This window comes from Streptosporangium sp. NPDC002607 (assembly GCF_053592655.1).
Genome location: NZ_JBSFWD010000034.1, coordinates 55,670 through 108,603, shown reverse-complemented (window position 1 = coordinate 108,603; position 52,934 = coordinate 55,670). Strand labels below are relative to the sequence as shown.

Here is a 52,934-nt window from a genome sequence, read left to right as displayed (position 1 = left end):
GCAGTGGCCTCCCCGAATCCGTCGCCTCCGAATGCTCCACATTCGGCTGGGGCAACGAAGAGGTGACCGGCTCGACGCCGACGAGGAGGCCGAGCCGCTGCACGTGGTCCGCTTCGGCGACCAGGTCGACGTTCAGGGTGTCCTCGGTGGCACCCCGGATGCCGACCAGTGCATCCGCTACCTGAGCAAGTACCTGACCAAGAGCCTCGGCGACGCCCTCGACGCCGACAACCCGGCCCAACGCGACCACGCGGCCCGCATGGTCGAAGCGCTCCGCTACGAACCCTGCTCCCCGGCCTGCCCGAACTGGCTGCGCTACGGAGTCCAGCCCAAGAGTCCCAAGGCGGGCATGGCACCGGGCCGATGCCGGAGCAAGGCACACAAGCCTGAACACCTCGGCTACGCGGGCCGTCGTGTCCTGGTCTCGCGTAAGTGGTCGAACAAGACCCTGTCCGAGCACAAGCGCGACCGGCGCACCTGGGTCATGGAAGCGCTCGGCCTGGCCGACGAGCCCACCGACCCGCACCGCTACGTCTGGAAGCCCGTCCCGGCCGGCGACGGCAACATTCCCTCCCTGGCCCTGCGGCTGCTGCGCATGGTCGCCGAACGCCAGCGCTGGCGAGCAACCCTGCTCGCACTTCAAGAGAAGGCGACCGGACGAGATCTTTCGGCAATCAGGGAGGCAGCGTGAGGAAGAAGGACGACGACAAGCTCATGACCGTCCCCGAGATCCTCGACAAGCTCGGCGGGATCTCTGCCCGGACCCTCTACCGCTGGCGCGAGATCGGCAAGTTCCCCCGCGGCCTGCGACTGCCCAACGACGAGATCCGCCTCCACCGCAGCGAGTTCGAGGCGTGGCTGGAAACCCTCCGGGAGGCGGCGTGAACACCTCGTACGACGTCAAGTTCTTCGAGATCAGCCGGAACAAGTCGAGCAAGACGCCTTCGTACGTGGTGCGCTGGGCGGTCGCCCGGAAGCGCTCCTCGAAGACTTACCGCACCAAGGCACTCGCCGAGAGCTTCCTGTCGGACCTGCGGCAGGCGGCCAAGCAGGGTGAGGCGTTCGACATCGAGAGCGGTCTCCCTCTGTCGATGATCAAGGCCAAGGATGCCCGGACCGTCCTTGAGTTCGTCGCGGCCTTCATCGAGATGAAGTGGCCCCACGCGGCGGCCAAGAGCCGGGACAGCATGTCAGACGCGCTCGCCACGATCCTTCCCTCGCTGACCAAGGACCGTCCCGGCCGTCCCGATGCCGAGATCATGCGGACGGCTCTCCGGAAACACCTCCTCCTCCCGGAGAGCAAGAGGGCAGAGATTTCCCCGGAGATGGCACAGGCGGCCCGCTGGCTTCAGTCCGTGTCGCTCGACCTGACCGCCCTGAACGACGCCAAGACGGTACGGCTGGCACTCGACGCGCTCGCCCTCCGCCTCGACGGCAAGGCGGCGGCTCCGAACACGATCGCCCGTAAGCGAGCCGTCTTCCATGCCGTACTGGAGTACGCGGTGGAGTTGGAGGAGCTGGACGCCAACCCGCTGCACAAGGTCACCTGGAAGCCGCCCAAGGTCACCGAGACCGTTGATCCTCGCGTCGCGGTCAACCCCCGGCAGGCTCAAGAGCTGCTCACGATGGTGACCTACGTGGGCCGGCGTGGTCGTGGCCGGCGGCTCATGGTGCTGTTCGCCTGCATGTACTACGCGGCGCTACGCCCGGCTGAGGCGGTCGGCCTGCGACTCCAGGACTGCCACCTTCCGCCCAAGGGCTGGGGACGGCTGACGGTCGACATCTCCCGGCCAGAGGTCAACACGCACTGGACGGACAGCGGAAACGCCCATGAGGAACGAGGGCTCAAGCACCGAGGCCGGGCCGACGTGCGTCCGGTGCCGATCCCGCCGGAGCTGGTCGTGATCCTTCGAGAGCACATCAAGGAGTACGGGACCGGCGCGGACGGGCGCATCTTCCGCAGCGAGCGGGGCGGCGTGATCGCCTCGACGGCCTATACCGAGGTGTGGCAGGAGGCTCGGAAGCTGGCCTTCACCCCAGCTCAGGTGGCCTCTCCCCTGGCCCGTAGGCCCTACGACCTGAGGCACGCGGCGGTCTCCCTCTGGCTCAACGCGGGTGTACCGGCTCCCGACGTGGCGGAGCGGGCCGGGCACAGCGTGGACGTCCTGCTGCGGGTCTACGCCAAGTGCCTCGACGGTCAGAAGGATCTGGCGAACAAGCGGATAGGTGACGCACTGGTCGGCTGAGGTGTTCACCGTACGAAGAGGGTCCCGGAAGCCATCCGGGACCCTTTGGCGTTCCCTGGGTCGCCTTCCGCTCGTGAACCGCTCGGAAAGCCCGGAACGACCTGGGAAAACGCCTTCAAGATCATTGCACGCATATTGGTGGAGTGGTGACATGCGGCTGCTCACGACTGCGTTCGGCTGCATGTCCCGGAAAAGCAAAAGAGCCCCTCGCGGGGCTCTGAGCTGGGAGAATCCAGTGTGGCAGGTGCAGGACTTGAACCTGCGTAGGCTGAGCCGACGGTTTTACAGACCGCTCCCTTTGACCACTCGGGCAACCTGCCGCGTCCTCCGCGTGCCGCGGCGACAGGAAAAGAATAGCGGACTTCCAGTGGGGTCGTGACATCCGCGGAGGGCACCCGCCGATAGATGGGCACACTGGGACTTTTGGGGCGGGCGTTGTCGCTCGTGCCGGTCTTGAGCGGGGCGGGCGAGGCAGGAGGGACGTCGCGATACGGGCGTGATACGGGGTTCGGCGGCGGGTATCGGGCGGGTGAGGCGGGTGGGCCGGGGGTGACCTGAGGGAGAGCCGGCCGTGGAGTGGGACGGCGGAGCGGGGTAGCGGAGTGGGACGACACGCTGTGGGCGAGGCGGGACACACTGCCGCCCCAGCATTGACAGGAGATGCTGGATAGGCTGATCCGTTACGTACGCGTCTACCGAACCTGCTCGCGGACGCCGCCGCGGTTCGCGGACCGCGATATTCGGGAGCCGGGCAGCGGGTGATAGTTCCAGCAGTTCAAAGGGGATTGGGCTTTGGCGGATTCATCGTTCGACATCGTTAGCAAGATCGATCATCAGGAGGCCGACAACGCGCTGAACCAGACGGTCAAGGAGGTCGGGCACCGGTTCGACTTCAAGGGTACCGGCGCGACGATCGCCTGGTCGGGTGGTCAGAAGGCCGTCGAGATCAGGGCCAACAGCGAGGAGCGCGCCAACGCGGTCCTCGACGTGTTCAAGGACAAGCTGATCAAGCGTGGCCTGTCGCTCAAGATTCTTGACGCGGACGAGCCCAAGCTGTCCGGCAAGGAGTACCGCCTTCTGATCACCCTCAAGGAGGGCATCGACCAGGAGCAGGCCAAGAAGATCTCGAAGATCATCCGGGATGAGGGGCCCAAGGGGGTCAAGGCCCAGATCCAGGGTGATGAGCTGCGGGTGAGTTCCAAGAAGAGGGACGAACTGCAGGAGGTCATCGCCCTTCTCAAGGGCAAGGACCTGGAGGTCGCCCTCCAGTTCACCAACTACCGGTAGACCGAGGGCCGGGCGGAGCCGTGACTCGCACGGTTACCGCCCTCCACTCTCGGATGCACGCTGCCGAGAGTGGAGTCGCCGACAGGCGCTTCGGGCCACTCTCCTCCGGACGCGTTCAAAGCGATCATGAGGCTTGAGTGGCCCAGAGCCACCCGGTATCGGATGGTCCACCGCGACCGGACGGCTTCCTGCTTCCGAAAACGCACCGCCATGCTCAGCGGGTGCCCGCGACGGTTCCAGCGATGGACGCACGCGCCCTTCAGGCCGAGGCGAGGTGACGGCCCAGTCGTCTGATGGTCTCCGCGGCGAGCAGGGCGTGGCCCCGCATCGAGGCATGGATCATGTCTGAGCTGTACGTCGAGATGTCGGCGCAGGCGGGGTGGCTCCACATGTCGACGACCAGCGCGCCGTGCCTGGCGGAGACCGCGCTCACCCGCTCGTTCAACCTCAGCAGTTTAGGACTGAGCGCCTCAAGCTGAGGGATGGCCGAGGCGATGTTCATGAGACGGTACGTGATCACTGTCGCACCGGCCGCCCGTAATCCGCCGATGATGGCGTCCAGCTCGCCCTCGACCGCGTCCATGTCGACCACCGGGCGGAGCAGGTCGTTGCCCCCGCAGATCACGGCCGCGAGGTCGGGCCCGAAGTCCAGCGCCCGGCCGAGCTGCTGTTCCCGCACCTCGGCGGCGACCAGGCCGCGCAGGCCGAGGTTCACATAGGCCAGGTCGGGCCGGCACCGGGCCAGCGCCTCCTGGGTCCGGTCCGCCCAGGGCAGGGTGCGGTAGCCGGGGGCAGGCTCGCCCAGCCCTTCGGCGAGGCTGTCGCCGAGCACCGCGAACCGCTTCCACGGGGCGGTGGCGAGGAGCCTGTCGGCCTCCTTCGCCGTGAGGTGGAAATCATCGGTTGAGACGTCTTCGGTCACGTTCACTGCCTTTCTGGGCATCGGTCCGGCCCAGCTGGGGCCGATCCGCCTGCCGACAGCATAAGAACGAACGATCGTGCTATCAATACCCATCAAGCTGGAAAATGCCTGGTTGATTTAACAGAACGTTCGTGCTTAAAGTTTGACTCGCGAAGGACATGCTCGACAGCTGTTCCGGCGCTGCTCTGCTCCGGGCCACGGCGGGCCGGTCGCGCTGGGGAGCACGGCTCGGGCAGCCCGCCGCGTATGGTCTCCGCACCGGCTGTCGCCGATCAGTGACGAGCCGCTGTGCCGGCGGGACTCCAGTGGACGGGAACGGTTGAGATGACACAGGACGGGCGTGTGGTGCGCGGGGACCAGACCCGGCAGCGAATCCTGGACCGCGCGATGGCCATCGCGTCCCAGGACGGGCTCGAAGGGCTGTCGATCGGGCGCCTCGCCACCGACCTCGGGGTGAGCAAGAGCGGGCTGTTCGCGCACTTCGGCTCGAAGGAGGAGTTGCAGATCGCGGTCGTACGGGCTGCCGAGGAGGTCTTCACCCGCGAGGTGGTCAAGCCGGCGCTGCGGACCGCGCCCGGCCTGCCACGCCTGGTCGAGCTGTGCAGGGGCTGGCTCGACTACTCAGAACGGCGGGTCTTCCCCGGCGGTTGCTTCTTCTACGCGGCGGGTGCGGAGTTCGACTCACGGCCTGGCCGGATCCGCGACCTGCTGGCCCAGGCACGCCGCGACTGGCTGCGCCTGTACGAGCAGACCATCCGGGACGCCCAGCAACTCGGCCAACTCGACGCGGATGTCGAACCGGCCCAGCTGGCGTTCGAGTTCGACGCGCTCGCCACCGCGGCGAACTCGGCCGCGCTGCTGCTCGACGACGCCTTGGCGTACCGGCGCTCGCGCGCCGGGATCCGTACCCGGCTGCGCGCCCTGGCCACCCGGCCGGAAGAGGTTCCCTGACGATTCCACAGCGAGGCCCAGTCCGGGTTACCTGAAATGCCGGTGGCCGAGAACCGGCCCCGGTCCCCCTTCCGCTTCCGCGGCGCGACCGTCTCCCCGGACCTTTCGCCGACTCTTGACACAACTTTTCCCGCCGGGGCCCCATCTATCAGGGGGACGGAAGGAAACACCGATGAGACCCTCACACGGATTCGCCGTACTCGCAGTCGCCGCCGTAGCGGCCACCGGCATGATCGCCACTCCGGCAGCGGCGAAGACGGACAACCCGGCCAGGTACGCCTGGCTCAAGAGCTGCCCCAAGGGAGACAGCAGCGTCCCCTGCGGTTCGTGGATGCTGACCCTGCGCAGCGGGAAGACCGTCAAGCTGCCCGACGCGCAGGTCCACCCCAGGTCCGCAGGTGGCAAGGTGGACAGGACCGCCAGCAACTCGATCTCCATCAGCGACGACGGCCGCTTCGTGAACTACTTCAAGGGCGGCGAACTCGTCGTCCGTGAAGTGAGCAGTGGAAAGGTCCGCCCGCTGCCGGGTGGTACCGCGAGCCTGCCCAAGGGGATCGGCCAGAGCGACGTGGACACGACGCTCTCTCCTGACGGCTCGGCCATCGCGGTCGACTACTATGACGCCGCGAACAGGCTGCCGACCCTGGTCATCAACCTGAAGACCGGCGAGACGGCCAAGCTGCCGCCGAAGAACAGCCTGATGGGTTTCAGCCCCAGCGGGAAGTACCTGCTCACCTCCCGATTCACCGATGACAACACCACCGAGTTCGTGGTCTTCGACGCCGAAGGCAACAGGACGGCGAGCCAGATCATCCCGCAGATCGTGTCCAACAACGCGCCTGTCGCACTGGCCGACGACGGGAACACCGTGGCCCTGGTCATCTCCAGCGAATCGAGCAGGCCCCGCCTGCGTACCTATGACCTGTCCTCTGACACCGTCTCCGAGGCGATCGGAATCGGCATGCCCAAGGGCGAGGCCGCGCAGCGTCTCTCCTGGGACACGGCCGGCTCGCTCACCCTCTGGACCAGCCGCAGCGACCAGGAGGGCGAGCTGGGCTCCGCCGTGAAGCGAACGCTGAACGCCGAGACCGGGAGCACTCACAAGCTGGACTCCTTCAGACTCAGGAAGAACGCGTGGGTCTGGTGGCTGCCCGGCGAGTGACCGTGAATTATCTTCGCTTTTATGGGGAAAATTCATGACAAGATCAATGACCGGCTGCGCGAGTTCATCAAAGCGCAGCCGGTCTATTTCGTGGCGACGGCTCCCGAGCAGGGCGGTCACGTCAACATGTCCCCCAAGGGATACGCCGACACCTTCGCCGTTCTCGACGACACCACCATCGCCTACCTGGACCTGGACGGCAGCGGGGTGGAGACCATCTCCCACCTCCGCCAGAACGGCCGGATCACGGTCATGTTCTGCGCCTTCTCCGGCCCTCCCAACATTCTTCGCCTGTACGGCACCGGCCGGGTCGTCGTACCGGAGAGCCCTGACTTCGCCACACTGATCAAGAGCTTCGGCCCGCACCCGGGTGTGCGGTCGATCATCGTCGTCGACTGCGACCGCATCGCCGACTCCTGCGGCTTCTCCGTGCCGTTCATGTCCTTCGACAGTGACCGGACGCTGCTGGACGAGTGGGCGGGCCGCAAGGATGTCCAGGAGCGGCGTGCCTACCGGGCGAAGAAGAACCGCGAGAGCATCGACGGCATCCCCGGTCTCTCCTCCGAGGAGACCGACCCGGTCACCCAGCACTCCTGAGACCACCGCCTCACCCGGACCGGCCCCCGAGGGCCGGCCTTTTCGCCCTGGTCCGACCGGGCTTTCTCCGAGGTCGGATGACACCCATGATGCCAAGCGACACGAGGGTGTCAGTGCGCGGGCGTTCGGCTCGTCGTGCCTGATGCTCCCAGACCCGCGGGTGGGCCTGTGCGTGGTGTCAGGAGAGGCCTTCGGGGAGGATCGGACCGGATTTCGGCGGAAGCCGTAGATGAGGCTCGGCGTGCGGATGGTGGCGCGATCAGGACTGGCTGACCGGTGACCCACTGCGCCGCCTCCGCCGCCGGGCGCGCGCACCGGACCGGACCCGGGCGCTGCCTCGGGCCGAAATGGAGGCGTTGCCGACCCGCCCGGACCTGGCCCTGCGCGAGCGCGCCCAGCAGATCGACGCCGAGCCGGCCGGGCTCGGTGGCCGGGAGACGCAGGTCACATTCGTCTATGTCACAGGGGGTCGGGCTACCCCGTCTCAGGGGGTGTAGCCATCAACGACCACAGAGGAGCACACCATGGACGCGCGACTCAACTACTTCGCCGACCCGACCGCCGGCAAGGTCCTCAAGTACTTCATGTCGGCGGGAAAGGTGCTCAAGGACTCGCCGCTGCCGACCGCCACGCAGGAACTGGTGGCGCTTCGGGTAAGTCAGATCAACGGCTGCGCCGTCTGCATCGACATGCACACCAAAGAGGCCGTCGCTGCCGGCGAGACCTCGGTGCGACTGAACCTGATCGCTGCGTGGCGGGAGGCCACGGTCTTCACCGAGGCCGAGCGTGCCGCGCTGGAGCTGGCGGAGGAGGGGACCCGGGTCGCGGATGCGGCCGGTGGGGTCAGCGACGAGGTGTGGGCGTACGCCGCCAAGCACTACGACGAGGGGCAGCTCGCCGCCCTGGTGCTCCTGGTCTCCTTCATGAACACGGCGAACCGGCTGAACATCATCACCCGGCAGCCGGCCGGCGACTACGTGCCCGGGCAGTTCCACTGAACGGCATCGGCAACTGGCTCGGGGTCCGGCTGCGGGCTCCGAGCCCCCGAGCTCGGGGGCGTTACTCTGGCGTGCCGGTGGCTCGGATGATCACCAGAAGATGCCTGCGCCGGCGAGTACGGCCAGGTGAGAGGGGTTCAAGGGGAGGAGATTCGGCGTGAGCAAGGTCGAGGAGTTCGAGGAGCTGCGGCCGCTGCTGTTTTCGATCGCCTATCGGATTCTGGGCAGTGTGGGTGAGGCCGAGGACGCGGTGCAGGAGACATGGCTGCGCTATGACGGCTTGGCGACCCGGCCCACGTCGACCAAGGCTCTTCTGTCGGCCGCGGTGACGCGGATCTCGATCGATGTGCTGCGCTCCGCGCGGGTGCGGCGGGAGGCGTACGTGGGCCCGTGGTTTCCCGAGCCGCTGCTGAGCGATCCGTATCAGGATCCGGCGCGGTCGGTGGAGCTGGCCGACTCGGTGTCGATGGCGGCGTTGCTGCTGCTGGAGCGGCTCAGCCCGCTGGAGCGTGCGGTGTTCGTGCTGCGGGAGGTTTTCGGCTTCGGGTTTGACGAGGTCGCCGCAGCGGTGGGGCGGTCGGAGGCGGCGTGCCGGCAGCTGCTGGTGCGGGCGCGGCGGCATATGGAGGCCGGGCGGCCGCGCTTCGAAGCGGTCCGCAAAGAGCAGGAGGAACTGGCGTCGCGGTTCTTCGACGCCCTCCGCGAAGGCGACGTCGCCGGCCTGCGGGAACTGCTCGCCGCCGACGTATCGATGGTCGGTGACGGCGGCGGCAAGGCCCCGCAGCTGGCCAGGGCCGTCATCGGCGCCGAGAACGTGGCCCGGTTGCTTGCCTCCCTCTTTCCCCGGTTGGCCCGGATCGACGTGACGTTCGAGCCGCACGAGGTCAACGGCCAGCCGGGCGCGATCTTCCGCGACCGGGACGGCAAGGTGCTCCACATCCTGGCGCTCGATGTACTCGACGGGCAGATCCAGACGATCCGCTCGGTGATCAATCCCGACAAGCTCGGGCACGTGGGCCCAGTAGCGGACGCCTGGGCAATCGACCGCGAAGTAAGACAGGCACGCCGGCGCACGGAATGACCGCAACACCGGCAGGGCATTTCGCCATCCCGGGGACGAGGCAAGGACCGGCCGGAATGCACACCGGCCGCACCGCCGCTGACACCGAGGGGCCGGTGGGAACGGAACGGTGAGTCCGGCTCGGTGTCACATTCGCTGACATGATCACCGTGAGTCAGTGTGTTACCAGGCACAACGAGTGTGTTTCCAAAAGCCGGTGTTCGCCCGTACCCTGCTGCGCGCGTCGGCGGTATCGGCGGTCAGCGGTTGTGGTCGGCCCTGCGCCACCATGCTGCGGCGGCGAGCACGCCCGCTGACACTCTCATGTCGCCTGGCACATGACGGCAGCCGGTCAGCCTTGACCGAGGCGTACAGTAGCCCGTACGTAACGGACGCCCCCCGAATGTCCGGAAGACTCGGGGGTCCTCAGTGGGATTGTTCCGCCGCTTGAGTGTTTGCGTCGTCGTGGTCGTCGTGGTCATGGGGGCGGGCGTCCCCGCCCAGGCCGGGGGCGCGAGGTCTCCGGTCCGGTACGCGGGGCTCGACGGATGCGTCTGTGCTCCGTGGAAGCTCTGGGTACGCGGCGGCAGGGTGGTCAGCCTCACCGACGCCCGGGTGTTCTCCAGGGGCAGGCAACGGGCTCCGCTGGCCCTGTCGCCCAACGGTAGGTATGTCACTTATTTCCAGCTCGGCGACGGGGCGCTGGTGGTACGGGAGATGACGACCGGCGAGATACGCACGGTGCCCGGCGTGAAGTGGTCGAGCGCCATGCGCGCGGCGCGGATCGAACTCTCTCCCGGCGGGCGGTACGTGGTGCTGGGCATCCGGTGGGGGCACCGGATCCTGGACACGTACAGCGGTAAGAGTGTCCCGGTGCCGCCGGGGCTGCGGCCTTGGAGCTTCAGCCCCGACGCGAGGTTCGTGCTGGTGGTGGATGACTCGTTCCAGGCGGGGATCTACTCGATGTCGCCCTTCGCCGAGTGGGGACGCGTCCCGGTGGGAGGCGCGCTCGGTCCTGACGGGGAGACCGTGGCCCATTTCACGGCGCGTGACGCGGGGATCGGCCTGTGGAACGTGTCCGCGGGCAGCGCGCTGAGGCGCGGCCCCATCCCCGTGCCCCGTGGCAGGACCCCTACCAGGCTGCGTTGGAACGGCAAGGGCCACCTCGACCTGCAGACGGTCACCCCGCGCAGGTTAAGGAGAGGGGGAGGCACTCGCTACGCCTGGTATCGGGTCGCCCCGGAGTCAGGCCGGACGGAGCGGATCGGCGGCTTCATCGTGCCCGGATCCGTCCACAACCCGATCATCACCGGCCTGACGCCCTGACCCGCCTCATCCGGCGGGGTCAGCGGCGGCAAGCGGTCAGCGGCGGTACCCGGCCATGCGCTCCAGGCGGGCGACGCGCTCGGCGGTGGGCGGGTGGGTGGAGAACATCCGGCCGAGCCCCGCACCGCGGAAGGGGTTGGCGATCATCAGGTGGGAGGCGGAGGCGATCCGCCCGTTCTCCGGGAGGGGCAGATGGCGGGTGCCCATCTCGATCTTTCTCAGTGCCGAGGCGAGTGCCAGTGGATCGCCGGTCAGCCGAGCCCCTGACTCGTCCGCCTGGTATTCGCGGGAGCGGGAGATGGCCATCTGGATCATCCCGGCCGCGACCGGGCCCAGCACGATCATGAGGAGTGCGCCGATGAATCCGGGACCCTCGTCGTCCTCTCCGCCGCCGAAGAACAACCCGACGTAGCCGAGATAGGTGATCATGGTGGCGAGCGCTCCGGCCACCGAGGAGATCAGGATGTCGCGGTTGTAGACGTGGGAGAGCTCGTGCCCGATGACACCGCGCAGCTCGCGCTCGTCGAGTATCTGAGTGATCCCGTAGGTGACGCAGACGGCGGCGTTACGAGGGTTGCGCCCCGTCGCGAAGGCGTTGGGCTGCATGGTCGGCGAGACGTAGAGCCGGGGCATGGGCTGGCGGGCCTGTGTGGAGAGCTCACGCACGATCCGGTAGAGCAGCGGCTGCTCGACCTCACTCACCGGCCGGGCGCGCATGGCCGACAGCGCGATGCGGTCGGAGAAGAAATAGGCGGCACCGTTGGTCACCAGCGCGACCAGAACCGCGATCTGCACGCCTGCGCCGCCTCCGAACCACGCCCCCACCGCGATGATCACCGCGGACAGTGCGCCGAGAAGGACCGCGGTACGCAGACCGTTGTGGTGCACTACACCCCCCTTTCGGTTGATGCCGATTCACCTGTGACAACGTTTCCAGCCAGGACAAACGTTCCCAGGTGTTTCAGCCCGCGGCGATCAGTGCTCCGGGGACGAGGTCGAGGACCAGTTGGGGGGCGACGGAGAACGCGACCGCGACGATCCCGGCCACCGCGATCGCCACACCGGCGGGTATCCATCCGGCGGCGCGGCCGGCCGTTTCCGTGCCCTCGGTGGCCGGAGTGAAGATCCGCACCACCCAGGCGATGTAGTAGTAGAGGCCCGCGACCGTGTTGACCGCCATCACCACGGCCAGCCAGCCGCCGCCACCGCCGAGGAGCTCCCGGAACACCACGATCTTGGCGAAGAGCCCGGCCAGCCCCGGGGGCAGGCCCGCCAGGCAGATCAGGAAGAAGGCCAGTGCCAGCCCAGCCACCGGGTTCCGGAACGCCAGGCCCCGGTAGTCGTCCAACTCCCCCCTGCCGGAGCGCCTCGACACCAGCGTGACCACGGCGAACGCCCCGAGGTTCATCGCCGCGTAGAAGACCAGGTAGGCGATCGAAGCGTTCATCGCCTCGTGGCGCCCGGTGCCGAGGGGAGCGAGGATGTAGCCCGACTGGGCGACGGACGACCAGGCGAGCAGCCGCACCGCATGGCGCTGGCGCATGGCCAGAAGGTTGCCCACGGTCATGGTGAGCGCGGCGATGATCGCGATCAGCGGGACCCAGATGGTGCCCTGGCCGCCCAGGGCGACGACCAGGATGAGGATCAGTCCGGCGAACCCGGCAGCCTTGGAGATGACGGAGAGCAGGGCCGCGACGGGGACGGGCGCACCCTGGTAGACATCGCCCGCCCACGCGTGGAACGGCACCGCCGCGATCTTGAAGGCGAACCCGGCGAGGACCAGCACCACCGCCACGGTGACCACGGCGGGCAGGTCGTAGCCGATCTTTAGTGAGGAGGCGTAGGCGGTGTCGGCACCGTCCAGGACGAGCCTCAGGCCGGGCGCCCCGAGAACACGCTGCTGCAGAGCCTGGGCGATCCGGTCGAGGTAGACGGTTCCGGTCGTCCCGTACAGCAGGGAGACCCCGAAGAGCATCACCGCCGTGGAGACCACGGAGACCAGGAAGAGCTTGACCGCGGCCTCGGAGCTCCGGCCGTCGTAGCGTCTGAGCGCGGTGAGCGCGAACACCGGCAGCGAGACGAGCTCCAGGGCGACCACCAGCATGATCAGGTCACGGGAGGCGGGCAGGGCGACGGCACCCGCCAGCGTGCAGAGCAGCAGGAAGTACCACTCGCCGACGGGGATGTCCCCGAAGGAGAGCTCTGCCGCCGAGAGCAGCACCACGACGACTCCGGCCGCCAGTGCGAGTCCCGCGAAGACCAGTGTGAAGTCGTCGACCACGAACGAGCACGGCGCCGCGGCGGCCGGATTCACCGCCTGTTCGGTGTTCAGGGGGGCGATGGCACCGATCACCGCGTGCGGGGAGCCGAGCAACCCCTCCGGCACGCAGAAGGTCCGCAGCGGGTCTCCGGTGCGCAGTGCCTGCGAGACCACCACCGCCAGGGCACCGATCACCCCTGCCAGGGTGACCGCGCCGAGCGCCGGCCGGACGTACGGCCTGCGGGGCAGGAAGGCGTCCAGGAGCAGCACCAGCCCGGCGGTGAGGGCGAGGATCAGCAGCGGCGCGACCGCGTAGTAGTCGATCGACTGGATCACGGTGCCCCCACCAGGGTCCGGACCACCGGATCGGTGAGCAGGAGGAGCGCCTTGGGCCAGAGCCCGAACAGCAGGATCAACGCGATCAGCGGCACCCAGGCGGCCAGCTCGTAGCCCATGACGTCGGGCATCCGCGGCCTGCCCGCGCTCACCGCTCCCGGCGGGTGCGTGTCTCCCCCACCCGCGGCCGCGGGGAGGTCCTCCTCCTCGCCCGCCCTGGATCCGAGGGCGTCGTCCTCGGATCCGGTCGGGCCCGTGGAGGGGAGGGCATCCGTGCCGGCCGCGGCGAGGATCGGGACGTGGACGGTCTCGGTGCTCCGGCCGTGGGTGACGCGGGAGAGCATGAGCAGGAAGTAGGCGGCGGTCAGCACGGTGCCGAGACCTCCGAGAGCCATGAAGACCAGGTAGAGGGGGCCGGACAGGCCCGTGGCCGGTTCGAAGGCGCCGAGGAGGGCCAGCATCTCACCCCAGAAACCCGCCAGCCCCGGCAGCCCGAGTGAGGCGACGCAGGCGAAGGTGAGCAGGGAACCGAGGTGAGGAAGGCGGGTCAGCATGCCGCCACCGAGGGCGGGCATGTCCGAGGTGCCGTAGCGCTCCTTGATCGCCCCGGCGACGAAGAACAGCAGGGCGGTGATCAGGCCGTGGGCGATGTTGCCGAACAGCGCGCCGTTGATCCCGACGGGGGTCAGCGTGGCGAAACCGAGGAGCACGAAACCCATGTGGCCGACCGAGGAGTAGGCGATCATCCTTTTGAGGTCGCGCTGGGCGAGGCAGGCCAACGAGCCGTAGATGATGCCGATCACCGCGAAGGCTCCGAGCCAGGGGGCCACAGCGGCGGCCCCGTCGGGCAGGACCGGGATCGCGATTCTGGCGAAACCGTACGTACCCATCTTGAGCAGCACCCCCGCCAGGAGCACCGAGCCGACGGTGGGCGCCTCGGTGTGGGCGTCGGGCAGCCAGGTGTGCAGCGGCCACATCGGGGCCTTGACCGCGAGACCGATGCCGACGGCCAGGAAGGCGATGATCTGCACCGGGCGGGACATGCCCGTCCCCCGCGCCTGGGCCAGAGCGGTCATGTCCAGGGTGCCGGTCTGCGACCAGATGATCAGTAGGCCGAGCAGGAGGACCACCGAGCCCAGCAGGGTGTAGAGGATGAACTTGGTCGCCGCCGCCCGGCGGGCACGTCCTCCCCAGATGGCGATCACGAAGTACATCGGGATGAGGACGACCTCGAAGAACACGAAGAACAGCAGCAGGTCGAGCGCGAGGAACGTGCCGATCATGCCCACTTCGAGGACGAGCAGCGTGAACACCAGTGCCCGTGGCCGGTTACCGCCGCGTCCGGGGCTCAGCAACTGCCCGGGGCCGTCGGCGCGGCCCCGGCACAGGTAGACGAAGCAGAGAAAGGTCAGCAGCGTGGTCAGCACGACCAACGGCAGTGAGATCCCGTCCACGCCGAGGTGGAACCTGAGGTCCAGGCCGGGGATCCAGGCCAGGTCGGTCACGAACTGCACGCGGGCGGCGTCACCGTGGTCGAACGCGGCGGCCAGCACCACCGACAGTGCGAAGGTGACCCCGGAGACGGCCGGCCCGTGCACCCTGAGCAGCCGCTCCCTTGCCGCCGTATCCGCACCGGACGGCACGAGCAGCACGGTGGCTCCGGCGAGCGGCACGCCGAGAAGTGCGATCAGGAGCCAGCTCATGGCGCGGCCACCTCACAGAAATTCGGCCCCGGATTCGGCTCTGGGTTCGGCTCTGGGTTCGCTTCCAGGTTCGGCACTGAGTTCGGTCGCCGGGGAGAGGTCAACGGCGCGTCACCGCCAGACGGGTGGAGAGCGATACGGCGGCGCCCACGCCGCCCCGGGGGGACAGAGAGCTCACCCGAAGATCACCGCCCCGGCCGCGATCAGGAGGACGCCCGCCAGCAGGCCGGTGACGTAGAGCTGGGCGTTGCCGTTCTGCACCAGGCGGACCAGCCCCGCCAGTCTCAGGGCCGTCCGGCCCGAGCCGCGTACCGTGCCGTCCACCACGTGGTTGTCCGTGCGGACGACGAGGCGTGCGAGGAGCAGCACGGGCCGGACGAGGAGCCCGGTGTAGACGGAGTCGACGTAGAAGGCCCGCTCGCAGGGGACGCGGAAGGGGCCGAGCACGCGGGCCGGGTCGGTCTGGGGCGCGGAGCGCCACACCGCGTAGACCGCCCCCGCGCCCAGCAGTGCCACCGTGAGGCTGAGGGCGGCGGTGCCCCAGTGGACGTCGCCGATGCGGACGAAGCCGAGGAGCAGGGCCGGAACGGCCAGCACGACGATGGGCCAGCGCATGCTGGCCGGCACCTCATGTACGGCAGGTACAGCGGCGTGGGCCTCGCCCGCCACGGGCTCGGGCCGCGAGGCACGCTGCCCGAAGAAGGTGCGCAGCCACGCGCGGGTGGCGTAGGCGCCGGTCACCGCGATCGTGGCGAGGGCGCAGCCGTAGAGCAGGAGGGCCGCGGCATCGGTCAGCGGGCCCGCGGACAGGGAGTGCTCGATGCCCGTCAGCATCTCGTCCTTGCTGAAGAAGCCACTGGCCGGAGGCAGGCCCATCAGGGCGGCGAAGCCGATCGTCATCGCGGCGAAGGTGACCGGAAGCCCCCTGCGGAGACCTCCCATCGTGCTCATCAGGTTGGAGCCGACCGCGTGGATCACCGCTCCGGCGCAGAGGAAGAGCAGTGCCTTGAAAGCCCCGTGGGTGATCAGATGGAAGATCGCGGCGTCCCGTGAGCCTGCGGCCAGGGCACCCGCCATGTAGGCGAGCTGGCTGATCGTGGAGTAGGCGAGGACGCGCTTGAGATCGTCCTGGGCCAGGGCGGCGAGGGCCGCGCCGAGCATGCCGAGGGCGGCCAGGACCGCGAGCACGTCCAGAGTGGGCCGGGCGCCGAGGAAGGCGGGATAGAGCCGGGCGACGACGAAGATCCCGGCGGCGACCATGGTGGCCGCGTGGATGAGGGCGCTGATCGGTGTCGGTCCTGCCATCGCGTCGGGGAGCCAGACGTGCAGCGGAACCTGGGCGCTCTTGCCCGCGACCCCGGCCAGCAGCAGCATCGTGGCGGCGATGAGGGTGCCGGACGACATCTCGGGGACCCCGGCGATGACGTCGGCGATCCTGAAGCTGCCGGCCGCCGTCCCGAGGACGAAGATGCCGAACAGGAAGCCGACGTCGCCGATCCGGGTGACGAGGAACGCCTTGATCGCCGCTCGCGAGTTGGCCCGCTCCTCCCACCAGTGCCCGACCAGCAGGTACGAGCACAGGCCCATGATCTCCCAGCCCACGTAGAGGACCAGGAGGTCCGCCGCGTAGACGACCAGCAGCATGGCGCTGGTGAACAGGCTGATGAAGGAGCTGTAGGACGGGTAGCGCCGGTCACCGCGCAGGTAGCCGATGGAGTAGACCTGCACGGCCAGCGCGACCACGGTGACCAGCACCGCGATCGACGCGGCGAGGCCGTCGACGAGCAGCCCGACCGAGATCGGCACCGATCCCGTCTCGATGACGGTGAACGTCGCGGTGACGCCGTCGGCCGCGCCCTGGCCCCCGCTCCCGATCGGGACCCGCGGCTCGATTCCGCCCTGGCCGGTGGCCGCCCAGGTGGCGTAGGCCAGCCAGATCGCCAGGGCGGTGGAGATCGCGGTGGGCAGCACGGCGATCCAGGCGGCCCGGCGGTTGGCGCCGGCGTTGAGGTCTGTGCCGGGGGTGCGGGACGTCGCGCCGCGAAGCCCCCGGGGGAAGCGGGAGCCGAGAAGCCCGGTGGCCGCGGCGAGGAAGGGCAGCAGGATCACGAGCGAGGCGACAGTGATCATGACGCGTCACCCGGCCTGGTGTCCGTCTCGGATCCGGCGGGAAGCCGGGACTGCCGCGTGCGGGTCGCGGTCCGTGTGCGGCCCTGGGGCAGGCTCTGGGTCCGAGGTGGGGAGTGGGCACCGGCCTCGCCGGGGAGTGCCTCTCCGGCGGGGTCGGTGGATCCGGGATCGGTGGGCTGGATGCCATCGGGTCCGGGGTCGACCGGCCCGGGGTTCGTGGCCCCGGGGTCGGTGGGCTCGGACAGGGAGCGGAGGCGGTCGAGGTCGATGGTCCGGCGGTTGCGGTAGAGCGCGAGAACGATCGCGAGACCGAGACCGACCTCGGCGGCGGCGATCACGATGACGAACAGGGTGAGCACCTGCCCGCTGTGCAGCCGGTCGCGCAACCAGACGTCGAAGACGACCAGGTTGAGGTTGACGGCGTTGAGCATGATCTCGACGGACATCAGCACGAGGATCGTGTTGCGCCGGGCGAGCACGCCGTACACGCCGATGGAGAAGAGCAGTGCCGAGACGACCAGGGGGTAGACGACGTGCACCTTCAGTCCCTCCCGCGAATGTCGGTGCGAGACAGGACGATGGCGCCGATCAGTGCCGCCAGCAGCAGGACCGAGAGCACTTCGAACGGGAGCACCCAGTTGCGGAAGATGCTCGCGCCGAGTTCCCCGGCCGAACCGCCGCCGGGCTCAAGCGGGACGTAGGCCATCCGGAAGCCGTCGACGACGACGGTGACCAGCACGGCCGCGGTGGCGATCGCCACGATCACGGCGGTCGGCCGGTTCGAGCTGTCGAGGTCGGCGCTCCTGCCGATCGGAGCGCGGGTGAGCATGATGCCGAACAGCAGCAGGACGACGATCGCGCCGACGTAGATCAGCACCTGGACCCAGGCGACGAACTCGGCGGTGAGGACCAGGTAGCACCCGGCCAGCGCGCCGAAGCAGACCACCAGCCACAGGGCGGCGTGGACGAGTTGTCTGGTGGTCACGGTAAGCAGCGCCGACCCGACGGCCACCGCGCCCAGCAGGAGGAAGACGATCTCCTGCCCGGTCGGCGACAGATAGGACGGCGCCTCGGTCATGTCTCCTCCTCGGGCTCTCCACTCGGATCCGTGGAAGAAGTCTGCTCCGGCGGGGCCGCCTTCGGAGGAACGTCACCCTTGCCTGTGGATAACTTCTCGGTGGACGACTCGCCTGTGGACGGAGTGTCCTTCTTGGGGAGGGCACCCGGCGGCCGGATGGCCCGGACGCTCGCGTGTCCCGCCGAGGGACCTGTCCTGGACGGTCTGCCGGGTGGCGGAACACGTCGCGCGGGTGGCTCCTCGGGAACTCCCGGGGCCTCGGGCGCGGGAGTCGCGGCAGCCTGGGGAGCCGGCGTGGGACGGGGGCGGACCGGGCGGGAGGTGGCCGCCAGTTCCTTCGGCGGCTCGGCACCCGGCTCGTGGGCCGGGGGCGGCGGGACGGTCTGGGCCCAGGCGGCCAGCTTGTCCTTCTCATGGAGGAGGTTGCGGATGTCGCCCTCGGCGTACTCGAACTCCGGAGACCAGAACAGCGCGTCGAACGGGCAGACCTCGATGCAGATCCCGCAGTACATGCAGAGGGAGAAGTCGATCGCGAACCGGTCGAGCATGTTGCGGGCGCGGGGACGGCCCCCCTCCGGGGCGGGGAGGGTCTCCTTGTGGGAGTCGATGTAGATGCACCAGTCGGGGCACTCGCGAGCGCAGAGCATGCACACCGTGCAGTTCTCCTCGACCAGCGCGATCACCCCCCTGCTCCTCGGGGGCAGATCCGGCCGGACTTCGGGGTACTGCTGAGTCACCGATCTGCTCAGCATGTGGCGAAGGGTGACGGAGAGTCCCTTCACCAACCCCACTCCTGGTATCCGTGCCACAACTCAACATCATGACGCACAGTGGGGCGCTCGGGAATGCGGTGGGCCCTCCAGACCGTCACAACACAGAGATCACCCGGGTTATCCACAGAAGTTATCCACAGACTGTGTGTTCGATAATCGCCCTCCAACCGCCGAGTCAACGCCGAAGAGACTGCGGACATCCTGAAAAAATCGTATTGTTCGGCACATGTCCCACCAGTACGGACCAGCCTGGCAGCCGCAACCACCGGCACGATCCAACACCGCGTGGAGCGTGGTGTGGGCGCTGGTGCCCCTGTTGACCTGCGGCGTCGGGACGCCGTTTGTCATCGGCCACGCCGCGCGCCGGCTGCGGAGCCCGTTGCTGGCCCTCGCCGCCGCCCTCTACGGCCTCGGCATCGGCACCTTCGTGATCGCCGCCGGGATCTACGGGAGCTCTGATCTCATCCCGGTCTGGCTGGACGCCATCGGGCTGATCGGCCTGTTCGGCAGCTGGCTCGGCGGGCTGGGCCACGCGCTGATCCTCAGGGGAGAGGTGTTCCGGCCGCGGCCGTTCCAGGAGCTCCACCCGCGGCCGGCCCCGGAGTACGGGCGCCCGCCCCAGCCGGTGCCCCACCAGACCGGCCCCACGGTGGTCTCGGTCCAGCACCCGCCCGCGCAACGGCCGGCGCAGCGGCACCCGGGGCCCGCGCAGCACGGCGGATACCAGCAGGCACAGCACCATCAGCGTGACGACCGGCCGCCCCAGTACGTGCAGAGCCACTTCACGCAGGGCCAATTCACACAGGGTCAATTCACGCAGGGCCCGCCCACCCACGCCGTACAGGGCCAGAACCCCCAAAGCCCGCAGAACACCCCGGCCCCCCAGGGCTGGCTGGGGCCCTACCGCCTGATCGGCAACCTGGGGAAGGGCGGTCAGGGGACGGTCCACCTCGCGCTCACCCCACAGGGGCAGAAGGTCGCGATCAAGGTGCTGCACGAGCACTTCAACGGCAATCAGGTGGTCAGGGAGCGATTCCTGCGGGAGGTGGAGGCGACGCGCAGGGTGGCGACCTTCTCCACGGCCCGGGTGCTGGACGTGAACATCAACGAGGACCAGGCGTACGTCGTCAGCGAGTACGTGGAGGGCGTCTCCCTGGAGCAGCTGGTCCGCGACAAGGGTCCGCGCGACGAGGACGGGCTGACCCGGCTGGCCCTGGCCACGGCGGGCGCGCTGGCCGCGATCCACCGGGCCGGCGTGGTGCACCGGGATTTCAAACCGGCCAACGTGCTGATCGGCGCCGACGGACCCCGCGTGATCGACTTCGGCATCGCCCGGGCCCTCGACCAGGTCACCGCGACATCGGGCAGCATCATGGGCACCCCCGCCTACATGTCGCCCGAGCAGCTCGCGGGCGAGACGATCGGCCCGGAGACCGACGTGTTCAGCTGGGCCTCGACCATGATCTTCGCCGCTTCCGGCCGGGTGGCCTTCGGTGAGGACACCATCCCCGCGATCCTGAACCGGGTGATCAACCACCAGCCGGACCTGACGGCCCTGCCCCAGTCACTGCGCCCGCTGGCCGCGGCCTGCCTGGACAAGCAGCCCCGCAACCGGCCCACGGCCTCCGACATCATGCTGCGGATCGTGCAGTAGACATGCCCGGCCGGCAGGTCAGGGGACCGCGTCCTTCGCCTCCGCCGTCAGGTCCAGGTATTCCTGGTGGGTCAGCGAGCGAGCCTGGAACTCAAGGCCGTTGCCCGCGGCGAAGCGCTCGACGTCCCCCGCGTTCCAACGTCCCGGCAGGTGGAACAGCCCCCCGCCCACCAGCAGGCCGGTCACGCCGGACTCCGCCGAGTAGAGCAGCAGCTCGGAGGCGTCCAGCTCGCGGGTTCTGCGCGCGGTCTCCAGCAGCAGGCGGCCGTGGACGACCACCAGTCGGCAGTGCGGCTGGCCCCCGCGCCTGAGCACGCGCCCCTGGGCGGTCTGGTCGCGGGACCTGCGGCGGCCGACCCCGATCACGACGACGGCCCCGACGACCGTCAGCCCGGCCAGCACCAGGGCGGCGACCCCGAGCGGCCCCATTCCCCAGGTGACGTCTCCCTGAGTGACGTCTCCCCTGGTGACGTCGGCGCGGGTATTGGTCAGGTTGAGGAGCACCAGCGCCACGAAGGCCGCCCCATAGGCGAGCACCGCCCACATGAGCACGTACAGCAACTGCTCGCGCCACCACACCTTCGGCGAGCTCAGCGGCGGCCTGAGGCTTCTCGCACCGGGCACGCGCAGGCGCGGCAGGGGCGCGGGCGCCCTGCGCCAGGTCACCGCGCGCCACCTCGGCGACCTGCGGGCCAGCGCGACCCTGGCCTGCTGCGGGGTGTCGAACGCCCGGAACTCGAACTCCAGCCCGTTGCCCGCGGCGAACGCCTCCACCGCTCTCCTCGACCGGGACCCCGGAGCCTCCAGCATGACCAGGCCGGACTCGTCGAGCACCGCCAGTCCGTACCTCGTCCTGCCCCTGCCGGGGTAGCCGAAGATCAGCAACCTGCTCGCCCGGCCCGCACCGGCGAGCGGCAACCGCACCGGTGAGTGTTCCGGCACATCGACGACCAGTTCGTCGTTTTCCACGGCAAGCGCGAGGGTCATCCGTTCCGTCCTTGGCAAGTGATGTCGCAGGGTGCACTGCTCCCTGCCCAGGGTGAGCGCTTCGAACGTCAGATCATCCGTACGGTGGGCCGAGCGGGAAACCGGTGCGGGCGCGCGGTGCGAGGTTACCCGGCGATGACCCTGACGACTCCCGTCAGCGCGAGCTGGACCAGCGCCAGCGGCACCAGGCCGACCCAGGCGAGCCTCTGCAGCTGGTCCTCGCGGAGCCTGGGATAGCTCACCCTCAGCCAGATGACCACGAAGACCAGCAGGAAGACCTTGATGAGCATCCACACCGGCCCCGGCAGGAGGGGGCCGTGCCAGCCGCCCAGGAACAGCACGCTGGTCAGCGCGGAGACCACGATGATCCCCGCGTACTCGGCCAGCATGAACAGGGCGAACCTGATGCCCGTGTACTCGGTCATCGGGCCCATGATGAGCTCGGAGTCGGCGATCGGCATGTCGAACGGCGGGCGCCGGAGCTCGGCGAGTCCCGCGACGAAGAAGACCACGCCGCCGATCGCCTGCCAGGGCAGCCACCACCACTGCCAGGCCTCCACGATGCCCGGCAGGGAGAGCGTACCCGCCGCCATCGCGACGCTGGAGGCCGCGAGGACCAGCGGCAGCTCGTACGACATGAGCTGGGCCGCCGAGCGCACTCCGCCCAGGACCGAGTACTTGTTGCCCGACGACCAACCGGCCATGATCGAGCCGAGCACGCCGACCCCCATCACGGCGAGGACGAAGAACAGCCCGGCGTCCAGGTCGACCCCGACCAGCCCCGGCCCGACCGGGATGACGACCATCACCAGGAGATAGGGGACCAGCGCCACGCCGGGGGCCAGGGTGAAGACCCTGCGGTCGGCGGCGGCCGGGATCACCTGCTCCTTCTGCATGAACTTGACCCCGTCGGCGATCAGCTGTGCCCAGCCGTGGAAGCCTCCGGCGTACATGGGGCCGAGGCGCGCCTGCATGTGCGCCATGACCTTGTGCTCCATCTGCCCGGCGACCAGCGGCAGCACCAGGAAGACCGCGACGATCACGACCAGCCGGACCGCGACGTCGAGCACCTCGGCGATCATGCTTACCTCCGGTCCTTCGGGGGGAGAAGCCTGCCGGGTCGCCGGAATGTCTCAGCCGCCACGCTCGCGCCCCCAGTCGGTGGGCACCCCCGGCGGGAGCGTCTTGCGGCGGCTCGGCGAGCCGTGGTCGGACTCGCCGGGTTCCTTGGCTCCCGGCCATGCCTTGGCGACCCTGGCGGCCAGTACGAAGTCCTTGCGCAGCGGGAACCCCTCGAAGCCCTCGGGGAGCAGCAGCGGGACGAGGTTCGGGTGGCCCTCGAAGACGACGCCGAACATCTCGAAGGTCTCGCGCTCGTGCCAGTCGGCTCCGCGGAAGACGCCGACCGCGCTGGGCAGCCGGGGGTCCTCGCGCGCCACCCTGGTGCGCAGCAGCAGGTGGGCGTGCGAGGCCGGGGCGAACAGGTGTGCGACGACCGCGAAGGCCTCCGGCGGCTCGTCCACCGCGGTCAGCCAGTCGAAGAACTCGTACCCCTGGGATCTGGCGGATTCCAGCAGGGCGATCCAGTCGTCGGCGTCCACGTCGACGGTCCGGTAACCGAAGGACTCCGACACCCGGGCGCCCTCGCCGTGGGTGAAGGGGTGCAGGTCAGGCATAGCGGTCACCCAGGTTCTCGGCGGCGATCTTCTCCTGGAGCATCATGATGCCGTGGAGCAGCGCCTCGGGGCGGGGAGGGCAGCCGGGGACGTAGACGTCCACCGGGATGATCTGGTCGACGCCCTTGGTCACGCAGTAGGAGTCCCAGTAAGGACCGCCGGAGTTGGAGCAGGCGCCGAAGGAGATCACGTACTTGGGCTCGGGCATCTGCTCGTAGAGCCGCTTGACCGCGGGGGCCATCTTGTCGGTCACCGTGCCCGAGACGATCATCAGATCCGCCTGCCGGGGACCGTTGGCGAACGGGATGACCCCGAACCTGATGAAGTCGTGCCTGCTCATCGAGGTCGCGATGAACTCGATGGCGCAGCAGGCCAGGCCGAAGTTGAACGCCCACAGCGAGTAGCGACGCCCCCAGTTGAGGATGAAGCGCATGGGTTTGGGGGCGAGCCGTGATGCCGGGCCCACCGTGGGCATCGGGAGATCTGCCATGGCACGCATTCTCCTTCAGGGTCGGTGCTCGCGCTCGCCCGGCTCAGGTCCAGGTGAGCACGCGCTTGCGCCAGGCGTACAGGATGCCGAGCGCGATGAAGCCGAGGAAGACGAACATCTCGGCCAGGGTGGTCGTCCCGAAGCCCGGCTCGGCGAAGATCGTCGCCCAGGGGAAGAGGAAGACCGCGTCAACCGCGAAGATCACATAAAGGTAGGTGAACACGTAGTAGCGGACCTGGGACTGGGCCCAGCCGTCGCCGACCGGGTCGACGCCGCACTCGTAGGTGAGCAGCTTCTCGGCGGTGGGGCGGTTGGGACGGAGCGCCCGGTTGACGAGCAGCGCCCCGGCGACGATCAGCAGGCCGATCGCGAACAGCGCGAGGACCACCACATAAGAGCCGAAATATCCGCTCATGGCCTCTCCTCTTCGGGGCCTGCCGCACGGCCTCGCTCGATCTGCCGTACGCCCTACCTATAGCAGTATCCGCCCTTCCCGTCATGCGGCGAAGCCCATGTACCCAAGACCGCTAAAGCCTCCGTGCACTTAACCTCAAATCAGGGTAAATGCACTGTTACCGCACCTAAGGTGACTTCATGCCCAACCTGCGATTCGTCGGAGGAATCGCCTGGATGGCCGTGACGATCGCCGGTTGCGGCGCAGCCATCACCCCCTCTTCCGCGAAGGCCCCCATGCCCTCGGAGCCCACATTGATCAATTATGTGGACCCCTCCGTGGTCCAGGGCCTGAGCACACGGACCCTGTTCTCCGGAGAGACGGGGAAACGGCACGTGCACGCCGTCTATCCGGCCGTCCCCGGCGCCCCCCGCCTCACCGAGAAGCTCCGCGGGACCGTGCGCGAAGAGCTCGACGGGTTCACCCGGCGCGGCGCCCCCGCCAACGCCCTGCCCAAGCCCGAGTTCAACGTGGACTGGCAGCTCGCCGCCGCATCCCCCGAGGTCCTGGGGGTACGGCTGCGCATCGGTCACTCCATGGAGTCGGGCTGGAGCGAGGCGCGCACCACCGTCTGGTACGACCGGGTGAAGGGGCGCGTCCTCGACTCCGCCGACCTGCTCACCGGCCGTCCCGCGCTGGTCACGCTGGCCGGGATCGTCAGGAGCGAGCTGAGGCTGCGGGGACCGCTGGTGACCCCGAACGCGCTCAGGCCGGACCGGGAGATGTTCGACTCCCTCGGTTTCAACCCACGTGGCGACCTCGTCGTGGAGTTCGACGACGAGCAGGTGGGGCTGGGGGTCGCCGGCCGGGTGGCGGTCGCCGTACCGTCCGCGACCGCGGCGCCGCTGCTGTCGGAGATCGGGCTGCGGGCACAGCGCTCGGCCGTGCAGGCGAAGAAGGCTCCGGCCCCCACGTCGCGGGAGGAGATCAAGGCCGCGAGCACCGACAAGCCTCCGGCGCGCAGCTCCATGGCGGGCAGCGTGGACTGCGCGAAGCTCAGGTGCGTGGCGCTGACCTACGACGACGGGCCGGGCCCCGAGACCGCGCGGCTGCTCGACGTCCTCCGCGCCCACGGGGCGAGGGCGACCTTCTTCACCCTCGGTTCCAACGCCTCCGCCCGGCCCGACCTGCTCAGGCGGATGCGCGACGAGGGACACCTGGTGGCCAACCACACCTGGTCCCACCGCGATCTCACCATGCTGCCCCCCACCAAGATCGCCGACCAGCTCACCCGCGCGCAGCACGCGGTCGCCCAGATCATCGGCCAGGTCCCCACCCTGATGCGCCCGCCGTACGGCGACAGCGACATTCAGGTGGCCACCGTCGCGGGCCGCCTGAACATGGCCGTGGTGCGCTGGAACGTGGACCCCGAGGATCGCTGGGACCCCGACCCCCGGGCGATCGCCGACCGGACCGTCGCCCGGGCCGAGCCCGGGGCGATCGTCCTCCTGCACGACTCCCACCCCGCGACGGTCGACGCGGCCCCGGAAATCCTGCGCCGGCTCTCCGAGGCGGGCTATACCTTTGTCACCGTCCCCGAGCTGTACGGCTCGCGCGAGATGGTGCCCGGCCGGACCTACGACTCCGGGGGCGTTTCGACGGCGCCGGACCGGTAGCCGATGTCATAACCTGGAGCTATGGGGCCATAGCCTGAGGCGATGAGAACGCGGCCGCGACGGGACATATAGTTGGGCAGCGTGACCTCAACTGTCCTCTTCGCCCGCCTGCACGTCGACCTGTGCCGGCTCGCGGCGGGGCTGTGTCGGGACGGCCGTCCGCGATCGTGACCTCCACGTAGGCCGTGATCCGGCCGCAAAACGCGACATCCGCGCCCCAGGTTTCGACTCAGCGGCCGCAGAGGATGCGCGACACGGGTCGCCCTTCTCCGCCGAGTGGAACGCGAAAAGCCTACGCGTGACCCCCGAGGATCTAGCATGGAAAAAAGAATGTGCCACGAGCAACGGCGCCCTGTCGCGTCGAGGAGGACTGAGCTGTGACCAAGCAGGTTCAGCAACTCGAACGCGTGATCATCCGTTTTGCCGGGGACTCCGGCGACGGCATGCAGCTGACCGGCGACCGCTTCACCGCCGGGACGGCTGAGTTCGGCAACGACCTGTCGACACTCCCCAACTTCCCCGCTGAGATCCGCGCCCCCGCAGGCACCCTGCCGGGCGTGTCGAGTTTCCAGCTCCACTTCGCCGACCACGACATCCTCACCCCGGGTGACGCGCCCAACGTCCTGGTCGCGATGAACCCCGCCGCGCTGAAGGCGAACCTCTCGGACCTGCCGCGCGGCGCCGACATCATCGCCAACACCGACGAGTTCACCAAGCGCAACCTGCAGAAGGTGGGCTACGCCGTCAGCCCGCTGGAGGACGACTCGCTCGCCGCGTGGCGGGTCCACTCGGTGCCGCTGACCTCGCTGACCGTCAAGGCCCTCGAAGGCTTCGCGCTGTCCAAGAAGGACGCCGAGCGGTCCAAGAACATGTTCGCCCTCGGGCTGCTGAGCTGGCTCTACCACCGGCCCACCGAGGCGACGATCCAGTTCCTGGAGACCAAGTTCGCCAAGAAGCCCGACATCGCCAAGGCCAACATCGCCGCCTTCCAGGCGGGCTGGAACTACGGCGAGACCACCGAGTCCTTCTCGGTCTCCTACGAGGTCAAGCCGGCCAAGCTGGCCCCTGGCGTGTACCGCAACATCTCCGGCAACCAGGCGCTCGCCTACGGCCTGATCGCCGCCTCGGTGCAGTCGAGGCTGCCGCTCTTCCTCGGGTCCTACCCGATCACCCCGGCCAGCGACATCCTGCACGAGCTCTCCAAGCACAAGCGGTTCGGCATCCGCACCTTCCAGGCCGAGGACGAGATCGCGGGCGTCGGCGCGGCGCTCGGCGCCTCCTTCGGCGGCGCCCTGGGCATCACGACGACCTCCGGGCCCGGTGTCGCGCTGAAGGCCGAGACCGTCGGCCTCGCGGTGACCACCGAGCTGCCGCTCATCGTGGTCGACGTGCAGCGTGCGGGTCCCAGCACCGGCATGCCCACCAAGACCGAGCAGACCGACCTCCTGATGGCCATGTACGGCCGCAACGGCGAGTCGCCGCTGCCGATCATCGCCCCCTCGACCCCCTCCGACTGCTTCGACGCGGCGGTGGAGGCGGCCAGGATCGCGGTGAAGTACCGCACCCCGGTCATGCTGCTCTCCGACGGCTACCTCGCCAACGGCTCCGAGCCGTGGAAGGTGCCCGACGCCGCCGATCTGCCCGACATCTCCACCGAGTTCGCCTCCGGGCCGAACGCCGAGGACGGCGTGACCTTCCTGCCGTTCAAGCGCGACCCCGAGACCCTCGCCCGCCCCTGGGCGATTCCCGGCACCGCCGGCCTGGAGCACCGGATCGGCGGCATCGAGAAGGCCGAGGGCACCGGGAACATCTCCTACGATCCCGACAACCACGACCGGATGGTCAGGATCCGCCAGGCCAAGATCGACGGGATCGCCCACGACATCCCGGCGCTTGAGGTGGACGATCCCGACGGCGACGCCCGCGTGCTGGTGCTCGGCTGGGGGTCCACCTACGGACCGATCGCGGCGGCCGCGCGGCGCATCAGGAAGGCCGGTGGCAAGGTCGCCCAGGCCCACCTGCGGCACGTCAACCCGCTGCCCGCCAACACCGGCGAGGTCCTGCGCGCGTACGACAAGGTGCTCCTGCCGGAGATCAACCTCGGCCAGCTCGCGCTGCTGCTCCGTGCCCGCTTCCTGGTCGACATCATCAGCTACAACCGAGTGCGTGGACTTCCGTTCAAGGCCGAAGAACTTGCCGGCGTGATCCAGGACGTGATCGACAGTGAGTAGTGGTACCGAATTGTCCGTCCCCGGAACCGGCGGGGGGCTTTCGCTGGTCCCGAAGTCCGAGGTCAAGCTCGGAATGAAGGACTTCAAGACCGACCAGGAGGTCCGCTGGTGCCCCGGATGCGGTGACTACGCCATCCTGGCCGCGGTCCAGTCGTTCGTGCCCGAACTCGGCCTCAAGCGCGAGAACATGGTGTTCGTCTCGGGCATCGGCTGCTCCTCGCGGTTCCCGTACTACATGGACACCTACGGGTTCCACTCGATCCACGGCCGCGCCCCGGCGATCGCGACCGGCCTGGCCGCCTCGCGTCCCGACCTGTCGGTCTGGGTGATCACCGGTGACGGCGACTCGCTGTCCATCGGCGGCAACCACCTCATCCACGCGCTGCGCCGCAACGTCAACCTGAACATCCTGCTGTTCAACAACAGGATCTACGGTCTCACCAAGGGGCAGTACTCCCCGACCTCCGAGGTCGGCAAGATCACGAAGTCCACCCCGATGGGCTCGCTGGACAAGCCGTTCAACCCGATCTCGCTGGCCATCGGCGCCGAGGCCTCCTTCGTGGCCAGGACCATCGACTCCGACCGCAAGCACCTGCAGTCGGTGCTGCGCGAGGCCGCCGAGCACCGGGGCACCTCCCTGGTCGAGATCTACCAGAACTGCAACATCTTCAACGACAACGCCTTCGAGCAGTTGAAGGACCCGGAGCGGCGGGACGACATCACGCTCCGCCTGGAGCACGGCCAGCCCATCGCCTCGGCTTCCAAGGCGGTGCGCCGGGCGGCCGACGGCGGTATCGAGGTCGTCCCGAGGTCGTCGGTGAGCGAGGAGGAGATCCTCGTGCACGACGCCCACCGCGCCGACCCCTCGCTGGCCTTCGCGCTCTCCCGGCTGGACGAGCCCGCCTTCGAGCACGTCCCGATCGGCGTCTTCCGCAGCGTCGCCCGTCCCTCCTACGACGAGCTCATGACCGAGCAACTCCAGGAGGCCGTCGACGAGCGGGGTCCCGGTGACCTGAACGACCTGCTGCTCGGCGGAGACACCTGGCGTATCGGCTGATCGGGAACAAACGCACGGCATCACACGGTAAGGCCCGCTCTTCGGAGCGGGCCTTACCACTTACCTGGCACAAACCCCCCGAACCAGGAGAAAGCGCATGGCCGACCCGGTAGCGGAAGAGTACTGGCGAGCGAGGCCCGTACTGGTGACGGGGGCCGGCGGCTTCATCGGCGCCCACCTGGTGCGGCGCCTGTGCGCGCTCGGCGCGCGGGTGCACGCGGTCGGCCGCCGCCTCAGGGAGAGCGCGTACGGCGAGACGTGGCACGTCGCGGACGTCGCCGACGCGGGCGCGGTCGAGTGGCTCGTCGACTCGACCCGCCCCACCGTCGTGTTCCACCTGGCGAGCGAGGTCGCGGGGGCGAGAGACCCGAAGCTCGTGCTGCCGATGCTGCACAGCAACCTCACCGGCGTGGTCAACCTGCTGACGGCGGTCGCCGACGTCCCGGAGACCAGGGTGGTGCTGGCGGGCTCGCTGGAGGAGCTACGGCCGGAGGAGGGCGACAAAGCGCCGTCCTCGCCGTACGCGGTGTCCAAGTGGGCCGCCGACGGCTACGCACGAATGTTCCACCACCTGTGGGGCGTCCAGGTCAGCAACCTGCGGATCGGCATGGTCTACGGCCCCGGCCGCCAGGACACCCACAAGCTGGTCCCCTACGTGGCACTGTCGCTGCTGCGCGGGCGAGAGCCCGAGCTCGGCAGCGGAACGCGCCACCTCGACTGGGTGTACGTCGACGACGTGATCGACGCCTTCCTCGCCGCGGGCGAGACGCCGGAGGCGGCGGGTCGCGCCTTCGACATCGGCACCGGGACGGGCACCTCCATCCGCGACACCGTGGAGCTGCTCTCCGAGATCGTCGGCGGCCGGACACGCCCCCGCTACGGCGTGCTCACCGACAGGGCGCTGGACAGCGCCAGGATCGCCGACCCGGCCCCCGCCGCCGAGATCCTCGGCTGGCGCCCCGCCGTCGGGCTGGAGGAAGGACTGCGTAGGACCGTCGACTGGTTCGCCCGCGAAGGCCGCTGAGCGCACCGCCCGCCCAGGCCGCCCCGCACCTTCCGGTCGAGCGACCCCACGACCGGAAAGCTCACCATGGGGACAACGGATGGTCTCCGCCGGGGCACGGTCATCCGCCGCGTCTCAGGTCACCAAACCCCTGCGGTAGGCGTAGACCACCGCCTGCACGCGGTCACGCAGGTCGAGTTTGGTGAGGATGCGCGACACGTACGTCTTGACGGTCTCCTGGCTGATCACCAAAGTCGCGGCGATCTCACTGTTGGACAGCCCTTCGGCGATGTGGCGCAGTACCTCCAGCTCGCGCGGGGTCAACACGATGTCGCCCGGCGCGACTTCGGTGGGACGAATCCGCGCCGCGTACCTGCCGACGAGCTGCCGCGTCACCTCGGGTGCCAGCAGCGCGGCACCCGCCGCGACGGTGCGGATGCCGTGCAACAACTGCGCCGGTGGGGCGTCCTTGAGCAGGAACCCGCTCGCTCCCGCGCGCAGCGCCTCGTACACGTACTCGTCCAGGTTGAACGTCGTCACCACGAGGACCTTGACGGGGTGCGCCACTCCGGCACCGGCCAGCAGGCGGGTCGCCTCGATGCCGTCGAGCACCGGCATGCGTACGTCCATCACCACGACGTCCGGGTTCAGCCGGCGGGCGAGGTCGACCGCGGCGCGACCGTCCCCGCACTCACCCACCACCTCAAGGTCGGCCTGCGCGTCGAGGATCGTCGCGAACCCGGTGCGGATCAGCACCTGGTCGTCGCAGACCAGGACCCGAATCGGCGCGTTCACGACGGGCTCCCCACGGGGATGCGTGCCCGCACGAAGAAACCGCCGTCCGCCTGCCGATCGGCGCTGAACTCGCCGCCCAGGGCGTCGACCCGCTCGCGGAGCCCGGCGAGGCCCCGCCCGCTCCCACCGGGCGAGCCGGTCCGCGAACCGGACCCGTCGGTGCCGACCTCCACGGTGATCTCCTTCTCGCCGAAGCGCACATGGACCACGGTGCGGCTGCCGTGGGCGTATTTGAGGGCGTTCGTCAGGGACTCCTGCACGACCCTATAGGCCACGAACTCGGCACTGCCTGCCGATCGCGCCGGTCTTCCCTCCTCGATGAACTCCACCGGCTGCCCGGCCTGGCGCGTCTGCTCAACAAGTGTGTGAAGCTCACCGATGGACGGCATCCTCCTGACGGCGTCATCGTGGTCGGGGTTGAGCAGATCGAGCAGGTGCCGCAGATCGGCGATGGCCCGCCGGCCGGTGTCGGTGACGGCGCTCAGGGTCGCGTCAAGGCGATCGGGTGCGCCGGTCAGGTAGCGTGCCGCCTCGGCCTGCACGACCATCGCCGTCACGTGGTGGGTCACGACGTCGTGGAGTTCGCGGGCGATGCGGGTGCGTTCGGCGACGCGGGTGGTCTCGGCGACGTGGCGGCGACGTTCGGCCTCTGCGGCCCGGGTGGAGCGCAGCCAGGCCCCGATGCCCCACGCGAGAACCAGCGCCAGGTAGAACATCACGTACCCTTCCGGCCCCTCGGTCGAGCCGAGCCGGTCGAGCGCGAGCGCGAGTGGCAGGTACGCCGCGGAGAGGAGGACCACGGTGACGCGCCGGTGGCGTTCCAGATGGGCGCCCGCACTCACGAGCGCGATGGGCAGGGCGACGCCCGCCACCAGGTGGTACGCGCGGAGCTGGTCGAGGGCGAAGCCGAGCGACACCAGGACGAGACAGACGGCCGGCCACCGTCTGCGTACGGCGAGCGGGAGGCACTCCAGGGCGATCACCGCGACGGCCGTCGCGTCGAAGGGGCGGGCCGGCAGGTCGCCGAGTTGCGTCCCGTTGTCGTGAAGCGCCGGCAGAAGTGACGCGGCGACCAGCAGCAGCGCGAACGGAAGGTCCCGGACCGTAACGTCGGATCGCCGCCACAGGTCCGGGAACCGCCACAGATCGATCACTGGGGGAGCGTAGCGGTCTCGCCGGGCCGGGCACCGCGTCGGCGGGGGATCAGGTTGCCTCGCCGACGGGCCAGCCACATGAAGGCGATCGTCAGCAGCACCCCGAACAGGACCGCGTACGGGCTCGCCTCCGGCCCGAACTCACCGCCGGTGAGCAGGGCCGGGCCCGACGTCACGCCGTTCAGCAGACCTTCCGACGCGTCGTTGCCCGAGACTACGGCGCCGAAGATGCCGGCCGCCGCGAAATTCCAGCCGAAGTGCAGGCCGATCGGCACCCACAGGGTGCGGGTGGCGGCGTAGGCTGCGGCGAGCATGCCACCGGCCTCGATCGCGATGGCGATCGCGCCCCACAGACTGGCGTGCTCGTTGGACAGGTGCGACAGGCCGAACAGCAGGCTGGTCAGTGCGAGCGCGATCCACGTGCCGGCGCGTTCCTCGATGATCCGGAACAGGATGCCACGAAAGATCAGCTCTTCCGTCACGGCGGCGGCCGCCATGAGGCCGAACAGCGCGATCGCGCCCGTCAGCGAGCCCAGGCCGTCGATTCGGTAACCGCCCAGGAAGGCGATGTTCACGATGACCGCCGCGAACATCCCGACACCGATCAGCACCCCCCGGCCGGTCGCGGCGGCGGCACCTGCCGCGGCCACCTCGACCGGCGCCCTGCGCTCGGACCACCGCACCACCCAGGCGTACACGAACACCGCGAGAGCGGCTGTCGCGACCCCGAGAACCAGGGTGAGAAGCGCATTCCCCCGCACCGCGCCCACGCCCGCACTGCCGACGAAGGCCACCGCGGCGACGGCCACAAGCTGCTTCAACAATCGCATGGCGACTCCCTCGCGAGATCCCGCGGCCGGAGCGCCGCGGGGCTACGTCGAGAACGCTATGGATTCAGCGGTCTGGAATCGTCACCGCACGGTGGACACTCACGGGTAGCTCGCACGGGGGACAAGCGCGCCGCGGCTCGCGCATCCACTGGAGACTCGCGGCGCCGTTCGCCTCCCGAAAGCTGTCCCCCGCCTCGGAGATGCGCAGCGGCGTGCCGCCCTCGTTCGCCACCGCCGACTCGCCGGACGAGTCCGTCTCATCGTGGCTGTCGGCGCACCATCTCGGTGATCCAGACGGGCGCGAACGGAGACGTGCAGCCAGGGGAGGTCGGATAGTCCTTGAGCACCTCCAGGCGCTCACCGATGTCGATCGAGCGGGCGCGGTGCTCGGCGTGCTCGATCCCGATCTGGGCCAGGCAGTGGTTCATCGCCCACTGCAGACGATCCGGGGCGTCTTTCATCTCCGCCTCGATGACGTCGAGCAGTCCTACGAGGTCGAGGACCTCGGGCTGCTTCGCCACACGTTCGACGGTCAGCGCCCAACCTGCACTCGCGACCACCGGATCCGGATCGGCCAACCAGGCCAGGCGCAGCTCTTCTGAGTGCGGGCTCTTCTTCACCACGTAGTTCACGAGCCAGTCGTGCACCTTTGGTGCGCGCGCCTCGCGCACCATGGCGTCCAACTCGTCACGCTCGAACGCCTTCGGGCGGCAGATCAGGATCGCCAGCAGTCTCGCCGCGGTGTCATCCGTCTTCCAGAGCCGGCACGCGAGCTCCTGCTGCGTCTTCAGCCGCTTCGCGATCGCGCGCAGTTTGCCGAGGTTCACACCGTGATCGTCACCGTGTTTCTCGTTCACCTCGCGCATCCTCGGGTCCTCAAGCTCGGCCAGCTCGGCCATCACCTCGGCCACCATCGTCTCGGCCACCGCAGCCTCCCTCCATCACGGGCGAAATTCAGCCTACGACGGAAGCCGACCCCCGGTCGTACACTCCGGTTCGGCAGCAGCCACCGACAACGAGGGCGGTTTCCCCGTTGGATCCGTTCTTGGTGGCCTTGCGCCAGGCCGCGCTCTTCAGCTCATCACTCAGGTCCACGGTTTCTCCGCCTCTCCGCTGTTGGCGGTACGGACGGGAAAGTCCCTGACCGTGGCCGAGAACCTTCCCGTGTTCCGAGGTTGGGGCTAGAAGTCGAACTCGCCCTTCTTGGCGCCGTCGATGAAGGCGTCCCAGACACTCGCGCTCACCACGAACGGCGCCTGCTCGGGGGCCTCGGTGTCCCGCAGGCCCACCCGACCACCCGACAACGGCGCAACCTCCAGGCAGTTGCCCTGGTCGGATCCGCTCTTGGTGGCCTTACGCCAGGCCGCACTCTTCAATTCATCGCTCAAGTCCACAGCTTCGCTGCCTCTCTGATCAACGCGATGGATAGATGCTGAGGCTGTGCCTCAGCTCGCAGGGCGTCGTATCTGCTGTATATAGCTTCAACATCTTTCGGGCGATTTGTCACGTACCCGTGAGTCGCCGACTGGATGTACACGGTGTCTGCACTTCCTGCAACCTGAGCGATCACGAATCCGCCAAGGATCCCTGTCGTTACCCCCAACTCCATGGGAATGATCTGGAGGCAGATACGCGGGGACTCTATTGCCTCCACGAGGCGTTCGAGTTGACGACGCATGACTTCCTTTCCGCCGATAGGGCGGCACAGAACACCTTCGTCCAGCACCACACGAAACATCGGCGGGTTGGGGCGAGCGAAAATCTCCTGTCGCGCCATCCGAGCCATGACAGCCTTTTCTGTCTGCTCGTCAGCTATGCCGGGCTCTCCACGGATAACCGCCCGCGCGTATTCCTCGATTTGGAGAAGACCGGGTATGACAAGTGGCTCCCAGGTGTGCAGCGTGTGCGCTGCTGGTTCGACGTCTAGCCAATCCCGGAACCACTTGGGGCTCGCCCCCCGAGTGACCTGCTCCCATAGATGGACAAGTTCCCCCTTCGCTTCCAGGGCGTCGTCGCAGCGCTGAGCGAAATTGCGGCTTGGGGTGCGCTCACCCCTTTCGATGAAGCCGATCAGACTCTGACTGAATTGGGTGATTTCCGCTAGCCGATCCTGCGATAGACCAGCCATTTTCCGACGCTTGCGTAGCTCGGCACCGAAAACAGTCAATGGCCTCACGAACGGGCCAGAGTTGGGGGTTACGGACATTTCAGCTCCGTCCGACAGGGAAGGCCACTCCGTCAGCACAAGAGCACAGCTTCAATACAAGATGTGCGGCAATGTGCTGGACTTTTCGATACCCAAAGTAGTCATCAAAAGGCACTCTGTGAAGCAGTTCAGGAGGGCGGAAGCATCGCCGGAGCGGCCCTCTCGAACACACAAAGAGCAACCGTCCAAAGCTGTCGAAAAAATCACCGCATATGTCCGGATAAGGGGAGTGGAAATGTTCGTCGATTCAGCGGAAAACGCACTCTCGGCCGCGCTTCACACCTCTGCCGGATACACACCTGTCACCGCTGAGTAAGTCCTCCGGAGGGGGCGGACGTCACCTCCCTCGACGTCACCTCCCGCAAGGCGGACACACCCCGGCGCATCGCCCCCAACCCACAAACAGAGCGGGGCCTGCCACGGCACGGCACGCCACGACAAGCCCCTCGACCGGACGTAGGAGGTCCGATCTGATGCACAACCCTAGAGGAAACCCCAGGCCGATCCGGGTACGTTGGCACGCGAACCGGCCGCCGATGCCCCTCGGCTGCCGCTGGTGCGGCCATCCCCCATACGCACACGAGGCCGCCAGCCTCCCGCACCGCGCACACCATCACTGGGAGCAGCCCACCCCCACCCAGGTACACGCCCGAATGACCACCCGCCGCCGCCTCGGCCTCTCCGGCCACCCGGCGGCCCACCCCACCCACCGCCCTCTCATCCCGCCACCCCCGATCACCTCCCCCGGCCAGGCCACGGCCTTCCCCGAACACCCCCCGATGCCCCCTGCCAAGGAGGTTCCGGCAACCTCCCCCGAACACCCTCCGTTGCTCTCCACCGAGCAGGTTCCGATGTTCCCCTCCGGGCACACACCATCCCCCGGCCGGCACCGGCGACCGGAGCAGGCCGTGACCCCGGCCGCCGTGCCGTACCGGCGTGGAAGGCCACTGGGCACCCGTACCCCCTCCGGTAAGCACACCCCGTACCGGCAGGGAGCGACGGCATGAACGGACGCGACCCCCAGGCCCGGCAGAGCGGGCGGCACCGGCGAGGAACGGCCACCGCGCAGGTCGACTCCCAGCCCTGGGACCTGGCCGAGCGAGCCTGCGCCGAGCAGCTCGACCAGATCGAGCCCGCCTGGACCGTCTGGTACGGCCCCGGCACCCGGCGCTTCCACGCCGTCGCCGGCTGGCCCGCCCCCGAACCTCTGATCGTCCAGGCCGGCACCGCCGACGAACTACGCGACCTGATGCGCGAGGCCGAACACAGCACACCGCCACCCCAAGGAGGGCCCATGCTCGAGACCCCGGACACCCCACCGGCCCTGGACGACTCGCGGACTCCAGACGGCCCGCGCACCGTCTGCTGGGACCTGCCACATGACCTGCCGATCATCGGCAAGACCCGCGCCATGGTGCGCGAGACCCTCGCCGCCTGGGCGCTCCACCACCTCGTCGACGACGCCGTCCTGGTGGTCGGCGAGCTGCTCGCCAACGCGATCATCCACGGCGAGCCCGTGGTCAGGCTCTCCCTGTGGGCCGGTGCGGACGAGTTCCAGATCCAGGTCACCGACCGGGGCCCTGGACGGCCCCGGCACCTCGCCCTCGGCGTCGAAGCCATCCACGGCCGTGGCCTGACCATCGTCCGAGCCCTCGCCCACGACACCGGCGTCACCCCCCTCCCCAACCATCCGGGCAAAACCATCTGGGCCCGCTGGCGCCTTCCCCTTCAAACCCGCCCGCCCGGCTACCCGGGCATCGCTGTGGGAGGAGCTGTCCGGTCGGGAGGCTACGGCCCGGGAGCAGAACGCGGAGCCGAACCGGCGGCTGGTGGCTGAGCAGGAGGTGCTGTCCCGGTTTGTGATCACCTGGGGACGGTTGAGGAGATCCTGGGCGACGCGCCAGGCGGTGCGCGCGACGGGTGAGACAGGTGGCCGGATCGATCAGGAATCGAGAAGCGCGGGTCACAAAGCCGCAGCTAGCCTGATTGTCATGGACATCACCATTCACACGAGCTTCCTCCCGCATGACGACCCGGACGCGTCCCTGGCCTTCTACCGCGACGCCCTCGGCTTCGAGGTCCGCAGCGACGTCGGACAGGGCAAGATGCGCTGGATCACGGTCGGCCCCGTCGGCCAGCCCGGCACGTCCATCCTCCTGGCACCGCCGGCCGCCGACCCTGGGATCACCGACGACGAGCGCCGCACCATCGTCGAGATGATGGCCAAGGGCACCTACGGCTGGATCCTGCTGGCCACCCCCGACCTCGACGGCACTTTCGAGAAGCTGCAGGCCGGCGACGCCGAGGTCGTCCAGGAGCTGATCGAGCAGCCGTACGGCGTCCGCGACTGCGCCTTCCGCGATCCCGCGGGCAACCTGGTCCGCATCCAGGAGCTTCGCTGAGCCGTCCGGTCGTCGATTCGGCCATGACGGCCGGCGTCGCGACCACCGGCCTCCATCCCGCCGCCGTCGAGCAGTTGCTCGACCGGCTCGTCGACTCCGGCAAGCCGGTCATCGAGCACCTCGCCGCCTACCCCGGCATGCGACCCAGCCGCTCACGGACATCGACGAAAAGGAGTTCTCCCATGTGTCACCCCTCGTGGGGGCGCGCACGCGCCGCGGCGCAACGCCTGAACGACCTCGCGCGGCTGCGCCGCGTCCGCGACCGGATCGACCGGGAGTACGCGCAGCCACTGAACGTCGAGGCGCTCGCCCGCGGCGTGAACATGTCCGCCGGGCACCTCAGCCGCCAGTTCCGGCTGGCCTACGGCGAGTCGCCGTACTCGTACCTGATGACGCGGCGCATCGAGCGCGCGATGACGCTGCTGCGTCGTGGCGACCTCAGCGTCACCGAGGTCTGCTTCGCGGTCGGCTGCTCGTCGCTTGGCACCTTCAGCACCCGCTTCACCGAACTGGTCGGCATGCCGCCCAGCACCTACCGGCACCACGCGGCGCGCGCGACGGCGGGGATGCCGCCGTGCGTGGCGAAACAGGTGACCAGACCGGTCAGGAATCAAGAAGCGCCGGTCGCAGAGCCGCAACTAGCGTGATGGCCATGGCATCCATCGAATCCGTCACCCTCGACGTGGCCGACCCCACAGCCGCCGACCGCTTCTACGCCGACGCCTTCGGCTTGGACACGCAGATACGCCTGCGGGCCTCGGAGGCACCCACAACCGGCTTCCGTGGGTTCACGCTGGCGCTCACGGTGTCCCAGCCGGCCACCGTCAACAGCCTCATCGACACCGCCCTCGACGCCGGCGCCACGACGCTGAAGCCTGCCGCGAAGTCGCTCTGGGGCTACGGCGGTGTCGTACAGGCCCCGGACGGGACGATCTGGAAGATCGCGACCTCGGCGAAGAAGGACACCGGCCCGGCCACCCGGCAGATCGACGAGATCGTGCTGCTGCTGGGAGTCGCGGACGTGGCCGCGAGCAAGCGGTTCTACCTCGACCAGGGCCTTGCCGTGGCGAAGAGCTTCGGCCGCATGTACGTCGAGTTCGCCGCCGGGTCGAGTCCCGTCAAGCTGGCGCTGTACCGGCGCCGTGCCCTTGCCAAGGACGTCGGCGTCTCTCCCGAAGGCACCGGATCGCACCGGCTCATGATCGGTGGCGATGCCGGGTCTTTCACCGACCCGGACGGGTTTGCCTGGGAGGCCGCATCGCCGGCACCCACGCCCTGATGTGTCGCTGCTGCCTGGAAGCCCGCGGCCCCGGTGAACCGGCCGATGATCGACGGAGCCCGTCCCCTGAAGGAAGGGCTCTCCACGAAGTGACTGGAGGAAGCATGACGGGCGCGCCGCCGCGTGGACTTGAGGAGAGGCTGCGGGACACTCGCGCGAAACTGGAGAGCGACGTCGATCTCTGGGTCGCGACGTCGGGTTCCCCGGACGGCGTCCACCTCATCCCGCTCTCGTACCTCTGGGACGGGACCGCGTTCCTCATCTCGACGCCGCGCGCCTCGGTCACCGGCCGCAACCTGCTGGCGGACGGCCGGGTGCGCCTTGGCCTCGGGCCGACCCGCGACGTCGTCGTCGTCGAGGGCACCGCCGAGCCGGTGGACCTCGCCGACCTCGCCCCCAAGACGGGTGACGCGTTCGCGGCCAGGACCGGTTTCGACCCGCGCGAGCTCGACGAGCCCTACCAGTACTTCCTGATCCGGCCGCGGCGCATCCAGGCCTGGCGTGAGGCGAACGAGCTGCGGGGACGCGACCTCATGCGCGACGGCCGCTGGCTCGGCTGACCGCCGCAACAGGCCGGGAGTCCTGCGCCTTCACGAGGGCGTTCATCCGAGTGGCTTGTGCGCCGGCTTGTTGCGCCTGAGGCCGGCTTCCTCGGCGAGGGACTCGATGGTGAGCCGACCGTCCGATCGCAGCGGAGTCCCGGCGAGAACCCTCCGCGAACCCGGCGCCCGTGGCGGGGCTCAGGGGGTGATCCGGTAGATGTGGTGGGAGTGCTCGGCGGCGAAGGAGTCGGTGAAGCGGCCCTTGCCGTCGACGCGGACCGTCCGGTTCTCGAAGAGGACCTCGGCGCGCGCGGCCCGCACCCCGCGCGGCAGCGTGAACGTGCGCCTGCCCGGCGCCGTCTTCCCGCCGGGCATCGCGAAGACGTAGTACGAGCCCCGGTGGTATTTCAGCATGGTGTCGAGGCCGGGGCCGAAGCGGTGCGCGTACGACTGGGTGTTCAGCACGGGAGCCAGCTTCCTGATCCGCCGGTTGATCTCGGCCACCGCGGGCCTGACCTCCTTCCCGCACCCCTCTCGCAGCACGTGCTGGGAGTGGCAGGGGCCGCCGAAGTTGTGGTTGAAGTAGATGATGCCTCGAGCCTCGTGGATCAGCGAGTTCATCACCGCGCCCGTCACCTGGTCCGGCTGGATCGCCCGGGTGTCGTTCTCGGCCGGCCAGCCGACCTCGACGAAACCGTAGATCGGCTGGCGGCGGCCGTCCAGCGCGTCCAGCTCGCGCTGGCGGTCGATGACGGCGCCGTAGTTGGCGGCCCTGCGGCACCTGGCGACCGGCAGTGCCAGGAAGTTCTGCCCGTCCAGACAGACGCTCGCGCTGGTGTACCAGTAGACGTCGGTCGAGACGGCGTCGGTGAAGCGGTTGACGAACGCGGCGGCGTCCGCGTCCTTCTCCCACATCATCACGCCCTTGCCGTAGTTGGCGTAGTGGAGCCTTCCGTCGCCCTTCGGGAGCCGGTCCTGCTGGGCGCGTAGCACCGTGAAACCGCATCCCCGCTCCTCCGGGACGCACAGGGGGCCCTCGCCGGGGTGGTTGCCGGTCCACCGCGCGTCCCCCGCCTTCGCCCACATGTCCACCTCGTCGTCGAGCAGCCAGCCCACCGTCTCGCTGCCGTAGCCGGGCAGGGGGACATTCGTCAGCGCCGACATCCCGTTCTTCCGCACCAGTGCCATGTCGCTGGTCTCGGTCAGCTCCACGTACGTGTTGATCCCCGCGGCCCGGTCCCTGTTCACATCGGCCTGGCTGATCACGGACTCGAACCAGACGCCGACCGGGAAGAACGACGGGCTCGTCCAGCCCGCCGCGGCGGGCGCGGCGAACCGCCCGTAGTAGGCGGGACCGCCCTCCCACGGCACCCGCGCGGCCGTCGCGGGAGGGCCCTGGGCCGACCACGCGTGGCCGGCGGACTGGGCGGAGCCCTCCGGTGCCCTCCCCTGCGGCACGTCGCCCGGTGGCGGGGCGCCGGTCGACGTGTCCGCGAGCGGGCGTCCGGCCTGGTCGGCGGGCGCGTCGACCGAGCAGAACCCGAGCATCGCCATCGTCACCGAGGCGGCCCCCACCCCGGCCAGCACCGGCAGCGACCGCCCGGGGCGACGCCCCCTCACCCGTCCGCGCCTTCCAGCCCCCATGACCTCGTCCTCCTCAACGCGGATCCGATGACGGCTCGGCGAGCGCCATCAGTTGTGCCGCACGCGACGACCAGGACGCGCCGAGCACGGACCCCCGCAGGTCGTCGGCCGGCCGCGGGCCCCCCTCACGCAATGTCGCACGGACAGCGTCCAGGAAAAGGTCACCGCTCGCGGCGATTCTCACTCGATCGGCATAGTTCACGAGTTCCTGGAAATCGGTGCTGACCACCGGCAGGCCCAGCGCGAGGTATTCCTTGAGTTTGATGGGGTTCGAATGCTTTATCCATGGGTTGTCCAGCCACGGCATGATCGCGACATCGAACCCCGATCCGTAGCCGGGAATCGTTTCGTACGGCCTGAATCCGAGCCAGTGCACATTCGGATGGCGGGTGAGCCGTTCCATCGGGACCGTCGCGTCACCGATCAGAACCAGCGACACGTCGGGCAGTTCCCCGGCTATCCGTTCGAGAAGGTCGAAATCCACCAGATAGTCGTCAAGCGCGCCGAAGAAACCCACCCTCGGCCCGGGAATCGCGCGAATGTCGGCGGGCTGCTCGCTCTCCGGGCGCCGCCGGAAGTGGTCGGTGTCCACACCGTGGTCGAGGAAGTACGCGCGGTCGCCGGTCATCCGGCGCTCCTCGTCCATCAGCGCGGTGCTGACGTAGAGCACGTGGTCGGAACGCTCCAGCAGACCGCGTTCCAGCGCCTCGATGGTCGGCCGGTCGGACTCGGGGAACGACGAGTGCCGGTCGGAACGGTTGAACACCAGCGCCTGCCTGCGCATCGGGCGCACCACGTCCCATGCCGTGGGGATGGTCACCATGATCACGGGCCGGTGCAGCCCCAGTGCCCGCGAGACCGCCAGCACCTGTGCCCGGACCAGCAGCGCGTTCACCCGCCGGGCCAGCGGCGATCCGTAGAAGGGCAGCGGCAGCGGGGACATCACGTAGAAGCCGGGCAGCTCGCGCAGCGGCCTCCTGACGAGCATCGCGACGCTGCGCAGCTTGCGCCCGACGCGCCGCAGCACCTGCGTGGACCTGCCCGGTGTCGGCATCCGCATCCCGATGCTGTTGACCACGAGGACCTTCCGGTGGGCGGCGATCGAGCGCATGAGCTGGAAGTCCGAGTGCGCCCGGTTGTGGTACCACCAGTCCTGCGCGGAGAAGCACAGGTAGCCGGGGGAGTCCGCCTTCTGGACGGGTACCTCCTCGCGGGCCGGGGGTGCCGCCTCCCGGGCCGGGAGGCCCGCCTCCTCGCCGGGTCTGGGCGGCCACTCGCGCATCGCGACCAGCTGGCGCAGGGCGGCCCGATGCCTTCTCCCGCCCACGCCGCCCCTGGCCACCGCGCGGACCAGCTCGTTGAGCCCGACGGCCAGCCGCATCAGCTGCCCGCGCGGGCGACCGTACCGCTCGCGGTGCATCCGGACCCGGTTGGCCGCCGACAGTGCCCACAGCCGGCTTGAGGTGGACTGCTCGCCACCGAGATGCACGGCCACTGCCCGGGGCTCGTACCGGACCGCGAACCCCGCCTCCCCGGCCCTGAGCATGTACTCGGTCTCCTCCGAGTAGAGGAAGTAGCGCTCGTCGAGGGGGCCCAGGGCGTCCAGGCAGGCTCGGGAGACCATCCAGGCCGCGCCGGTCACCCAGTCGACGGTGTGCGGCCTGCCGTAGGCGGACGGCTCCACGACCAGCTCGCCGAGCGGGTGGAACCGCCCAGCCCGGTGGCCGCCGAGCAGCGCCTCGCCCAGCGCCCTCAGCACGGTGGGCCGCCTGCGCAGGGAGAGGTGGAGCTCTCCCGTCTCGGCGGTGAGGTGGGGGGCCGCTATCCCGGTCCCCGGCACGGCGAGCGCCTGCCTGAGCAGGAGCACCGAACCGGGCGCGAGCCGGATGTCCGGGTTCAGCACCAGCACGTCACAGCCGTCCGCGGCGGCGATGCCCGCGTTCACCCCGGCGGCGAAGCCGGCGTTGCGCCCGGTCTGGATCACCTCGGCCTCCGGCGCGGCCTCGCGTACCCGCTCGACGGTGTCGTCCGCCGAGGCGTTGTCCACCACCACGACCCGTGCCGGACCGGCGCCGGCCAGCGCCGCGTCGAGTGAGCGCAGGCACCCCTCGACGACCTGACCGCTCGAATACGTGACGATCACTACGGCGAGCCGGGGCCGGGCGGGGACAGCCATGTCGGAGCCGTTTCCGGTGCGGGAGGGAGGGATGGTCGCGCCGGTCATGCGCGGTGTCTCGATGTCAGGCGGGTGCGCAGAGCACCGATGAGGAGGGCGACCGCGAACGGCGCGTCGTCCCGCAGGTAGCGGCGGGCCAGCCGGCGCGGTTCCAGGGCGAGCCGGTACAGCCACTCGGCGCCCACCCGCTGGACCGGCCCCGGAGCGCGGCGAAACCGCCCGGCCGCCATCGGGATCCCGGCTCCGCAGCCGAGGTACCAGGCGTCGGGCAGCTCGGTGCGGAGGGCTGCGATGATCCTCTCCTGCTTGGGGAAGCCCAGTCCGGCGAGGACGAGGTCCGGTGCGGCGGCGACCACCTCGGCGACCACCTCACGCACCCCCTCCGGCGAGGAGTCGAACCCGAAGGGAGGCGAGCAGGTGCCCGCCACGCGCAGTCCGGGGCAGCGTCCGGCGAGGACTCGGGCCGCGGCCTCCGGTACGCCGGGCTCTCCGCCGAGCAGGTAGACCGAGCGGTTCTCGCGCGCGGCACGCCCGGCCAGGGAGTGCACGAGCGAGGCCCCGGTGATCCGGCAGGGCAGAGCCGGTCCGGCGAGCCCTGCGGCCCAGACCACCGGCATGCCGTCGGCGACCACGATCTCGGAGCGGGCGACCAGGTCGGCCAGGTCGGGATCGCGCGTGGCGGCGCGGACGATGTCGACGTTCGCGGTGACGATCGCGCCGCCACGTCCCCGCCGCCATTCCGCCGCCACGTGGTCGAGCAGCTCGGTTTCACTGATCGCCATGACCTCGACCGCGCCGACCCTGACACGCGTGAACCCGGCCCTGCCACCGCCCGTGGGCTTGGCCGAACCGTTCTGGCCCCGGGTCTCCCCGGGTGTCACCGGGGGTGCCGCGGAGCCTGACGGCCCGCCCACGGAGAGTACGCTCTCCGGCACATTACGATCGGCACCGTTTTCCTCTTCTGGATGGCCGGAAGATCGGGGAATCTGGAAGATGGGCACATGAGAGTCGAACAAGGCGAGATTGACGGTGTCCTGTTGTTCATCCCGACCCAGCGCAGGGACGACCGCGGGCTGTTCACCCGTACCTTCGACGCCGCGCTCGCCGCCGCCCACGGGCTGCGGCCCGCCGAGTTCGTCCAGGACAGCCAGTCGCGGTCCCGTCTGGGGACGATCAGGGCGCTGCACGGCCGGAGCGGACGAGGGGAGGCCAAGCTCGTCAGGTGCGCCCGGGGCGCCGTGCACGACGTGCTCGTCGACGCCCGGCCGGGCTCGGCGACCTTCGGCCGCCAGATGTCGGTGGTGCTCGACGATGAGATGTTCGTCCACCTCTACGTTCCTCCTGGCTTGTTGCACGGTTATCAGGCACTGACCGATCAGGCGGACGTCTGCTACCGGATCGACCGGGAGCACGACCCCGCCGAGGACCTCTCGGTCCGCTATGACGACCCCGATCTCGGCATCCAGTGGCCGATGCCGGTCACCGCGATCAGCGAGCGCGATCTGGCCGCGGGTTCCTGGGCGGACCTGCGCGCGCGGCTGGTCGGCTGACCTCCTCACCGGGCTTCTCGACGGGCTTCTCGACGGCTTTCTCGGGCAGCCGGGTGCCGCGCAGCAGCGAGCCCGCGGCTCCGATGATCAGGAACGACAGGCCGGTCACGGTCGCGAACGAGCGCAGGTCGAACGTGGCCGCCCCGACCAGGGGGACGACCAGGCAGGCGGCCAGGGCAAGTCCCAGGTCCCGCACGGCGGGGTCGGAGCTGAGGCGGCGGACGCGCAGCGCCGCCCAGAGACCGGTCAGGAAGATCCCGGAAAAGGTGACCAGGCCGATGATCCCGGTCTCCACCAGCGACAGGATGTACTGGTTGTCGAAGATCAGGTGCTTCGGCGCGTACCAGGTGCCCAGTCCCCTGCCGACCCAGGGGTGGTTCCCGATCTCGGTGGCCGCCACCGCGTAGTCGTGGGTCCGGTACTGGATGCTCGAATCGCTGGACAGGCTGGTGAACAACCCGAGGAACACGCTGAGCAGGCCGGGCACGGCCACCTTCATCGCCACCAGGAATCCGGCGCCGCCCAGTGCCGCCCACAGCCGCCTGCGTGCGGGCCAGCCCGCGAGGAGCACCGCGCCGACGACGGCTATCCCGAGGACCGCCGACCGCGACACGGAGAACATCAGCCCGGCACCGATCAGCGCGGAGCAGATCCACCAGCGCAGGGAGGGCTCGCCCCGATCGCGGGCGCCGAACGCGTAGTGCAGCGCGACGGGAGTGATCATCGCGCAGACGACCCCGAGCTCGATGGGGTGCCCCGTGGTACCCGCGACCCGGCGCAGGGTGTTCCGTTCGAGGATCGCGGGCAGCTCCGCGGTGAATCGGAAGCCGGGAAGGGCCAGATATTTGGTCAGGTCGAATTCGAGCACGAACTGGAGCGCCGCGATCACCCCGACGGCCGCGCCACAGACCACGAGACACTTCAGGACGAAGTCGAGCCGCTCCCGGCCCCGGATGCCGTCGCACGCCCCGAGCCCGATGCCCACCGTCGCCACCACGAGCACGATGCCGTGGTCGGCCATGTTGAGCTCGTCGGGCGGCAGGTACCCGGCGCCAGCGTACCCGTAGGTGACCAGCATCGCGACCGCGTACCCGAACAGCGCGGTGCGCACGGGGTTGGGGCCCTTGGCCGCGCCGAGCGTGGTGGTGAGGTGCGCGCAGAACCACCAGAGCGCGGCGAACAGGCCGACCGCGTCGGCCGGTGTGAGCGAGAAGGGCACGCCGCGGAAGACCAGCCGCGCCGGAACCAGCATCAGGACCACGACGAACGCGGCGGCCAGGGTCGCCCCGTCGGCGCTGCGCAGACCGGGGCGGTCAAGGGAGGCGGGGACCACGGAGGCTCTCAACGTCGCAGCAGGGAGGGCTCGGCGGGCAGCCCGGACGGCGGCGCCGGGGGCACCCGGCCCCTCCGCCTCCGGGCGTCGAGGAAGCTCTCCAGGGAGAACACCGCGGCGAGGCCGGCGAGCACCCCGAGCAGCAGGGCCGCGGCGGCCCCCCGGGTCTTCCCGGTGCGCTGGGGCTGCGGCTCCGTCGGCGGCACCATCTCGTTCATCGTGATGTAGGTCGCCGGGGGCGCGTTCAACTGCCGCTGGCGAACGGCCAGCTCGATCCTCGCCCGGTCCCTGACCCGCGTCACGATGTCCCGGGCCCCGGACGGCGACCTGCTCGTGCCCTCGATGTACACGAAGGGCCCGCCGTCCAACGACTCCGGGTTGGTGCTGCCGTTGGTGACCGTGAAGGTGGTGTCGCCCTCGGGCCGCACGCCGAGCGACTCCACGGTCTCCGGCGCGCTGATCACCTGGACGAGGATCGAGGCGGACATGCTCAGGCCCCAGTCGAAGTTCAGCAGGGGGTTGGTCAGCCCGTTGGGGCGACCAGGGTCGCTCGGCAGGCTTCCGCCGGTGGGCGGGATGGTCAGCACGAGCACCGCGTTCGAGACGTAGAGCGTCGGAATCGACGAGTAGACGCCCGCCGCGGCACCTATGGAGAGCAGGAACGCCGGCAGGGCGACGTACCAGCGCCTCAACACGATGAGCACTGTCCCCCAGAAGTCCACGCCTTTCCCTTCCTGGCCGGATGGAGGCCGCCTGGCCGGAGAACCGCACGGTTCCCCGGCCGGTGACCAGGTCCTCTACCGCTTGCCTCGCCCGCTTCTCACACCGTCTGTTCCTCCCGCCCCTCGCACCCCTCACCGCTCTCGGGCTCTCCCCCGCGCTCGCCGTGGTCACCGTGGTCACCGTGGTCACCGTGGTCCGCCCCGTCGTCCCGGTCGGCCGGGATCTCCACCGGGGCCGGGGACGGCTCTGCCGACCGCCCGCCGCCGGAGGAGGAGTGCCGGAACACCCTGCGGCGCTCCACCGCGTACGCGGCGCCGAGGCCCAGGACGACGACGAGGAACGCCGCCCCGCCCATGGCCTTCCAGGTGCCGCTCCGGTCCACCACGGGATAGGCGGGCGGCACCACCTCGACGAGCCCGATGAAGGTGGAGACAGGGGCGCCGAGCGTCTCCTGCCTGCGGATCAGCTCGGCCCGCAGGCGGGACTGGGTCCTGGCCATGACGGCACGGGAGAGGTCGGCGGAGTCGCTCCGCACCTCCACGTACACGAACGGGCCGTTCATGAGGATGCCCAGCATGCCGGGGTTGGTCCGCCCGTCGTTGATCGTCAGCTCGATGGGGCCGTCCTTCACGACGCCCAGCTCGGCCGCGACCGCCTCGGTGTTCATGGACAGGATGAGGATGCCCGCCGTGGTCCGGAGACCGTCGCTGAACTGCAGCAGCGGGTTGCTCCGCCCCAGTGGCTTGGCCGGGTCGGTCGTCCCTCCCGCGGGGGGCGTGGTCAGCACCATGGAGGTGCTCGCCAGGTAGCGCGGGGGCACCAGGAAGAAGACGGCCGCGGCGCCGAGCAGCGCCAGGCCGACCAGTGGAAGCCCGACCCGCTTCCTTCTGGCGAGGTCGAGAATGGTCTTCCAGAACTCCACTACGTCTTCCCCGCTCCCCCGAGCGCGCCGGACGCCCGGGACACGATGCGTATTGGTCGCGGCACACGAACTCCTTGTCACTACTGCGGTGTGTCGGTGGCCGGGAGTCCGCCGCTCACCCGACCCTGGCCAGCGCCTCCGCCTCGTACTCCAGCGCCAGTTCCTCCGGCATCGGGTCGAGGTCGGCGCAGCGCACGAAGTCGCGCAGGGTGGTGCCGGTGCACGCCGCGTCCACGTTGCGCGCGCCGCGGCGGGCGCGCACGTCGTCGATGTGCACGGTGCGGAAGTCGATGCTGAAGCGGGTCCTGCCCGAGGTGTTGGGCACCGTGGAGTGCAGCTGGGCGCCGGAGAACACCATGACGCCCCCCGGCTCGGGCACCACCCGCACCTGCGGGTCGAGCACGACGTTCTCCTCCGGTCTGGGCTGCTCCCTGGTGTCGCCGCGCACGTGCCGGGCCGCGGTGAGCCGGCTTGTCCTGTTCCACTCGGCGTAGTCGTAGCGCGCGCTGCCGTTGCGCACCGGGCTGCCGAAGTACTGGGGATGGAAGGCCATCACGTTCTCCGGGACCACCTCGTAGACCGGGATCCACCAGTTGAGCTGGGTGAAAGGGGCCGAGTACCAGCAGTCCCGATGGGGGTGGAAGGCGTAGGAGATCCCGGAGGTGAGGTAGTCGTGAGAGGTGGAGGTGCGCAGCCGGGGCACGTCGAAGTAGGTCCGGTCCAGGTCGCAGCCCAGCTCCCGCAGAACCGCGGGCAGCAGTTCCTTGCACCGGGGATGGTGGATGAACCGTGGCTTGAGCCGGGCCAGCAGGTCGGCGAACTCCTCGACCGGCATGTCGAACTGTGCGGTCTCCGGGTCGCGCCCGCCGAACGCCTCGGCGGTCATCTCCCGGGCGAAGGCCGCCAGCAGGGTGGAGGCGGGCGTCGCCGAGTAGACGAAGACCTGCCCCTGGTAGAGCAGTTCCCTGCGAGTGTCGTCGTCCACCACGCTGTTGGAGAAGACGGTGGTCACGGTGGTTCGCCTTTCTGTGAGTCACTGAAGCGGGTCACTGGAGCGGGTACCGGGGACCAGCCCCGAGGCGATCAGGGCGAGCCTGCGGCCCCGGCGGGCCGCGGTGAGCCGCTGGCGGCGCGCGTACATGCCGAGGACGGCCGCGCGGGCGCGACGGTGCTGCTCGCCGGTGAGGCCGGCCCCCCGCAGCCAGCCCAGCAGCTCCCGGCACTGCAGGAGGGTGGAGCAGCGGGCCCGCCAGGGCGGCACGTCGAGGCGGCGGGCGATCGCGGACAGGGTGTCGTGCTTCCAGTTGCGGTGGGCGAGGACCTCGGGAACGTGCCCCCACGGTCCGGCCAGCGCCAGCTTCGCCGCGAACACCTCGTCCTCGCGGAGCATGTTCCGCCGGGGGATTCGCGCCAGCGGCTCGCGCCGCAACAGGCCGTACAGCGGGTCGATGAGCAGGTGGCTCTCATTGAGCAGCCGCAGCATCTCGGCGAACCGCTCGACCGGGTCGTCCGAGGCCAGCCCCGAGCCCTCCAGGGGTGCGGTCGCGGCCATCCCGTCGGGCCCGGTGTAGGCGACCTGCGTGGTGACCAGGACGAGCCGGTCGTCCTCGGCGAAGGCCCGCAGGGAGCGGGAGACGCACGCGGGCTCCAGCCGGTCGTCGTCGCCGACCCAGCGGAAGAACTCGCCCTCGACCAGTTCGACGGTACGGACGAAGTTGTCGAACAGACCCACGTTCTCCGGATGCCTGCGGTAGACGATCCGGCTGTCGGTCGCGGCCAGGTCACGGCAGATCTCCTCGGTGCCGTCCGTGGACGCGTTGTCGGAGATCACCAGCTGGAGGCGCTCGTGGTCCTGGCCGAGGACCGAGCGGACCGCGCCCTCGATCCGCCCGGCGCCGTCGCGCACGGGAAGCACGATGGACACCAGCGTGTCGGAGTTCGGCATCCGGTCTTCTCCCTCTCGGTGATGGTTCGGCGGGCTCTGGTCGGCGGTTCAGCGGGCACGGACGGGAACGGCCCGCGCGCCGAGCTCTCTGAGCCGCGCCGCGGGTACGGCGAGCAGGACGTAGGCGAGCAGTCCCCCGGCGCCGGCCACGCAGAGCCGGACGAGCGGGGCGGCCGTCACCCCGCCGACCAGCACGGCGAGCGCCACGGTCACCGCCGCCGCGAGCACGGCGCCCAGCAGCGGGCGGACCAGGGCCGGAAGCACCGGCGCCAGACGCACCCCCGCGCGGCTCAGCATCAGCACCGCCATCGGCAGGGCGACCAGGAGGCCGGCCAGCGCGTGACCGATCGCCGCGCCGCGGATGCCGTACCAGTGCGTCCCCGCCCACAGCGCGGGCACCAGCGCCACGGCCCAGCCGAGGTTCATCCACACGGTGGCCCTGGTCGCACCCGCCGAGGTGAGGATGTCGAAGGCGAGGGAGGTGAGCATCCGCACGACCAGCAGGACCGCGAGCAGCGCCAGGACCCCGGCGGCCGGTGCCCATTTCTCGCCGTAGAGGAACGCCACGATCTCCGGCGCCAGCGTGGCCGTCACGACGGCGACCGGGAGCACGAACGCGACCAGCAGCGGCACCGAGCGCTGCACCCCCAGCGAGAGCGACTCGGGCCGCTGCTCGGCCAGCCGGGAGAAGCTGGGCACCGTGACGTAGCGCAGGGCGGTCCCGATCACGCTGGGCACCCAGCTGGAGACGTTGAAGGCCAGCAGGTAGAAGCCGAGCGCGGCGGGGCCGAGCACGGCGCCGACGATGACGTAGTCGGCGTTCATCAGCACCGCCTCGATGCCGAGGCCCAGGGCCAGCGGCGCGCCGAACCGCAGCAGCCTGGCCGCGACCTCCCGGTCGAAGCCGAGGCGGAACGGCAGCCCCGCCCAGGCGAGCACCAGCGCGCCGGTGACCGCGTTGGCCGCGACCTGCCCGCAGGCGAAGCTGTAGGCTCCGGCGCCGTTCGCGGCGAGCGTGACGGCCACCGCCGCGTTGACCAGCGAGCCCGCGATGTTGGCCTTGGTCAGCCTGTCGTGCCCGAACCCGCGCATCAGCGAGCCGGCCCGCACCGCGGTGGCACCGTCGATGAGGATGATCGCGGTGAGCAGCCGGACCACCGGGGTGGCCTCCGCACTGCCCGCCAGCTCCGCGAAGTACGGAGCCACCACCCAGAAGATCCCGTATATCCCGGTGCTGAACGCCAGGGCCATGACCGTCGCCGTCGGCGCCATCTCCTCGACCCTGCCCCGCCACTGCACGGTGGCGGCGATGATGCCGACGTCGTTGACGTGCATGACGAAGGTGGTCGCGGCGAGCGCGATGGCGTAGAGGCCGAAATCCTCCGGCACGAGCAGCCTGGCGAGCACCAGCCCCATGACGAAGGTCGTCACCTTGGTCCCCAGGTTGCCCAGCAGACTCCAGCGCAACCCGCGGCCGGCCTTCCTGCCGATCGTCCCGACCTGCTCACCGGCCGTTCCGGTCGCGTCGCCGGCACCGGTCTCGTCGGCCGTGCCGACCACACCGGTTTCGCCGCGATCGCCGGCGTCCCCGCCCTGTCGCTGGTTCATCCGTGCCTTCCGCCTGTCTCGTGGGGTGATCGGCTCAGCTGGGCTCCTCAACGCGTTCGAGCCAGATCTCCCGCCAGAACGGCACGAACTCGCGCGGGCAGCTGACGTTGTACGCGCCCGCGCAGATGACGCCGTCCAGGACGATGCAGGGGTTCTTCATGTGCAGCATCCGGCCGGTCTTCTCGTCCAGGCACCGCTCGACGCGGGCGCTCACCCGCGCGACGTGCCCGCAGTACCGCGACATCTCCTCCTCGAACCCCATGCCGCGGTTGAGCAGGTCGTCGTTGAGCGTCTGGAGGATCTCCTCCTTGGACCTGACCCGGACCAGCTCCCCTGGACGCAGGTCCAGGGTCCGCGTCGGAGTGGTGGGTCCGGCCTTGCCCCTGACGAACCCCCAGCGCAGCCCGCCCCTGATCCACAGCCACCTGGGCAGGACCCGCCTGCTGGCCTGCTGGAAGCGGTTGAACAGCCCGACGAGGAACGAGCGCAGCATCCAGGGCACGCCCACGTTCCCCGTCCGCACGTCGGCGACGTACTGCCCGACGTCCTTGAACGGCAGGCAGGTGGGCGCGGCGCGGAGCAGTTCGGTCGCCTGGCAGGAGAAGCGCTCCTCCCCGCCCGGTCCCGGCTCCTTCCTGGTCGCGGCCTGCAGGATCGGCAGCAGGGGCCGGCCCGCGGCGAGGTCGTGCTCGGTGACCGGGGTGAGAGGGGAGTCCGGATCCACCCGCTTGAGCCAGGACTCCTTCCAGTAGAACTGGCAGGCCGTCTGGCAGCCGCCGTGCGCCTGCCCGTCGCAGCGGGCCCCGGTCAGGTGGACCGCCCGTTCCATCCGCCGCATGCCGCTGCCGCTGATCGTGTCGCAGAGCTTGTGCGCCACCTTGTGCACGGTGAGCCGCCGCCCGCAGAAGGCCAGCATCTCCGGCATGAAGGGCAGCGCGTCCAGCTCTCCCCGCTCGTCCAGGGTGGCCATGATCTCGGCCTCGCCGAGCACCTCCACCGTCTCGCCGACCCGGAGGTCGAGCGTTCCAGAACCCATGCCGGCCCGTTGCAGTGTCATTTCCCGCACTCCTTGAGCAGTCCCGCGCCGCACAGTGCCCGTGCCGCGTCGGCCACCGCGGCGAAGGGCAGATCGGATCGTTCCGCGATGTCCAGGAGGTTGTGCTCCCCGTCGGAGAGGTTCAGCACCCACAACATCGCCATCTGGGCCTCCTGCGTGTCGCTGCGCCCGCCCAGCGCCCCGTACAGGCCACGCCTGCCCAGCTGCGGCTCTCCGTGGGGGCTGAGGTTGAGATAGGCGCGGTTGCCCTCAAGCACCCGGGTGACCTCCCAGCAGGTCTGCAGGGTGTCGGCCATCGCCTCCGGGGAGACGAAGTCCGGATTGTCGGCGGAGGTGTGATATTCCGGGTAGCCCGCGTAGGGGGTCCTGGTGAGCGAGCCAACGGGCAGGTCGAAGCCCGGCGAGCAGAACTGCCGCTCGTCGTAGCCGTAGGGGGAGAAGTCCACGACCGTGTGGTCACGCCCCGAGGTCCGCAGGACGTGCCGCACGGCGCGGTCGATCTCGGCGTCGCCCCGCCTGCTGCGCTTGTAGGTCAGCGGGCCGCGATCCCCCGCGCAGGCCAGCACCAGGCCGTGCCTGATCCGCCCCGCGCGTTCCCGGTTGCGCGCCAGCCAGGTGATCGCGCCGATGGTGCCGGGAGCGAACAGGAAGCGGTAGGTGTACCACGGGTCGGCCGCGGCCAGCCGCCGCGCGAGCCCGATCGCCACGGCGACGCCCGCCAGGTTGTCGTTGGCCAGCGAGGGGTGGCACACGTGGCAGGAGACGAGCACC

General features: G+C 69.7%; 52 protein-coding genes, 1 tRNA gene and 1 pseudogene (1 of these 54 cut by a window edge). 23 read left to right on the top strand and 31 right to left on the bottom strand.

Annotation, left to right across the window (positions count from 1 at the left end; all coding sequences use genetic code 11):
• The 3 genes from ACWD3H_RS31955 to ACWD3H_RS31945 all read left to right on the top strand — a co-directional run.
• On the top strand, positions 1-691 hold a 691-nt coding region (locus tag ACWD3H_RS31955; RefSeq protein WP_451957628.1), incomplete at its 5' end, for a replication initiator.
• Between the two features lie 23 nt (positions 692-714).
• Positions 715-885 (top strand): helix-turn-helix transcriptional regulator, encoded by a 171-nt coding sequence (locus ACWD3H_RS31950; RefSeq protein ID WP_451957631.1) that lies wholly within the window; start codon positions 715-717, stop codon positions 883-885.
• Positions 882-2,246, top strand: a complete 1,365-nt coding sequence (locus ACWD3H_RS31945; RefSeq protein ID WP_451957627.1) for a tyrosine-type recombinase/integrase — start codon at positions 882-884, stop codon at positions 2,244-2,246. Before ACWD3H_RS31950 ends, ACWD3H_RS31945 begins: the two co-directional genes overlap by 4 nt.
• 238 nt (positions 2,247-2,484) lie before the next feature.
• Here ACWD3H_RS31945 and ACWD3H_RS31940 read toward each other — a convergent pair.
• Positions 2,485-2,566: transfer RNA gene (locus ACWD3H_RS31940), tRNA-Tyr, on the bottom strand.
• 472 nt (positions 2,567-3,038) lie between these two features.
• On the opposite strand from ACWD3H_RS31940, the gene ACWD3H_RS31935 reads away from it, so the two are divergent.
• A complete protein-coding gene (locus tag ACWD3H_RS31935) occupies positions 3,039-3,533 on the top strand; it encodes a YajQ family cyclic di-GMP-binding protein (protein WP_030925087.1) in 495 nt (164 codons plus the stop codon).
• A gap of 259 nt (positions 3,534-3,792) precedes the next feature.
• On the opposite strand, the gene ACWD3H_RS31930 is transcribed toward ACWD3H_RS31935, so the two are convergent.
• Positions 3,793-4,455 carry an SGNH/GDSL hydrolase family protein gene (locus tag ACWD3H_RS31930; RefSeq protein ID WP_451957626.1) on the bottom strand — a complete coding sequence of 221 codons (663 nt, stop codon included), beginning with the start codon at positions 4,453-4,455 and terminating at the stop codon, positions 3,793-3,795.
• A 324-nt stretch (positions 4,456-4,779) separates the two neighbouring features.
• Here ACWD3H_RS31930 and ACWD3H_RS31925 point away from each other — a divergent pair, with 324 nt between their 5' ends.
• From ACWD3H_RS31925 to ACWD3H_RS31895, 7 genes are all read left to right on the top strand, one after another.
• Complete coding sequence (locus tag ACWD3H_RS31925; protein WP_451957625.1) at positions 4,780-5,406, top strand: TetR/AcrR family transcriptional regulator; 627 nt, start codon at positions 4,780-4,782, stop codon at positions 5,404-5,406.
• Between the two features lie 172 nt (positions 5,407-5,578).
• Positions 5,579-6,568, top strand: coding sequence for a hypothetical protein (locus tag ACWD3H_RS31920; protein WP_451957624.1), 990 nt, complete (start codon positions 5,579-5,581; stop codon positions 6,566-6,568).
• Between the two features lie 21 nt (positions 6,569-6,589).
• Complete coding sequence (locus tag ACWD3H_RS31915) at positions 6,590-7,165, top strand: pyridoxamine 5'-phosphate oxidase family protein (RefSeq protein WP_355558056.1); 576 nt, start codon at positions 6,590-6,592, stop codon at positions 7,163-7,165.
• A 356-nt stretch (positions 7,166-7,521) separates the two neighbouring features.
• A complete protein-coding gene (locus tag ACWD3H_RS31910; protein ID WP_355558059.1) occupies positions 7,522-7,662 on the top strand; it encodes a hypothetical protein in 141 nt (46 codons plus the stop codon).
• Positions 7,663-7,689: 27 nt separating this feature from the next.
• Complete coding sequence (locus ACWD3H_RS31905) at positions 7,690-8,163, top strand: carboxymuconolactone decarboxylase family protein (RefSeq protein WP_451957623.1); 474 nt, start codon at positions 7,690-7,692, stop codon at positions 8,161-8,163.
• Between the two features lie 157 nt (positions 8,164-8,320).
• Entirely contained in the window at positions 8,321-9,244 is a 924-nt protein-coding gene (locus tag ACWD3H_RS31900) for an RNA polymerase sigma-70 factor (protein ID WP_451957622.1), read from the top strand.
• 426 nt (positions 9,245-9,670) lie between these two features.
• Complete coding sequence (locus ACWD3H_RS31895; protein WP_451957621.1) at positions 9,671-10,549, top strand: hypothetical protein; 879 nt, start codon at positions 9,671-9,673, stop codon at positions 10,547-10,549.
• A gap of 36 nt (positions 10,550-10,585) precedes the next feature.
• On the opposite strand, the gene htpX is transcribed toward ACWD3H_RS31895, so the two are convergent.
• From htpX to ACWD3H_RS31860, 7 genes and pseudogenes are all read right to left on the bottom strand, one after another.
• Complete coding sequence (htpX, locus tag ACWD3H_RS31890; protein WP_350918189.1) at positions 10,586-11,437, bottom strand: zinc metalloprotease HtpX; 852 nt, start codon at positions 11,435-11,437, stop codon at positions 10,586-10,588.
• A gap of 73 nt (positions 11,438-11,510) precedes the next feature.
• A complete protein-coding gene (locus ACWD3H_RS31885; RefSeq protein ID WP_451957620.1) occupies positions 11,511-13,145 on the bottom strand; it encodes an NADH-quinone oxidoreductase subunit N in 1,635 nt (544 codons plus the stop codon).
• A complete protein-coding gene (locus ACWD3H_RS31880) occupies positions 13,142-14,848 on the bottom strand; it encodes a complex I subunit 4 family protein (protein ID WP_451957619.1) in 1,707 nt (568 codons plus the stop codon). The genes ACWD3H_RS31885 and ACWD3H_RS31880 overlap by 4 nt, the downstream gene beginning before the upstream one ends.
• A gap of 174 nt (positions 14,849-15,022) precedes the next feature.
• Positions 15,023-16,978: an NADH-quinone oxidoreductase subunit 5 family protein gene (locus tag ACWD3H_RS31875; RefSeq protein WP_451957618.1), complete on the bottom strand. Its 1,956-nt coding sequence runs from the start codon at positions 16,976-16,978 to the stop codon at positions 15,023-15,025.
• Between the two features lie 236 nt (positions 16,979-17,214).
• Positions 17,215-17,517: pseudogene (gene nuoK / locus ACWD3H_RS31870) on the bottom strand (NADH-quinone oxidoreductase subunit NuoK); the annotation flags it as partial.
• Positions 17,518-17,519: 2 nt separating this feature from the next.
• Positions 17,520-18,056, bottom strand: coding sequence for an NADH-quinone oxidoreductase subunit J family protein (locus ACWD3H_RS31865; RefSeq protein ID WP_355558083.1), 537 nt, complete (start codon positions 18,054-18,056; stop codon positions 17,520-17,522).
• Positions 18,053-18,808, bottom strand: a complete 756-nt coding sequence (locus ACWD3H_RS31860; protein ID WP_355558086.1) for a NuoI/complex I 23 kDa subunit family protein — start codon at positions 18,806-18,808, stop codon at positions 18,053-18,055. Before ACWD3H_RS31860 ends, ACWD3H_RS31865 begins: the two co-directional genes overlap by 4 nt.
• A gap of 247 nt (positions 18,809-19,055) precedes the next feature.
• Between ACWD3H_RS31860 and ACWD3H_RS31855 the strand changes: the two genes are divergently transcribed.
• A complete protein-coding gene (locus ACWD3H_RS31855) occupies positions 19,056-20,483 on the top strand; it encodes a protein kinase domain-containing protein (protein ID WP_451957617.1) in 1,428 nt (475 codons plus the stop codon).
• Between the two features lie 18 nt (positions 20,484-20,501).
• Here the strand turns inward: ACWD3H_RS31855 and ACWD3H_RS31850 are convergent, their stop codons facing one another.
• From ACWD3H_RS31850 to ACWD3H_RS31830, 5 genes are all read right to left on the bottom strand, one after another.
• Positions 20,502-21,470 (bottom strand): hypothetical protein, encoded by a 969-nt coding sequence (locus ACWD3H_RS31850; protein WP_355619114.1) that lies wholly within the window; start codon positions 21,468-21,470, stop codon positions 20,502-20,504.
• Between the two features lie 125 nt (positions 21,471-21,595).
• Positions 21,596-22,552, bottom strand: a complete 957-nt coding sequence (gene nuoH, locus ACWD3H_RS31845; RefSeq protein WP_350918213.1) for an NADH-quinone oxidoreductase subunit NuoH — start codon at positions 22,550-22,552, stop codon at positions 21,596-21,598.
• Between the two features lie 51 nt (positions 22,553-22,603).
• Complete coding sequence (locus ACWD3H_RS31840) at positions 22,604-23,146, bottom strand: NADH-quinone oxidoreductase subunit C (RefSeq protein ID WP_350918216.1); 543 nt, start codon at positions 23,144-23,146, stop codon at positions 22,604-22,606.
• Positions 23,139-23,636, bottom strand: coding sequence for an NADH-quinone oxidoreductase subunit B (locus tag ACWD3H_RS31835; protein ID WP_451934916.1), 498 nt, complete (start codon positions 23,634-23,636; stop codon positions 23,139-23,141). Before ACWD3H_RS31835 ends, ACWD3H_RS31840 begins: the two co-directional genes overlap by 8 nt.
• A 43-nt stretch (positions 23,637-23,679) precedes the next feature.
• Positions 23,680-24,051 (bottom strand): NADH-quinone oxidoreductase subunit A, encoded by a 372-nt coding sequence (locus ACWD3H_RS31830; protein ID WP_350918219.1) that lies wholly within the window; start codon positions 24,049-24,051, stop codon positions 23,680-23,682.
• A 179-nt stretch (positions 24,052-24,230) separates the two neighbouring features.
• Between ACWD3H_RS31830 and ACWD3H_RS31825 the strand changes: the two genes are divergently transcribed.
• From ACWD3H_RS31825 to ACWD3H_RS31810, 4 genes are all read left to right on the top strand, one after another.
• The gene (locus ACWD3H_RS31825) at positions 24,231-25,706 is read left to right on the top strand and encodes a polysaccharide deacetylase family protein (RefSeq protein WP_451957616.1); all 1,476 of its coding nucleotides are present in this window, start codon (positions 24,231-24,233) and stop codon (positions 25,704-25,706) included.
• A gap of 377 nt (positions 25,707-26,083) precedes the next feature.
• The gene (locus tag ACWD3H_RS31820) at positions 26,084-27,937 is read left to right on the top strand and encodes a 2-oxoacid:acceptor oxidoreductase subunit alpha (RefSeq protein WP_355558102.1); all 1,854 of its coding nucleotides are present in this window, start codon (positions 26,084-26,086) and stop codon (positions 27,935-27,937) included.
• Positions 27,938-27,947: 10 nt separating this feature from the next.
• On the top strand, positions 27,948-28,994 hold the full coding sequence (locus ACWD3H_RS31815; protein ID WP_451957615.1) for a 2-oxoacid:ferredoxin oxidoreductase subunit beta: 1,047 nt from the start codon (positions 27,948-27,950) through the stop codon (positions 28,992-28,994).
• A 97-nt stretch (positions 28,995-29,091) separates the two neighbouring features.
• Positions 29,092-30,018, top strand: coding sequence for an NAD-dependent epimerase/dehydratase family protein (locus ACWD3H_RS31810; protein WP_451957614.1), 927 nt, complete (start codon positions 29,092-29,094; stop codon positions 30,016-30,018).
• Between the two features lie 114 nt (positions 30,019-30,132).
• Here the strand turns inward: ACWD3H_RS31810 and ACWD3H_RS31805 are convergent, their stop codons facing one another.
• From ACWD3H_RS31805 to ACWD3H_RS31780, 6 genes are all read right to left on the bottom strand, one after another.
• Positions 30,133-30,792, bottom strand: a complete 660-nt coding sequence (locus ACWD3H_RS31805) for a response regulator (RefSeq protein WP_451957613.1) — start codon at positions 30,790-30,792, stop codon at positions 30,133-30,135.
• Positions 30,789-31,946 carry a sensor histidine kinase gene (locus ACWD3H_RS31800; protein ID WP_451957612.1) on the bottom strand — a complete coding sequence of 386 codons (1,158 nt, stop codon included), beginning with the start codon at positions 31,944-31,946 and terminating at the stop codon, positions 30,789-30,791. Before ACWD3H_RS31800 ends, ACWD3H_RS31805 begins: the two co-directional genes overlap by 4 nt.
• Positions 31,943-32,776, bottom strand: coding sequence for a CPBP family intramembrane glutamic endopeptidase (locus tag ACWD3H_RS31795; RefSeq protein ID WP_451957611.1), 834 nt, complete (start codon positions 32,774-32,776; stop codon positions 31,943-31,945). The genes ACWD3H_RS31800 and ACWD3H_RS31795 overlap by 4 nt, the downstream gene beginning before the upstream one ends.
• Positions 32,777-33,033: 257 nt before the next feature.
• Positions 33,034-33,702 carry a DNA alkylation repair protein gene (locus tag ACWD3H_RS31790; protein ID WP_451957610.1) on the bottom strand — a complete coding sequence of 223 codons (669 nt, stop codon included), beginning with the start codon at positions 33,700-33,702 and terminating at the stop codon, positions 33,034-33,036.
• 255 nt (positions 33,703-33,957) lie between these two features.
• Positions 33,958-34,170, bottom strand: a complete 213-nt coding sequence (locus ACWD3H_RS31785; RefSeq protein WP_451957609.1) for a DUF397 domain-containing protein — start codon at positions 34,168-34,170, stop codon at positions 33,958-33,960.
• Entirely contained in the window at positions 34,161-34,982 is an 822-nt protein-coding gene (locus tag ACWD3H_RS31780) for a helix-turn-helix domain-containing protein (RefSeq protein ID WP_451957608.1), read from the bottom strand. Before ACWD3H_RS31780 ends, ACWD3H_RS31785 begins: the two co-directional genes overlap by 10 nt.
• Before the next feature lie 653 nt (positions 34,983-35,635).
• Here ACWD3H_RS31780 and ACWD3H_RS31775 point away from each other — a divergent pair.
• From ACWD3H_RS31775 to ACWD3H_RS31750, 6 genes are all read left to right on the top strand, one after another.
• Complete coding sequence (locus tag ACWD3H_RS31775; RefSeq protein ID WP_451957607.1) at positions 35,636-35,989, top strand: hypothetical protein; 354 nt, start codon at positions 35,636-35,638, stop codon at positions 35,987-35,989.
• Positions 35,986-36,819 carry an ATP-binding protein gene (locus ACWD3H_RS31770; protein ID WP_451957606.1) on the top strand — a complete coding sequence of 278 codons (834 nt, stop codon included), beginning with the start codon at positions 35,986-35,988 and terminating at the stop codon, positions 36,817-36,819. The genes ACWD3H_RS31775 and ACWD3H_RS31770 overlap by 4 nt, the downstream gene beginning before the upstream one ends.
• Positions 36,820-36,973: 154 nt before the next feature.
• A complete protein-coding gene (locus ACWD3H_RS31765; RefSeq protein WP_451957605.1) occupies positions 36,974-37,384 on the top strand; it encodes a VOC family protein in 411 nt (136 codons plus the stop codon).
• A gap of 182 nt (positions 37,385-37,566) precedes the next feature.
• On the top strand, positions 37,567-38,031 hold the full coding sequence (locus ACWD3H_RS31760; protein WP_451957630.1) for a helix-turn-helix transcriptional regulator: 465 nt from the start codon (positions 37,567-37,569) through the stop codon (positions 38,029-38,031).
• Positions 38,031-38,663, top strand: a complete 633-nt coding sequence (locus ACWD3H_RS31755; protein WP_451957604.1) for a glyoxalase — start codon at positions 38,031-38,033, stop codon at positions 38,661-38,663. Before ACWD3H_RS31760 ends, ACWD3H_RS31755 begins: the two co-directional genes overlap by 1 nt.
• A 104-nt stretch (positions 38,664-38,767) precedes the next feature.
• Positions 38,768-39,223: a pyridoxamine 5'-phosphate oxidase family protein gene (locus ACWD3H_RS31750; protein ID WP_451957603.1), complete on the top strand. Its 456-nt coding sequence runs from the start codon at positions 38,768-38,770 to the stop codon at positions 39,221-39,223.
• 180 nt (positions 39,224-39,403) lie between these two features.
• Here the strand turns inward: ACWD3H_RS31750 and ACWD3H_RS31745 are convergent, their stop codons facing one another.
• From ACWD3H_RS31745 to ACWD3H_RS31735, 3 genes are read right to left on the bottom strand one after another with little or no spacing between them, the layout of a single operon-like run.
• Positions 39,404-40,825: a hypothetical protein gene (locus ACWD3H_RS31745; protein WP_451957602.1), complete on the bottom strand. Its 1,422-nt coding sequence runs from the start codon at positions 40,823-40,825 to the stop codon at positions 39,404-39,406.
• 37 nt (positions 40,826-40,862) lie between these two features.
• Positions 40,863-43,073, bottom strand: coding sequence for a glycosyltransferase (locus ACWD3H_RS31740; protein ID WP_451957601.1), 2,211 nt, complete (start codon positions 43,071-43,073; stop codon positions 40,863-40,865).
• Positions 43,070-43,807, bottom strand: a complete 738-nt coding sequence (locus ACWD3H_RS31735; RefSeq protein WP_451957600.1) for a WecB/TagA/CpsF family glycosyltransferase — start codon at positions 43,805-43,807, stop codon at positions 43,070-43,072. The genes ACWD3H_RS31740 and ACWD3H_RS31735 overlap by 4 nt, the downstream gene beginning before the upstream one ends.
• A gap of 219 nt (positions 43,808-44,026) precedes the next feature.
• Between ACWD3H_RS31735 and ACWD3H_RS31730 the strand changes: the two genes are divergently transcribed.
• On the top strand, positions 44,027-44,575 hold the full coding sequence (locus ACWD3H_RS31730) for a dTDP-4-dehydrorhamnose 3,5-epimerase family protein (protein ID WP_451957599.1): 549 nt from the start codon (positions 44,027-44,029) through the stop codon (positions 44,573-44,575).
• Here the strand turns inward: ACWD3H_RS31730 and ACWD3H_RS31725 are convergent.
• From ACWD3H_RS31725 to ACWD3H_RS31690, 8 genes are all read right to left on the bottom strand, one after another.
• On the bottom strand, positions 44,514-45,920 hold the full coding sequence (locus ACWD3H_RS31725) for an O-antigen ligase family protein (RefSeq protein WP_451957598.1): 1,407 nt from the start codon (positions 45,918-45,920) through the stop codon (positions 44,514-44,516). The genes ACWD3H_RS31730 and ACWD3H_RS31725 overlap by 62 nt on opposite strands.
• Entirely contained in the window at positions 45,917-46,603 is a 687-nt protein-coding gene (locus ACWD3H_RS31720) for a hypothetical protein (RefSeq protein WP_355550131.1), read from the bottom strand. The genes ACWD3H_RS31725 and ACWD3H_RS31720 overlap by 4 nt, the downstream gene beginning before the upstream one ends.
• Before the next feature lie 125 nt (positions 46,604-46,728).
• Positions 46,729-47,553 (bottom strand): hypothetical protein, encoded by an 825-nt coding sequence (locus tag ACWD3H_RS31715; RefSeq protein WP_451957597.1) that lies wholly within the window; start codon positions 47,551-47,553, stop codon positions 46,729-46,731.
• A 115-nt stretch (positions 47,554-47,668) separates the two neighbouring features.
• Complete coding sequence (locus tag ACWD3H_RS31710; RefSeq protein ID WP_451957596.1) at positions 47,669-48,565, bottom strand: hypothetical protein; 897 nt, start codon at positions 48,563-48,565, stop codon at positions 47,669-47,671.
• 21 nt (positions 48,566-48,586) lie between these two features.
• Complete coding sequence (locus ACWD3H_RS31705) at positions 48,587-49,498, bottom strand: glycosyltransferase family 2 protein (RefSeq protein ID WP_451957595.1); 912 nt, start codon at positions 49,496-49,498, stop codon at positions 48,587-48,589.
• Between the two features lie 48 nt (positions 49,499-49,546).
• Positions 49,547-51,106 carry a lipopolysaccharide biosynthesis protein gene (locus tag ACWD3H_RS31700; protein WP_451957594.1) on the bottom strand — a complete coding sequence of 520 codons (1,560 nt, stop codon included), beginning with the start codon at positions 51,104-51,106 and terminating at the stop codon, positions 49,547-49,549.
• A gap of 34 nt (positions 51,107-51,140) precedes the next feature.
• The gene (locus ACWD3H_RS31695) at positions 51,141-52,163 is read right to left on the bottom strand and encodes a hypothetical protein (protein WP_451957593.1); all 1,023 of its coding nucleotides are present in this window, start codon (positions 52,161-52,163) and stop codon (positions 51,141-51,143) included.
• Positions 52,160-52,934: the 3' portion of a DUF4910 domain-containing protein gene (locus ACWD3H_RS31690; protein WP_451957592.1), read on the bottom strand. 515 nt of this gene lie beyond the right edge of the window; only the last 775 of its 1,290 coding nucleotides appear in the window; the start codon falls outside the window, past its right edge; it ends in the stop codon at positions 52,160-52,162. Before ACWD3H_RS31690 ends, ACWD3H_RS31695 begins: the two co-directional genes overlap by 4 nt.

What these genes read in the sequence shown, in the direction of transcription:
- ACWD3H_RS31950 (WP_451957631.1), top strand. Translation starts at nt 715, where the DNA reads ATGACCGTCCCCGAGATCCTCGACAAGCTCGGCGGGATCTCTGCCCGG.
- ACWD3H_RS31925 (WP_451957625.1), top strand. Translation starts at nt 4,780, where the DNA reads ATGACACAGGACGGGCGTGTGGTGCGCGGGGACCAGACCCGGCAGCGA.
- ACWD3H_RS31920 (WP_451957624.1), top strand. Translation starts at nt 5,579, where the DNA reads ATGAGACCCTCACACGGATTCGCCGTACTCGCAGTCGCCGCCGTAGCG.
- ACWD3H_RS31915 (WP_355558056.1), top strand. Translation starts at nt 6,590, where the DNA reads ATGGGGAAAATTCATGACAAGATCAATGACCGGCTGCGCGAGTTCATC.
- ACWD3H_RS31905 (WP_451957623.1), top strand. Translation starts at nt 7,690, where the DNA reads ATGGACGCGCGACTCAACTACTTCGCCGACCCGACCGCCGGCAAGGTC.
- ACWD3H_RS31880 (WP_451957619.1), bottom strand. Translation starts at nt 14,848, where the DNA reads ATGAGCTGGCTCCTGATCGCACTTCTCGGCGTGCCGCTCGCCGGAGCC.
- ACWD3H_RS31875 (WP_451957618.1), bottom strand. Translation starts at nt 16,978, where the DNA reads ATGATCACTGTCGCCTCGCTCGTGATCCTGCTGCCCTTCCTCGCCGCG.
- ACWD3H_RS31865 (WP_355558083.1), bottom strand. Translation starts at nt 18,056, where the DNA reads ATGACCGAGGCGCCGTCCTATCTGTCGCCGACCGGGCAGGAGATCGTC.
- ACWD3H_RS31860 (WP_355558086.1), bottom strand. Translation starts at nt 18,808, where the DNA reads ATGCTGAGCAGATCGGTGACTCAGCAGTACCCCGAAGTCCGGCCGGAT.
- ACWD3H_RS31855 (WP_451957617.1), top strand. Translation starts at nt 19,056, where the DNA reads ATGTCCCACCAGTACGGACCAGCCTGGCAGCCGCAACCACCGGCACGA.
- ACWD3H_RS31850 (WP_355619114.1), bottom strand. Translation starts at nt 21,470, where the DNA reads ATGACCCTCGCGCTTGCCGTGGAAAACGACGAACTGGTCGTCGATGTG.
- nuoH (WP_350918213.1), bottom strand. Translation starts at nt 22,552, where the DNA reads ATGATCGCCGAGGTGCTCGACGTCGCGGTCCGGCTGGTCGTGATCGTC.
- ACWD3H_RS31840 (WP_350918216.1), bottom strand. Translation starts at nt 23,146, where the DNA reads ATGCCTGACCTGCACCCCTTCACCCACGGCGAGGGCGCCCGGGTGTCG.
- ACWD3H_RS31835 (WP_451934916.1), bottom strand. Translation starts at nt 23,636, where the DNA reads ATGGCAGATCTCCCGATGCCCACGGTGGGCCCGGCATCACGGCTCGCC.
- ACWD3H_RS31830 (WP_350918219.1), bottom strand. Translation starts at nt 24,051, where the DNA reads ATGAGCGGATATTTCGGCTCTTATGTGGTGGTCCTCGCGCTGTTCGCG.
- ACWD3H_RS31825 (WP_451957616.1), top strand. Translation starts at nt 24,231, where the DNA reads ATGCCCAACCTGCGATTCGTCGGAGGAATCGCCTGGATGGCCGTGACG.
- ACWD3H_RS31810 (WP_451957614.1), top strand. Translation starts at nt 29,092, where the DNA reads ATGGCCGACCCGGTAGCGGAAGAGTACTGGCGAGCGAGGCCCGTACTG.
- ACWD3H_RS31795 (WP_451957611.1), bottom strand. Translation starts at nt 32,776, where the DNA reads ATGCGATTGTTGAAGCAGCTTGTGGCCGTCGCCGCGGTGGCCTTCGTC.
- ACWD3H_RS31780 (WP_451957608.1), bottom strand. Translation starts at nt 34,982, where the DNA reads ATGTCCGTAACCCCCAACTCTGGCCCGTTCGTGAGGCCATTGACTGTT.
- ACWD3H_RS31775 (WP_451957607.1), top strand. Translation starts at nt 35,636, where the DNA reads ATGACCACCCGCCGCCGCCTCGGCCTCTCCGGCCACCCGGCGGCCCAC.
- ACWD3H_RS31770 (WP_451957606.1), top strand. Translation starts at nt 35,986, where the DNA reads ATGAACGGACGCGACCCCCAGGCCCGGCAGAGCGGGCGGCACCGGCGA.
- ACWD3H_RS31765 (WP_451957605.1), top strand. Translation starts at nt 36,974, where the DNA reads ATGGACATCACCATTCACACGAGCTTCCTCCCGCATGACGACCCGGAC.
- ACWD3H_RS31760 (WP_451957630.1), top strand. Translation starts at nt 37,567, where the DNA reads ATGTGTCACCCCTCGTGGGGGCGCGCACGCGCCGCGGCGCAACGCCTG.
- ACWD3H_RS31755 (WP_451957604.1), top strand. Translation starts at nt 38,031, where the DNA reads ATGGCCATGGCATCCATCGAATCCGTCACCCTCGACGTGGCCGACCCC.
- ACWD3H_RS31750 (WP_451957603.1), top strand. Translation starts at nt 38,768, where the DNA reads ATGACGGGCGCGCCGCCGCGTGGACTTGAGGAGAGGCTGCGGGACACT.
- ACWD3H_RS31740 (WP_451957601.1), bottom strand. Translation starts at nt 43,073, where the DNA reads ATGACCGGCGCGACCATCCCTCCCTCCCGCACCGGAAACGGCTCCGAC.
- ACWD3H_RS31735 (WP_451957600.1), bottom strand. Translation starts at nt 43,807, where the DNA reads ATGGCGATCAGTGAAACCGAGCTGCTCGACCACGTGGCGGCGGAATGG.
- ACWD3H_RS31730 (WP_451957599.1), top strand. Translation starts at nt 44,027, where the DNA reads ATGAGAGTCGAACAAGGCGAGATTGACGGTGTCCTGTTGTTCATCCCG.
- ACWD3H_RS31705 (WP_451957595.1), bottom strand. Translation starts at nt 49,498, where the DNA reads ATGCCGAACTCCGACACGCTGGTGTCCATCGTGCTTCCCGTGCGCGAC.
- ACWD3H_RS31700 (WP_451957594.1), bottom strand. Translation starts at nt 51,106, where the DNA reads ATGAACCAGCGACAGGGCGGGGACGCCGGCGATCGCGGCGAAACCGGT.
- ACWD3H_RS31695 (WP_451957593.1), bottom strand. Translation starts at nt 52,163, where the DNA reads ATGACACTGCAACGGGCCGGCATGGGTTCTGGAACGCTCGACCTCCGG.